At 54.5% G+C, this 57,671-nt stretch carries 39 protein-coding genes (2 of these 39 running past the window's edge); 9 read left to right on the forward strand and 30 right to left on the reverse strand.

Going from position 1 to position 57,671, the window contains the following annotated elements:
* The 25 genes from flhA to G491_RS0113335 all read right to left on the reverse strand — a co-directional run.
* Window positions 1-564 carry the 5' portion of a flagellar biosynthesis protein FlhA gene (flhA, locus tag G491_RS0113200; protein WP_028314934.1) on the reverse strand. 1,542 nt of this gene lie to the left of the window's left edge, so 564 of the gene's 2,106 nt are visible here — the first part of the coding sequence; its start codon is at window positions 562-564; its stop codon lies off the left edge, out of view.
* Window positions 565-669: 105 nt separating this feature from the next.
* Window positions 670-1,746, reverse strand: a complete 1,077-nt coding sequence (flhB, locus tag G491_RS0113205) for a flagellar biosynthesis protein FlhB (RefSeq protein ID WP_012610145.1) — start codon at window positions 1,744-1,746, stop codon at window positions 670-672.
* A gap of 3 nt (window positions 1,747-1,749) precedes the next feature.
* A complete protein-coding gene (gene fliR / locus G491_RS0113210) occupies window positions 1,750-2,532 on the reverse strand; it encodes a flagellar biosynthetic protein FliR (protein WP_012610146.1) in 783 nt (260 codons plus the stop codon).
* A 12-nt stretch (window positions 2,533-2,544) separates the two neighbouring features.
* On the reverse strand, window positions 2,545-2,814 hold the full coding sequence (gene fliQ / locus G491_RS0113215) for a flagellar biosynthesis protein FliQ (protein WP_028314936.1): 270 nt from the start codon (window positions 2,812-2,814) through the stop codon (window positions 2,545-2,547).
* A gap of 3 nt (window positions 2,815-2,817) precedes the next feature.
* Entirely contained in the window at window positions 2,818-3,588 is a 771-nt protein-coding gene (fliP, locus tag G491_RS0113220; RefSeq protein ID WP_028314937.1) for a flagellar type III secretion system pore protein FliP, read from the reverse strand.
* Window positions 3,585-3,998, reverse strand: a complete 414-nt coding sequence (locus G491_RS30730; RefSeq protein WP_084511513.1) for a FliO/MopB family protein — start codon at window positions 3,996-3,998, stop codon at window positions 3,585-3,587. The genes fliP and G491_RS30730 overlap by 4 nt, the downstream gene beginning before the upstream one ends.
* Before the next feature lie 12 nt (window positions 3,999-4,010).
* Window positions 4,011-4,370, reverse strand: coding sequence for a flagellar motor switch protein FliN (gene fliN / locus G491_RS0113230; protein WP_028314938.1), 360 nt, complete (start codon window positions 4,368-4,370; stop codon window positions 4,011-4,013).
* 61 nt (window positions 4,371-4,431) lie between these two features.
* On the reverse strand, window positions 4,432-5,409 hold the full coding sequence (fliM, locus tag G491_RS0113235; protein ID WP_028314939.1) for a flagellar motor switch protein FliM: 978 nt from the start codon (window positions 5,407-5,409) through the stop codon (window positions 4,432-4,434).
* A 21-nt stretch (window positions 5,410-5,430) separates the two neighbouring features.
* Window positions 5,431-5,931, reverse strand: coding sequence for a flagellar basal body-associated FliL family protein (locus G491_RS0113240; protein ID WP_012610152.1), 501 nt, complete (start codon window positions 5,929-5,931; stop codon window positions 5,431-5,433).
* A gap of 15 nt (window positions 5,932-5,946) precedes the next feature.
* Window positions 5,947-6,726 carry an OmpA/MotB family protein gene (locus G491_RS0113245; RefSeq protein WP_028314940.1) on the reverse strand — a complete coding sequence of 260 codons (780 nt, stop codon included), beginning with the start codon at window positions 6,724-6,726 and terminating at the stop codon, window positions 5,947-5,949.
* 12 nt (window positions 6,727-6,738) lie between these two features.
* A complete protein-coding gene (locus G491_RS0113250) occupies window positions 6,739-7,524 on the reverse strand; it encodes an OmpA/MotB family protein (RefSeq protein WP_028314941.1) in 786 nt (261 codons plus the stop codon).
* A 63-nt stretch (window positions 7,525-7,587) separates the two neighbouring features.
* The gene (locus G491_RS0113255) at window positions 7,588-8,349 is read right to left on the reverse strand and encodes a motility protein A (RefSeq protein WP_028314942.1); all 762 of its coding nucleotides are present in this window, start codon (window positions 8,347-8,349) and stop codon (window positions 7,588-7,590) included.
* Between the two features lie 391 nt (window positions 8,350-8,740).
* Window positions 8,741-10,822, reverse strand: a complete 2,082-nt coding sequence (locus G491_RS0113265; protein ID WP_012610156.1) for a flagellar hook protein FlgE — start codon at window positions 10,820-10,822, stop codon at window positions 8,741-8,743.
* Between the two features lie 77 nt (window positions 10,823-10,899).
* Window positions 10,900-11,592, reverse strand: coding sequence for a flagellar hook assembly protein FlgD (locus G491_RS0113270; RefSeq protein WP_028314944.1), 693 nt, complete (start codon window positions 11,590-11,592; stop codon window positions 10,900-10,902).
* Window positions 11,593-11,609: 17 nt separating this feature from the next.
* Window positions 11,610-15,413 (reverse strand): flagellar hook-length control protein FliK, encoded by a 3,804-nt coding sequence (locus tag G491_RS0113275; RefSeq protein ID WP_028314945.1) that lies wholly within the window; start codon window positions 15,411-15,413, stop codon window positions 11,610-11,612.
* A gap of 277 nt (window positions 15,414-15,690) precedes the next feature.
* The gene (locus G491_RS0113280) at window positions 15,691-16,590 is read right to left on the reverse strand and encodes a sulfite exporter TauE/SafE family protein (RefSeq protein WP_028314946.1); all 900 of its coding nucleotides are present in this window, start codon (window positions 16,588-16,590) and stop codon (window positions 15,691-15,693) included.
* Window positions 16,587-17,378, reverse strand: a complete 792-nt coding sequence (locus G491_RS0113285; RefSeq protein WP_028314947.1) for an MASE3 domain-containing protein — start codon at window positions 17,376-17,378, stop codon at window positions 16,587-16,589. Before G491_RS0113285 ends, G491_RS0113280 begins: the two co-directional genes overlap by 4 nt.
* Before the next feature lie 346 nt (window positions 17,379-17,724).
* Window positions 17,725-20,151 carry a hypothetical protein gene (locus G491_RS0113290; protein ID WP_157468257.1) on the reverse strand — a complete coding sequence of 809 codons (2,427 nt, stop codon included), beginning with the start codon at window positions 20,149-20,151 and terminating at the stop codon, window positions 17,725-17,727.
* Between the two features lie 354 nt (window positions 20,152-20,505).
* Entirely contained in the window at window positions 20,506-20,943 is a 438-nt protein-coding gene (locus G491_RS0113300) for a hypothetical protein (protein ID WP_169829430.1), read from the reverse strand.
* A gap of 368 nt (window positions 20,944-21,311) precedes the next feature.
* Window positions 21,312-22,724, reverse strand: coding sequence for a citrate/2-methylcitrate synthase (locus tag G491_RS30735; RefSeq protein WP_051327242.1), 1,413 nt, complete (start codon window positions 22,722-22,724; stop codon window positions 21,312-21,314).
* Window positions 22,725-22,833: 109 nt separating this feature from the next.
* The gene (locus G491_RS0113315; RefSeq protein WP_028314951.1) at window positions 22,834-23,517 is read right to left on the reverse strand and encodes a DnaJ domain-containing protein; all 684 of its coding nucleotides are present in this window, start codon (window positions 23,515-23,517) and stop codon (window positions 22,834-22,836) included.
* A 449-nt stretch (window positions 23,518-23,966) separates the two neighbouring features.
* Window positions 23,967-25,067, reverse strand: coding sequence for a 6-phosphofructokinase (locus tag G491_RS0113320; protein WP_012610163.1), 1,101 nt, complete (start codon window positions 25,065-25,067; stop codon window positions 23,967-23,969).
* Between the two features lie 42 nt (window positions 25,068-25,109).
* Window positions 25,110-26,759 carry a glucose-6-phosphate isomerase gene (pgi, locus tag G491_RS0113325; RefSeq protein ID WP_028314952.1) on the reverse strand — a complete coding sequence of 550 codons (1,650 nt, stop codon included), beginning with the start codon at window positions 26,757-26,759 and terminating at the stop codon, window positions 25,110-25,112.
* Window positions 26,713-28,893: an acetate--CoA ligase alpha subunit gene (gene acs, locus G491_RS0113330; RefSeq protein ID WP_028314953.1), complete on the reverse strand. Its 2,181-nt coding sequence runs from the start codon at window positions 28,891-28,893 to the stop codon at window positions 26,713-26,715. Before acs ends, pgi begins: the two co-directional genes overlap by 47 nt.
* Before the next feature lie 458 nt (window positions 28,894-29,351).
* Window positions 29,352-29,786 carry a BLUF domain-containing protein gene (locus tag G491_RS0113335; protein WP_028314954.1) on the reverse strand — a complete coding sequence of 145 codons (435 nt, stop codon included), beginning with the start codon at window positions 29,784-29,786 and terminating at the stop codon, window positions 29,352-29,354.
* A gap of 861 nt (window positions 29,787-30,647) precedes the next feature.
* Between G491_RS0113335 and G491_RS0113345 the strand changes: the two genes are divergently transcribed.
* The 3 genes from G491_RS0113345 (at window position 30,648) to G491_RS33900 (ending at window position 45,650) form a co-directional block, all read left to right on the forward strand.
* Window positions 30,648-42,398: a right-handed parallel beta-helix repeat-containing protein gene (locus tag G491_RS0113345; protein WP_169829431.1), complete on the forward strand. Its 11,751-nt coding sequence runs from the start codon at window positions 30,648-30,650 to the stop codon at window positions 42,396-42,398.
* A gap of 101 nt (window positions 42,399-42,499) precedes the next feature.
* On the forward strand, window positions 42,500-43,633 hold the full coding sequence (locus G491_RS30740) for an ABC transporter substrate-binding protein (RefSeq protein WP_051327243.1): 1,134 nt from the start codon (window positions 42,500-42,502) through the stop codon (window positions 43,631-43,633).
* 46 nt (window positions 43,634-43,679) lie between these two features.
* Window positions 43,680-45,650, forward strand: a complete 1,971-nt coding sequence (locus tag G491_RS33900; protein WP_051327244.1) for a sensor histidine kinase — start codon at window positions 43,680-43,682, stop codon at window positions 45,648-45,650.
* On the opposite strand, the gene G491_RS0113360 is transcribed toward G491_RS33900, so the two are convergent.
* From G491_RS0113360 to G491_RS0113380, 4 genes are all read right to left on the reverse strand, one after another.
* Window positions 45,647-48,121, reverse strand: a complete 2,475-nt coding sequence (locus tag G491_RS0113360) for a PAS domain S-box protein (protein ID WP_028314957.1) — start codon at window positions 48,119-48,121, stop codon at window positions 45,647-45,649. The genes G491_RS33900 and G491_RS0113360 overlap by 4 nt on opposite strands.
* 225 nt (window positions 48,122-48,346) lie before the next feature.
* Window positions 48,347-49,540, reverse strand: coding sequence for a hypothetical protein (locus tag G491_RS0113365; protein WP_028314958.1), 1,194 nt, complete (start codon window positions 49,538-49,540; stop codon window positions 48,347-48,349).
* A gap of 116 nt (window positions 49,541-49,656) precedes the next feature.
* A complete protein-coding gene (locus G491_RS0113370) occupies window positions 49,657-50,103 on the reverse strand; it encodes an ATP-binding protein (protein WP_051327245.1) in 447 nt (148 codons plus the stop codon).
* Window positions 50,104-50,275: 172 nt separating this feature from the next.
* The gene (locus tag G491_RS0113380; protein ID WP_028314960.1) at window positions 50,276-50,995 is read right to left on the reverse strand and encodes an enoyl-CoA hydratase; all 720 of its coding nucleotides are present in this window, start codon (window positions 50,993-50,995) and stop codon (window positions 50,276-50,278) included.
* Between the two features lie 131 nt (window positions 50,996-51,126).
* Between G491_RS0113380 and G491_RS0113385 the strand changes: the two genes are divergently transcribed.
* The 5 genes from G491_RS0113385 to G491_RS0113405 all read left to right on the forward strand — a co-directional run bounded on the left by G491_RS0113385 (window position 51,127) and on the right by G491_RS0113405 (window position 55,846).
* Window positions 51,127-51,489 (forward strand): hypothetical protein, encoded by a 363-nt coding sequence (locus tag G491_RS0113385; protein WP_028314961.1) that lies wholly within the window; start codon window positions 51,127-51,129, stop codon window positions 51,487-51,489.
* Between the two features lie 501 nt (window positions 51,490-51,990).
* On the forward strand, window positions 51,991-52,395 hold the full coding sequence (locus G491_RS33905; RefSeq protein ID WP_012610175.1) for a hypothetical protein: 405 nt from the start codon (window positions 51,991-51,993) through the stop codon (window positions 52,393-52,395).
* Window positions 52,396-52,655: 260 nt separating this feature from the next.
* A complete protein-coding gene (locus G491_RS30755) occupies window positions 52,656-52,859 on the forward strand; it encodes a hypothetical protein (RefSeq protein ID WP_012610176.1) in 204 nt (67 codons plus the stop codon).
* 176 nt (window positions 52,860-53,035) lie between these two features.
* Window positions 53,036-53,800, forward strand: a complete 765-nt coding sequence (locus G491_RS33910) for a Smr/MutS family protein (RefSeq protein ID WP_051327246.1) — start codon at window positions 53,036-53,038, stop codon at window positions 53,798-53,800.
* A 237-nt stretch (window positions 53,801-54,037) separates the two neighbouring features.
* Window positions 54,038-55,846: an acyl-CoA dehydrogenase gene (locus G491_RS0113405; protein WP_028314962.1), complete on the forward strand. Its 1,809-nt coding sequence runs from the start codon at window positions 54,038-54,040 to the stop codon at window positions 55,844-55,846.
* A gap of 76 nt (window positions 55,847-55,922) precedes the next feature.
* On the opposite strand, the gene G491_RS0113410 is transcribed toward G491_RS0113405, so the two are convergent.
* Window positions 55,923-56,384, reverse strand: a complete 462-nt coding sequence (locus G491_RS0113410; RefSeq protein ID WP_012610179.1) for a PaaI family thioesterase — start codon at window positions 56,382-56,384, stop codon at window positions 55,923-55,925.
* A gap of 174 nt (window positions 56,385-56,558) precedes the next feature.
* Here G491_RS0113410 and G491_RS30765 point away from each other — a divergent pair, with 174 nt between their 5' ends.
* Window positions 56,559-57,671: the 5' portion of a THUMP domain-containing class I SAM-dependent RNA methyltransferase gene (locus tag G491_RS30765; RefSeq protein WP_051327247.1), read on the forward strand. Its footprint extends 66 nt past the window's final position; the window shows 1,113 of its 1,179 coding nt (coding positions 1-1,113); it begins with the start codon at window positions 56,559-56,561; its stop codon lies off the right edge, out of view.

A 57,671-nucleotide genomic window follows, 5' to 3' on the forward strand; every position in this document is an offset into this window, starting at 1 on the left:
CCGGGAGATTTCATCGCGCCTTTTTCGCGCCTGGCTCTCATCAATGAGCCCTGCGTTCAAATCGGCGTCAATGGCCATTTGCTTGCCGGGCATGGCGTCCAAAGTAAAACGGGCCGCCACTTCGGCGATGCGCCCGGCGCCTTTGGTGATAACCACAAAGTTGATCAAAACCAATATGGCGAAAACGACAAGCCCCACCACATAATTGCCGCCCACCACAAAACTGCCGAAGGACTTGATGACCTTTCCGGCGGCCATGGCGCCTTCGTTGCCGTGAAGCAGAATCAAGCGGGTTGACGCCACGTTTAAGGAAAGCCTGAATAAGGTGGTTACAAGCAATAAGGTGGGAAAAATGTCAAAGTCCAATGGCCTGATTGTGTACATTGCCATAAGTATGACGATAATCGCCAAGGTGATGTTGGCGGCCAGCAGAAAGTCCAGTATAAAGGACGGCAGGGGAATGATCATGACCATGAGAATGGCTATCACTCCCAGCATGACCAGCGCATCGCTGGAGTTCGAAAAAATGCTTTGCTTTAAATTTCCCATTGCCATGTTCGCCATACTAGCATCCTTGCCATATTCCTTGCCTTAACCTGTCATAATTGGCGAAAGCGTCAAATTTTCGACTATTTAAAGCCGGGTTCCATGGTTCGGAGGCAGCGTGTTTCAGGAAAAGGATCGAGCCCGATTTTGTTTAAGCCCGTATACATAGGCCAGAACTTCCGCCACTGCCTCGTACAGGGCGACGGGAACTTCATCGCCGATGTCTACTACTTTATACAAGGCCCGTGCCAATTCTTTGTTTTCGACGATAGGAACGTCATTTTCCCGGGCTACTTCTTTAATCTTTTGTGCGATGGGGCCGGCGCCTTTGGCCACAATGAGGGGGGCGCCCATGGTGAGAGCGTTGTATTTTATGGCTAAGGCGAGGTGTGTGGGGTTGGTGACGACCACGTCCGCTTTGGGAACTTCCTCCATCATGCGGCGGCGGGCGGCTTCCATTTGAATGCGGCGGATCCTGGCTTTGACCATGGGATCGCCGTCGGTTTGCTTGTATTCGTCTTTAACCTCCTGTTTGGTCATTTTTAGCTGCTGCTCGTGGTGCCATTTCTGAAAGGCGAAATCCAGAACAGCCACAAAAACCATGATGATGCCCACCCTGATAAAAAGTTTGAGAATGATTTTTAAGACGTAAGCCAGGGTGTTGGCCGCATCAACCTGGCCCAGGAGGATGAGGTTGTCCATTTCGGCTTCAATGGTTAAATAGGAAATGAAGCCCACGATGAACAGCTTGGCCAGGGATTTGGCCAGTTCCACCAGGGCTTGCTTGGAAAACATGCGGCCGAAGCCTGAAATGGGATTGATCTTGGAGAATTTGGGCGCTGCGGCTTCCCAGGAGAAGTAGAAACCCACCTGAACTGCGGCGGAGGCGAAGCCCACCACAAAAACGCCGGCGAGAATAGGCGCCAGGATAAAAAGAAATTCCCTGACCATCTCCCTGCCCAGAGTGTTGATTTCCTCCACGCCCCAGGCGGATACGTCCGTGGTGAAGATGTTCTCCATCAGGCTGGTGATATGATAATGCATGTACGGGCCGAACATATACATGATGCCCAGGCCGGCCATAAGAACCACAACCGAGGAAAGGTCCCGGCTTTTGGCCACTTGGCCTTTTTTTCGTGCGTCGTCCCGTTTTTTTGGGGTGGGTTGTTCTGTTTTGTCTTCGTTTGGGGAATCCGCCATGATTTATGCTCCAAATACGGTCATGATGGAATGAAGCACACGCTCCCACTCATCCAGATGGGCTTTCATGGAAGCCAGGATGAGTTGAAGCGAAACCCCGAAAAAAAACAGCCCCATACCCACGTTAATGGGAAAGGCCACAATAAGAATGTTGATTTGGGGGACGACCTTGGCCACAATGCCGAAAGCCGCATTGACCAGAAGAAGGGCCACAATGGCCGGCCCGGCTATTTGCAAAGATAGGGTGAACATGTCCGTGGACAATTTGATCATGGAAGGCATGATGCTTCTGCCCGCATATAAATGCCCCACCGGTACGATTTCAAAACTATGGGCCACAGCCCGGATAAAAATGTGGTGACCGTTAAGCACGATAAAAAGGACCAAAGTCACCCAAAAGGCGAAATTGGACAAAATGGACATCTGCCCGCCGGATACCGGGTCGAACACATTGGCGATGGCGAATCCCATCTGGTAACCCACCAGTTGCCCGCCCACCTGGACCGCTGCGAAAAAAAAGCTGACGATAAGAGATAGGGTCAGGCCCATTACCGCCTCGCACAGGATCATCACGCCCCCTTCCAAAACCGTGTCGGGAAAAGACTGGGGATTCACCTGGACGATGGGCGTCAGATACAAAGTCAGTAAAAGGGACAGCCCCGCCTTAACCGGCAAAGGGATGAGGTTGGACCCGAACACGGGAAACATGAATAATATGACGCTGACGCGGATGAGTATTAAAGCGAACACCGCCATTTCGTTCATATCCAGAAAGGGGAAGTTCATTGCAATCCCCTTTTATCTTACAAAATTAGGAATCTGGCTGATGCACATATGGGTGAAGGCCATGAGCTTCTCCAGCATCCACGGCCCGAAGAAGATGGCGCCCAGCAAAACCACCACAATCTTGGGCACAAAGGTCAGGGTGATTTCCTGAATCTGGGTGGTGGCCTGAAAGATGCTGACGGCAAGGCCGACCACCAGGCCCAGGAGCAGCAGAGGCAGGGATACCAGCAGGGTGACCTTGATTGCTTCGTGTCCAAAACTGATTACAAATTCCGGCGTCATAGTCTACCCTCCTGCAAAACTCTGGACCAAAGACCCCACAATCAGGCTCCACCCGTCCACCAGGACGAAGAGCATGAGCTTGAAGGGCAGGGAAATCATGACAGGCGGCAACATCATCATACCCATGGACAGCAGGACGCTGGCGACCACCATGTCGATAATTAAAAACGGGACGTAAATAATAAAGCCGATCATAAAGGCCGTGGTCAGTTCGCTGATCACAAAGGCCGGGATGAGGGTCCAAATGGTAACGTCTTTGGGGCTGTTGGGCTTGGCCTCTCCGGAAATCTTGACGAAAAGCGCCAGGTCCTTTTCCCGCGTGTGCCTGAACATGAACTCCCGCAAGGGGGTGACGGCTTTTTCGATGGCTTCCTGGTCGCCGATCTCCTCGTTCAAATAGGGTTGAAGGGCGTTTGTGTTGATGTCCTTCCAGACCGGCATCATAATGAATACGGTCAAAAACAGGGCCAAGCCCACCATTACCTGGTTGGGCGGCATTTGCTGGGTGCCCAGGGCGTGGCGCAGAAAGGAAAAAACCACGGCCAGCCGGGTGAACGAAGTCATGAGCATGAGAATGGCGGGCGCCAGGGTCAAAACGGTCAGCAGCGCCACAATCTGCAGCAGCACGGAAACCTGTTCCGGGCCTGTCGCCTCTTCCACGCCTATTTGCACGGAGGGCACGGCGATAGTCGCCGCCTCGGCTATTTCGGGCAGAACAACCAAACAAGCAAGGGCCGGTAACATGAGCATCCATTTTGTATTTCCGGCTTTCATACACGTTCCTCTTCGCCAACATTGATTCCATTCATGGCGTTTTCGTTTTCCGCCGAGGCGTCCGGCAGGGAGTCGAGGCTTTCCGGAAAATCCCTCCCCGCCATTTGCTCATCCAGGACGCCGGAAAATGCCTTGCCCTGTTCGGGAAACTCGGCAAGCCGGGTGATGGAATCGGCGCCTACGCCGACTAAGATCCTTCGTCCCAACACCTCCAATAAAACCACCTGCTTTTTGGGGCCCATTTGTCTGGCGCACAGGACGTCTATGGAAACGCCGTCCTTTCCCTTGATTTTGCCGGACAGGCGTTTGCTTAAAAACACCGCGCCGAACAGGGCTGCCAGCACAATGGAAAGCATGGCGACCATTTGAAGTCCTGCCATCCAAAAATTTGGGACGCTCGCCTCATTCATTGTAAAGGCCTCTTACCTCAGACTCTTGATGCGTTCCTGGGGACTGACGATGTCCGTGAGCCTTACGCCGAACTTCTCGTTGACCACGACCACTTCGCCCCTGGCGAACAATTTGCCGTTGACGAAAATCTCCATGGGCTCGCCCGCCAGTTTGGTCAACTCCACCACGGCGCCCTGCCCCAACTGCAAAAGATCCTTGATGCGCATGGAGGTTCTTCCCAACTCCACGGTGATGTCAAGGGGGATGTCCAGGATAAAATCCAGGTCGCCGTCGCCGTCAGCATCCGCGTCCCCTGCTGCGGGCAAAGCATCCGTCATATTTTCCGCAGGCAGATTCTCGTTCATTTCCTGCTGCAATGCTTCCTCTTCCATGCCTTTTCCCTTCAATGCTCAAAAATTTTTATAAACAAGAGTGAGATCCCCGGACGGGAAATCAATCCATGGTGATTCTGCCTTCCACGGCGATGGCTTTGGAGCCTTTCACAACCCCCGCCTTGCCTGCAATCTTGGGCACTCCCTGGATTTTGGCTGTCAGCGGCTCGTCCGCGAATTGATCCAGGGAGATCACGTCGCCTTTTCTCAGGCTCATGAGTCTCTCCGCCGTGATAACGGCCGTGCCCAGTTCCACGCAAATCTCCACCAACACCTCCTTCACCTGGCTTTCCACGCGCTTCCTCCAACTGGCGTCCGCTTCCAGGTTGTCGCTTTGGAAGCCGGAGTACAACTTGTCGCGAATGGGTTCCAGCATGGAATACGGGATAGCCAGGGTCATGCCGCCTTCCGTGGTTTCCAGCTCCACCTGGAAGCGAACGATGATCATGAGGTCGATGGGAAGCCCGATCACGGCGAACTGCGGGTTCATTTCCGACCGGACGTAAACGGGTTTTATGGGGTAAATGGGCGCCCAGGCGTCATCGAAATCCTTGAGGAATATCCCGACCACCTTGCGGATGATCTGGTTTTCTATCCGGGTGAAATCCCGGCCCTCGACCTTGAGGGCGCCGCCGGGGGTGCCGCCGAAATAATACTCGATAAGCTGGAACACCAGGGGCGTGTCCACGACCAAAAGGGCGTGGCCGCGCAAAGGCTCCATTTTAAACATATGGATGTTTGCAGGAACCGGAATGGAGCTTTGAAATTCGGAAAACTTGATCATATTGGTGTCCCGCACGGAGATGTCGGCCGCGCCCCGCATGGTGGCGGACAGGCTGGATGAGAACATGCGGGCCAGGCGCTTGTTCACCACTTCCAGGGTGGGCATGCGCCCCCGGATGACCCGGTCCTGGTTGGCGAAGTCGTATAGCGCGACCCCGTCCTCGCTCACCTCCTCTTCCGGCTCGGTTTCGATTTCACCCGATGAAATGCCTTGGAGTAAGCTGTCAACTTCATCTTGAGATAAGATATCGCCCATCTGGTTCAGCCTTCTCTTTCTTTATTGCACAACAAACTCGGTAAAAAACACGTTGGACACCCTGCCGGATGACAGCACCTGGTTCACCCGGGCCATCAACTCCTCTTTAAGTTGCAGCTTGCCTTCCAACCTGCTTATTTCAGCAAAGGATTTGGCGCTCAGCAAAATCAGGATGACGTCCCGAATCTGGGCCTTGCGCGTGGTAAATTCCGCTTTCACGGCTTCCGTGGGAACCTCAAAGTTGATTTTCGCCTTCAAGTAGCGCTTTCCTTCACGGTCCCTGAGGTTGACGATGAAGGAATCCATTTCAACCATAATGCCGGGCGCTCCGGCGTTGGGATTGCCAGCCGGCGCCGGGGCGGGCGCCGCCGGAACATTGGCGGCCGGCTGAGCGTCGCCGCCGCCGGACATGAGCAAAAAGCCTATAAAGCCCCCGGCCCCAAGAACCACCACGATCAAGGCGATGAGAATCCACTTTAATCCGCCCCCGCCTTTGCCTTCTGCTTGCGCATCGTCTGCCATTTCCTTGAATGCCTCCTATTTGGTAATCACTATTTCAACCCGGCGGTTTTTGTCCCGCCCCGCCTGCGTCTTGTTGGACGCTATGGGCTTGGTGTTTCCCATGCCTCCCACCCCCAATCTGTCCTCACTCAGTTCGTGCTCCGTGGTAAAATAATAAAGCACGTTCAGGGCCCGGGAGAGACTCAGGTCCCAATTGGAATCATACTGCACGCTGTGCATGGGCGTGCTGTCCGAATGTCCGATTATCAGCACCCTGCCGGAAACCGCTTTAAGCACCTGGGCCAATACATCCAGCAATGGGTACATTTCAGGCCGTATCCGGGAACTCCCCGGATCGAACATGACAGTCTCGTCGAAGGTCAGGACGACCCCCCGTTCGTCCTCGTTCACGTAAATCTGGTCCGTGTACTTTTCCGTCAATTGTTTGACAACATCTCGCGACCTGACTGTCAACCTTTTGAGAATCGCCTCGGGCTCTTTGATGTAGTCGGAGTTGTCCAGAATCTCGGTCAGGGTGGTCAGCATGTCCACATTGTCCGGGCTCATGCCGTCCAAGGGGCCCGGCGTCATGTCCGCGTCCCCCTGCATGGGGGAGACCTTGCCGTAGGGGGAAAAATCCAAGGGCCCGCTGGCGCCTGCGAACAGGGTGAACATGGTCTGGAGCGCCTTGGTGTCCATGGAGGACATGGTGAGCAGGAGCACAAAAAAGGTCATGAGCAGAGTCACCAGGTCGGCAAAGGTCACCATCCACATGGTGGTGTCGGGGGATTCGATTTCTTTTGGTTGTTTTCCCATACCCTGCTCTTCCTAATCCAGCACGCTGAATACGAATTTCTTAAATACAAACAGCCCGGATGACTTGTTTTTGTATATTCGTTGGAGCTTGTAATTCGCCCTTTTATCCATGAGAATTTCCACCCGGTTATTTAAGGCCCTCGTCTGGGGAGTGTCGTTGCTGGCCACAGGCTGGCTGGGACCGCAGCCGTAAACGTCAATGCGTTTAGGGTATTTGTTGGGAAGATTAACAGGCGCAACGCCTCCGTTAGCCTCCCTTTCCCTGGCGGCAAGCTGCTCCAGATATTGGTCGTAGAAAAACCGATAAACCGCCATGGCCCGGCGGGCGGATAGTTCCCAGTTTGATTGCACGCCTTTTTCTTCAGGCGGCCTGTCGTCCGTATGGCCGGTGATGACCACGGGAAAATTGTCTGCATTGACGATTTCCGCCAGCCTGGTGAGAAAGGCCTTCGCCGATGGCTTAATGCTGGAGGCGCCGTCTTCAAAAAGGAGCTGGTCCCGGATGCTGATGAGCGATCCGTTGCCTGTTGACCGGATGTCCACCTGATTGGAGGACTCGCCGCTCAGGCCCACAAAATCCGGCAGGGATTCATCTTCAGCATCCATCAAGGGATGGATGGGCGGTTTGAGGGACCGGCCCTTGCCTTCCGCATCCATGGGGGAAAGTCCGCCCGGCAATATGCCGAAGCTGCCAATGAGAGACCCCAAAGCCTCGCGCTTGGCCTGTTCGTCCACCACGGCGATGGAATTCAGCACGATGAAAAAGGCCAACAGAATAATAAACAGAGATACGTTCATGGTTCGGTTGCCATTTTCTGCGCTACGATCTTGCGGTTCCGGCGGTCTTTCTTTGGGCATGGCTTAATCCTCGGCAAGCTCCCGCTGTTTGGGCGGCAGGAAGCAGGCCAATTTTTGCTCGACAATACGCGGGTTCTCCCCTGAAGACAGGGAAAGGACCCCCTCCACCACCAACTCGCGCACCTCCATTTCCTGGGAGGAGCGCATCTTGAGCTTACCCGCGACCGGCATGCATATAATATTGGCCAAAATGGCCCCGTAAAAGGTGGTGAGCAGAGCCACGGCCATGGCCGGACCGATGCTGCTTGGGTCCTCCATGGACTGGAGCATCTGCACCAGCCCGATGAGCGTGCCCACCATGCCCAAAGCCGGAGCAAACGTGCCGATGGTGGTGAAAATGTCGGCGCCCAGCTTATGCCGGTTCATGGTGTAGTTGATTTCCGTTTCCATAATCTCGCGGATGGCGTTGGGCTCCAAGCCGTCAATGGCCAGTTGGATGCCCTTTTTCATGAATTCATCCTCCAACTCCTTAATATCCCCTTCCAGGGACAGGATGCCCTCGCGACGGGCCTTTTGGGCGAAATCCATGAACTTGGCGATAGTGTCCTTGGCGGAAGCCTCTTTGGCGAAAACCGTTTTCATGGCCACGCCCACGATGCCCAATATCTCTTTAAGAGGATAGTTGATCATGGTGGCGCCCATGGTTCCGCCGACAACGATAATCAGCGAGGGCACGTTTATGAAGGCTCCAAGACCGCTTGGTCCGATAGCAAGGACGACCAGGACGAAAGATCCGACCACGCCTAAAATTGTTGCAATATCCATTTACCAATCTCCATATGATGCCAAGTTGCCTGGCCAATACATTAGGCAACCTTCGTGCCAAAAGGCTTGGAGAGGTTGGGCAAAGGAGGTAAACAGGGTCTTTTATACTGATTTTATGGGAAAAATTTAAAAACCGGAGGGCTCAGGCAGCCAAAACAAGCCGCCGTGTCGTATAAGAAGAAGCAAAAGTTCAATTTAGGCCTGGAAAAAACGTCATGGGCTTGACAGAGTTGACCGGAGGATTGTGGAAAACACAGGGGGAAAGGGCGCAACCCCTCTCCCCCTGCCTTCCCGGGAATGGCAGGAGACATTTTAAAACGAGGAATTTTAATATGGGTCTCATCCCGCCAGTCGCAAACAACATCCGCAGCCGGATGCTTAGGAAGCTATATTAGCGTTTCAAGTTGATCACCTCTTGCAAGAGTTGGTCCGTTACCGTGATCACCTTGGAATTCGCCTGGTAGCCGCGCTGTGTGGTGATCATTTTAACAAATTCGTTGGCCAGGTCAACATTACTTTGCTCTAAGGAGTTGGAGGTAATGGTTCCCAAACCGTTGGTGCCGGGTTTATTGGTGATGGCGTCGCCGGAATTCCTGGTGGCCGCGAACATGTTCTGCCCCATTTTCTGCAGTCCCTGGACGTTGTTGAACTTGGCCAGGGCGATGCGGAACAGGGGTTTGATCTGGCCGTTGGAGTAGCTGCCGGTGATGACGCCGTCGCTGCTCACGCTGATGCCGTCAAGATCGCCCACGCCGTAGCCGGTGGTGGCCTGGTAGGTGGTGTTGCCGGCGGAAGCGTACTGGGTGGTGGACAGGGATTCCTGGACCCAGGCGGTTCCGTCGTAGGCCATGCCCAGGTTCAACTCCATGGGGGAGGTCAGGTCTTCGGCAAAGGACGGATTGATGTAAAAATAACCGTCCGAGCTGATATGGCTGGAGTTGTCCGGATTTAGGGCGGTCCAGTTATCGGCGTTGTCAATGGACCAATCGGTTCCGTCGCTGTTGAACTCCCACATTTCCACATTGGAAACCTCGCCGTCGGAAGTGAAGGTGAGCACGCCCCTGGCCAGAAGGCCTGCACCGTTGTCTATGGTGGTGTCAATGTCCGGCAGGCCGGTTGTTCCGCCGCCCCTTTCGTCTTCGTCGGGCGCCACGGTCACGATGAATTCGTATTCCCCTTCATTATCGCCCTTGTCGTAATAGACGGTCAGGTCATGGGTGTTGCCCAGGGAGTCGTATACCTTCAGGATGGCTTGATACTCATAGGCGCCGTCTCCCAGGGGCGGCGTTGCGGTTCCGTCCCAGGTTTGGGCCAGCATGCCGTTGGGCGGATAGATGTCAAAGGAGCCGGTTGCATCGGCTGTCATGCCGCCGCCCGCCACGGTTCCGGAGATGTCTGTAGTGCCGTTGCCGTCCAGGTCCACTTCAAAGCTGTTGGCGTTGCCGGAAACGCTCGCGGAAGGATAGTTTGCCAATCCGTTTGTAATGGACCAGGTTGCCGTGGCGTTGGTCCAGGATACTTCAAAACCGGAGGCCATGGCCAGGATGGCCTCGGAGTCGCTGACGGTTACCATGATGTTGTTGTTCACGGCGTCGCCGCCCTGGGTGACCACGCCCAGTGCGCCGGGGGCCTCGATGTCAAAAGACCCGGCTCCGTCGGCGGTCAGACTGCCGCCCGTACGCCCGGTGATGTCCGCGGTTCCGTCGTTATCCAGGTCAATGGTGAACCCGGCGGCGTCCCCGGAAATGACTGCAGCGGGATACTCCGTGGCCCCATGGGTGATGGACCATGCGCCGGCGCCGCTGTTCCACGCCACTGCAAACTGGCTGACGTCGGTGTTGACGGCGGTCTGGTTGTTCAGGGTCAAATAAATGGGGTGGTTGACCGCATCGCCGCTCAGGGAGACGGTTCCCAGGGAGGCGGTTTTCACGTCCGCGTCCAGGGAGTTGTCCTCGCCGTCGGAATCCAGGTTGGTGATGAGCGTGACCTTGTCGGTGGCTTCCGGCGGAGAGGTGAAGGAATTCAGGATGATATCTCCGATAGACCCTTCTTCGTTACCTTTTTGATCCAGGGTCCAGCCCCGGACCAGATACCCGGAAGGATTCACGAAATTACCGTCTTCGTCAAAGCGAAATTCTCCGGCCCTGGTGAAGTATTCCAGGTTGACGTTTTCCGGGTCCCGGACCACGAAAAAACCTTCGCCCCCGATGGCCAGGTCCGTGGCGGAGTCCGTGGATTCCAACGAGCCCTGGGAAAAAATGCCTGTAATGTCGCCCATGGCGGCGCCGCGACCCAACTGTCCGGTTCCGGACTGGGTGCTGACGGTTTGAGCCAGAACGTCCTGGAATGTCACCCGGCTGGACTTGAAACCGACGGTGCTTACGTTAGCGATGTTATCGCCGATAACGGTCATGGAATTGCCCAGGGTGTTCATTCCGCTGATACCCGAAAAAAGTGCGCTTGATAAAGACATGTTACGCCTCCTTAATGTTGCCTGAAACGGCTATTTGTTTAAACTGTGCGTTCAAAGTTGGTTATTTGCGAAACATTTTAACTTTCAGAGTCGGTTGCGGTTTCAGGCATATGAACCTCGAGGATGCTGCCCGCAGATACCATTTGATCCCCTAAGAGCAGATAGGGGGCTCCGTATTCATAGGTGATTCCGGTTACTTCTCCCGACACCACGGTGTATGTGGAAACGGGAAGCCCGGAACTGTCCTTGGCCGATACTTCGTAGGAATAGGAGCCGTCTTCCACGGAAACGCCCGAGTCGTCCCGTCCGTCCCATCCCACGGAGTAGGTCCCGGCTTCCAGGGAGCCGGCGTTGATGGTCTTGACCTCAATCCCGTAGGAGTCGAATATACTGATGGACACCGCGGCGTCTTCTTCAATGGTGAAGTTGGCGGAGGAAGACAGGCCGCCGTTGACTGTGAGGGAATCGTCCTCCGCCACAATGACCTTGCCAAGCAGATAGCCCACATCTCCGGTCCCGTTATTGGACTGGATGGACAGCATTTCCTCCAGGGAGTCGCCGATCCCGAACAATTGCTCCAGGCTGGAGAACTGAGCCAGTTGGGCCGTAAAGTCCGTGCCTTCCATGGGATTCAGGGGATCCTGGTTTTTCAGCTGGGCGATGAGAAGCTGGAGAAAATCCTCCTGCCCCAGGCTGGTCCCTGTGCTCTCCGTGGTGGGGTTGCTGTAAGCCCCGGCGCCTACCGACCATGTGTTGATTGATGTTGTCATGTTGATTCTCCTAAAATTTAAGCCACGACGTTCAGGCCGGATTCCGTCTCATATTTGGGCGGATTCATTCCAACGAATCCCTCCGGGGTTTCCTGTCCCCCCTTGAATGAAGACCCTCTGTTCCCCGCCTGGCGCCCCTGGCCTTGCCCTTGCTGCTGCTGAGCCAGATTTTGCTCCGGGTTCTGCCTGACATTGACTTCGATCTTATCCACAACAATCCCCTGGTCGGCTAGCGCGTTCTTCAATTCCGACACATGGGATATGAGTATTTCCTTGACCGCCTCGGTCTCCGCGCTCATGCCGATGGACAGGACGTTTTTCTTCAGGTTAAGGTTCACGTCCACCTTGCCCAGTTGCTGAGGATGGAGTTGGAGCCGGATTCTATTATCTCGCCGGTTCAGGGCCTGAACCACCTGCGAGCCCAACTGCTGCGCCATTTGACCCTCATAAGGCCTCAGCACAGGCCTTTGAGGGGCGGCTTCGCTGGTGCGGGAGGCTTGCGCCGGCTCCTGCAGAAAGGACTGAGACGCGGCTTGCGCTTCATTGGTTTGAGAAGCGGCAGAGCCCTTGCCTGCTACAGCCTGGGTCTCAGCCGCGTCGACGCCTTTGTCTGAAGCGGCCAGTTTAGCGAAAGTGCGGATTTCTCCGCCCGGCGCTTCTTCCCTGGCTTGCGCGGAGACTCCGGCGTCGTTTTTGCGGGCTGCGGCATGTTGCAGGGCGTCCCCGAATTCCGATTCCGGATCTACGGCGGCGTCGCCCTGTGCGTTTACTTGAATTGGTTGACCGGCCTCGCCGGTTTTTTGGCCCTGGCTTTGGGCGCCGGCCGTATGATTCGCCTGGACGCCGTCCTTAGTCCTGGCTTCCCTGACAGCCTGGGATGCGCCCAGATCCGCCCTCAGGCCTGCGGCGGTTTTGACCGCCGTCTGCGCCTGCTCGACTTCGTCTGCGTTTGCATTGGCAGGCGCCTGGACGTATACGTCATTGCTGCGGACCTGAACCCTCTGGCCGTCACGGTTTTCCACCGCTACGTTTTCGACGGTTTTTACCTGGGCCGGGCCGGTCTGGGATGCCCCGGATGAGGCCAGTCCCTGGTTATGCACCCTGTCCGCACCGCGAACGATCACTTCGGGTTCGTCCTGAGCCGTTCCGGCGTTTTTTTGCGCCTGCTGAACGCCCTGCATAGGACCCGGGGCCTCCTTGGGCACTTCCTTGGGGGCTTCCGTACTTTTCAAAGCGCCGAGAGCGGCGGATTGCCCGGCCTTTTCTGTATCCGCTGTCGCACTCACGCGGGCTGCGGAAGATTGGCCCGCCTTTTCTGCATCCGCTGTCGCACCCAAGCGGGCTGCGGAAGATTGTCCCGCCTTTTCTGCATCCGCTGTCGCACTCACGCGGGCTGCGGAATATTGTCCCGCCTTTTCTGCATCCGCTGTCGCACCCAAGCGGGCTGCGGAAGATTGGCCCGCCTTTTCTGCATCCGCTGTCGCACCCAAGCGGGCTATGGATTCCGCCTGAACCTGAGCGCCTTTGGCTTGCCGGACGGAATCCGCTTGCTCACCGCCCCTGACCGCAATTTTGGCTTCATCGGCGGTTAGCGTCTCTTCCGGCGCATCCTGGGCGGCGTTGACCTGAGGCGCCTTGACGTCAATACGAACGTCCCGGCGGCTGTTTTCCGCAGCACTCACCTGGGGATTCCCGCCTGACTTGTCGCCTAGGGAGATGACAGGCTCGTCGCTATCCTGAATGGTCACAGCCGTCCCTTTGTCCGCCTTGGAGGCGCTTTGCTCCACTTGTGCGGCGACGGGTTCGGAAGATTTTTCCTTAGGCAGATAAACCGCGGCGGTTGCAGCCTTGTTTTCGGCTTTGCCGTTCATGACCTCCCCAAAAGGAAGTTTATTCTCCCCATCGTCCCGCCCCGTAAATCCAAAGGCTTGGCTCTTGGCCTTCACCCTGGATACAACCGCGTCAGGATCCTGGACGCCGGTTTGAATGGAAGCGTTTACGATGGTTTCGGAGTCGATTCCCATTTTGACTGCAATATTTTTGATCACTTGAATCACGGGGACGGGATCCACGCCCCGGGAGGGAAAACGATTCTGGGAAAGGGCCTGATTAAACTCATGGACGTTGGCCCCCATATCTTCCAGAGCCTTGGCGACATACTGAGCGGCCTCTTCGGAAAGGAAGCCGTTGCGGGTGTTTTGCAGCACTTGCATGACTCCCACGAACTTCCGGGAAAGCTCGGCGCTCTTATACGCCGTGTCAATCCTGGTTCCCGCTTCCTCAATGGCCGCCAGCAAAACGCTTTGGGCGACGCGCTCCATGCTCTTGGTCAGTTTGGCGGGATCCACTTCCCCTTCCGCGATTTTGGCTTCCGCAATGAGATCGTCCACCAAGGTGGCGTCAGCGCCGGATTGCTTGAGGACTGCGGCCAGATCCTTGGCCGCGGCCTCGGGCAGGGTTTTTCCGTTATTGGCCAATCCCTGGAGCAGATCACGCAATTCCACCAGGGTTTGAGGCACGGATTTTTTCTCCGCATACAACGCAGTCTGAACGCCGTCCTCGCCGTCCGCCTCCAGGCTTTGGCTCAAAAGCGCGGCCAGGGTTTCCAGTTCGTCGGAGCCCTTGAGGGACAATCCCTCCATAGCTTCCTCCACGTCCATGGAGGCGAAAACCTGGGAAAAATCCGTAACGGTCAGTTCGTTTTTGGTAAGCTCGCCGTTGGCGGCCATTTCCCGAATCAAACGTTCAAAGGCGGGAACGCTCTCCCGGGGAAGGCTTTCCTTGAATTTTTCGGCGGGGCCCAGATTGTTCACCAAAATCCGGCCCTTGCCTTCGCCGGCCGAAGATATTTGAGAGGCCAGGCGTCCGGCTTCGGCGGAGTCCACGCCCATCCTGCGGAGAGCCATTTCCACGTACACGACCGGAACGCCTTCAAAATCCTCTTCATCGATGAACTTGAGCTTGCTTTCCATGAGCTTAGCCAAGGGAATCAGGCCTTCACCGTCCTCATCCTCCACCACGGCGTTATCCACGACGCCTTTCAGGTGGCTTAAAAGCCTCTCCCTGGTAATTTTTGGCAGCCCGGACACGTCTTCAGAAGAGTTGGCTTGCAGAACGCTCAGGAGTTCCTTCAAAGTTGCAGGAGCTTTCGCCGGTTCGCTGATTTCAATCCCCGCGGCGTTCAGCGCTTCCATGATCTCCAGGGCGGTTTCCAATCCCGCTCCCTGGCTCTGCTCTTCGTCGCCCACAACCTGCTTGAGGTTCTGGACCAGCATTTTCATGGAGATCTTGCCGTCCGCAGTCAAAGAATCGTTGATCACAGCCTGGCTTTGCTCCGCATCCAAACCGGCGAGAAACAGCGCTTTTTCCAAGTGGGGGATGGCGCTCACTTCCAGGGTCCGGCTTTGCTGCAAAATGGCCTCTTCGGGTACAAACTGGGATACCCGGGAGAACAATTCGGAGGCCGTCATGCCGGCCCCGTCTTCCCCGAATCCAGCCATGATCTCTTCTACCTGCTCAGGGGAGTAGCCGTCCAGAAGAAGAAGCGCACGCACGTGGTTTTCGGCTTCAGGCTCTATGGTTATTTCCTGCAGGGCGGCCCCGGAGCGAAGCAGCCTGCTTTTTAACTGATCCACATTGCTTGCGGCCTGCTCGGGCGCTTTGGTTACGCCGGTCGTTACGGCGTCTACGGAAGAGCCTGCTTTTGTAAGCAGCGAAGAAAACAGGTTCCGTCCAACGGAGTCCCCTTGCCGGGTTATCCCCGCCTTTCTGGAAACGATTCCGTCTAAAAACCCGTTAGCTGCCAGCATTTGCGTTATCATTGCATCTCCCTTCGTGGTCAAAACCATCCTTCGGTTGTTTTGTTCCCGCCGGCGCGCTTGGCGCCGGAGATGACCGCCTAAAACGCAACCCCTGTGCCAAAATTTCAGACCGAGACAAAAATCTATTAATTACAGAGGTTTAAAAAGTTTGTATTCATGGAAAGATTGGCTAAAGCGGCAATTTGGGCATGCAGGTTTTTCCCTAATTGCAGGCAAGAGGGAAAATTTTGCCGACAGGATTTGAAACAGGAAAAAGTTGGCCTCCTGATAAAAGGCCCTACCACAAGAGGTGAATCATGGATGCAGCCAGAAGAAGGATAAAGGCATGCTTCTGATGCTTACGGAACCAGGGGAATCTGGTCAGGCGCACCCCGATCTGGCCGCCTAAAACAACCCCGCTGCAGGTGGCGAAAAGAAGGGAGGTTCCTTGGGGCCAGGCGCGATAGTCCAGCCATACGCTGATGCAGACCAGAAGCAAATAAAAAAGGATTGTGATGAACATGATAAAAAGGCCTGTGGCCACGGCCTTCCATGTGGGCAGGTTGAGTTTCTGCTCCATATGGGGGATGATCCAGTCCGTGTTTCCAATGCTTAACAGGCCTGTGAAAAAGGAGGAGGCCGCGACCAAAGGCCAGCTTTTCATCAAGAAGGGGCTTTGTTCGGGCGACCGCAACGATTTCTTTTCCTCGGGCTCGTTCAGGGATTGAATCATTTGCATCAGAAGGTAGCCTGCCACCAATAGAAAAATATACAGCAAAACGCGTTCGTACTCCTGGGGAATGAAATACCCGGCTATATATCCTATGGTCACCCCAATCAAAGCCATGGGGATGAACCGGGCTGCAATTTTAAGGTCTACTTTTCCGCTTATAAGGTAGCTTAAGGACCCGGCGCCTTTTCCGGCTATCTGGGTGAATATGGAGATGGAAACCGCCTCGCTGGGCCGGATGTGAAGCACGGTCAGGACCGGAATCCAAAGCATGCCCGCCCCCAGGCCGGTGAACATCACCATGGTTCCCACGACGACTCCCAGCAAATGAACCAGAATGAATTCCGTAAAGCCCAAGGGAATCCGCCCGCCCAAATACGGCGACAACACGGCAATATAAACTCCATCCAAAGCCAGCCAGAACAGCATGAACCTGGGGAGCCTCAATAGATATGCGCCGATTTTCATGATTCGCCGCTCCCCCCGCCGGCCAAATCGCCCTCATGCAAGCTCATTCGGTAGCGCCTGAAAACAAAAACCAGAGTCGCCGTAAAGGCGGTGAGGCGAACCAGGTGCCAGATCCACCACATTCCGTTCCAGGGGCTGGAAAAGGGAAAGATCACCTCGGCGATTCCGAACAAACAGGAAAGATAGACGAATAACAGGTCCCTCTTTGCTCCGCTTTGCCGATAAATTTTATAAAATTTCGCCATGGAGAGAAAAAACAAAAAGCTGGCGGTCAGGTTGATCAACACGGCGATCACGGTGAAGCCTTCGTCGTACAAGGGCAGAATCCTGGGCACGTCGCCAGGAAACAGCAGAGCGCGCAAGCCAACAGAGGCGGATAATATGGCGAAGCCGAAATAAATGAATCGCAGTTCAAAGAGGTTTCTCATGCGCCGCCCGTGGGTAAACCAGACAGAGGCGAAAAAAAATCCGCCGAACAGGCTTCCCACGCTGTGCAGAAAAATGAAAGAGTCGCCCGGCTTGCTGACTGCGTGAGAGATGTCCAGGATTCCCATAGCTGCGAAGCCCGTGGCCAGCATGATCAACTGGGCGTTCAGGCTTGCCTGGGATTCCAGATAGAGCATCAATGAAATCAGGCAGATCGTAATTGCGCCAAAAGTCTCGATGGTGGAGTGCAATTGAATGTGCTCAAAATGCAGGGCGTACAGCCTGTCGAAGAATAAGATGACGGGAATGGCGATGAGCAAAATTCCGGCGATCCAAATTTTTACCGGGGAGATTGAAGACATAAATTTATGGTTCCAGTTGATATACTTTGGTTAATATATTGGTTTTAATAAATAAAACACCCACAGCCCGCGAGCTGAAACCTGTATTATCAATATTCAATTACCGTGCCAGCCGATTTTTCCAAGCAGGGTGAATGGAAACGAAAATCAATCCGTTTTTCCGGAACGGATACTTTATAATATGCGTTTGTTGGAAATGGGACGGCTTCTGAAGCAAAAGACCAGGCGCTCATCATCGAATCGTTGGGCGCAAAAAAAACGAGGCGCCCATTGTTCCTGGAGCGCCTCGCATATTCCATCTTCCGACGTGGATCTCAGTCAGGCGGAATTCTTTTTCACCAGTTTGTTAACGCTTACCGGTTGCGACCAGCATGGAAACGTCGGTCGCATCATCGCTTTCCACGGCAACGACATACACGGAAAAGCTGTCAGCGCTGTCAAAAAGAATTCTCATGTCATGATAAACGGCTGATTGGGCGGGCTTTGACACCGGAGCGCCGCTCAGAGCAAATTCGTTGGCCCCGCCGGTAAGAGTAAAGGTCTCGCCTAAATATTCGACCTGGATGCTGGTTGCGCTGATCTTAGAGATTGATACAGCTCCGCTCGTGCTGGCAAACTGGTCACTGGTGTTGCCCAGGTTGGGATCGTAAAGGCCGGTATAGGTCCAGTCTCCCGCGGCATCGTCGGTTGTTACCGCGTCTGCGCTGATTCTATCCAATCCCACATCGAAGGAAATGTCCGTCGAATCATCGGCTTCCTGGCCTACAAAGCAGGACGCCAAAGCGCCCCCATCGCTGACAATAACAAAATCCAGGACGTTGAAGTCGCCCTGAGGCGCCGGCGGATTGACCAGCCTGGCGATCCCGCCCTTTGCAGACATGGACAGGTTCAAGCCGGACACGGACGCTGTATAGGATTGAGCGCTGTTTTTGGTGATGGTCATGGAGACGCTGTCAGCCCCCAAAGTAACGCCGTCGCTGATGTTGGGGTCCCCTACCGTGTCAAATGTTAAGGAGCCCGCGAAGTCCACGGCGTTGGAAACAGTGGGATTCGTCCCATTTACAAATTCTTCCACATCTAAAAAAGTGTCGTTATCGCCGTCCGCGCCGCCGGTGTGGGAGAGGTCGCCGAAATAGCCTATTTCCCAACTGTCCCGCATGCCGTCCATGTCGGAGTCGGATTCGGTGTCTTTGCTTCCAAGTCCGATGTATATGGATACGTCCGACGCATCATCCAACTCCGTGGCAACGGAATATACGGATACCCCTCCGTTTTCGTAGCGAATTTTTATATCCTGATAAATCGCTTGATGAGTGTAACTGGCCTGTGGCGGATCGGCCAACTGCAGCTCGCCGCCGGAAACATTGAGTTTAAACAGTTCGCGCTCCAAGGCGAGTTGGAGGTGTCCCTCGTTGTCCTGATATATGACCGCACTGTGATCCAGAGCCGAAAACCCATCGCTGGCGTCTCTCAAATTGGGGTCGTACTGGCCTTCTATCGTCCAGGTTCCAATAAAGTCTGTAACGGGGACGCTTGGGGCGTCATCATCCCCGGCGCTGACTTTAAAGGAGACGTCCAAGGCATCGTATAACTCCTGCCCCACAAAGGCATAAGCCCTGTTGACCCCGTTTGAAAGGGCGATAAATTCCAGGACGTTTTGATCGTCCATGACATAAGGGGAGGATTCCAGGCGGGCGACGTTACCGGAAAAAACGAGGGGGACGTCAAAACTGCCCCCAGCGCCTGAAATGCTGGAGAGCAAACGGTTTCCCCCCGTCCTATGAAAATAAACGTCGACTTCCTCTGTTTCCAGCGTAACGCCATCCTGGATGTTCGGATCGCCGGCCGTATAAACATCGTACATCCCCTGGAAATTATCAGAAGAAACAATCCCATGAACGCTCCGAAGGATGTACAAGGCGTCAAAAAGGTCGAACTTGCCATCGCCGTTCGTGTCTGCGGCCGGGTCGCTTATGTCGTTTACCAACTCGGTCGGGGAAAGGCCGCCAAGGAGCTGCAGCGCAAGATTGGCGTCTTCGGCCTGAACCAGGCCGTTGTCGTCAAGATCCCCCAAAGGAGTGTAGGCCACAATTTCATCGGCAAACTTTATCCAGTCCACTTCCGCAAAAAAATCTCCCGGAGAGAGACTGCCCGTATTGTAGGCGATAAGCACTACGGCATCCGAAACAAAAGCGTTATTGTAGGTTCCCAAAACAGCCCAGGCGTCCCCGGCGCTATAGTAGGTCGTTATCGTAGAACCTTTTCTGGTTATACGCATAGCTCCGGCGGAATTGTTGGCCAAGACGCCTGAATGTCCAACGCCTGTCCCGTTAATCGATCCACCGGTTTGATAGCTGTGCTGCGGGCCGTCATAGCCAAGCACCCCACCTTGTCCACGGTATATCCAAAGATAACTGCTTCCGTCCCTTGAAGGGCTGACCTGGAGTGTGACGTGGGGATAGCCGTTTTCCTCGTCCGGGGTAAAACTCATGTTTTGATACCGGCAAACAAAATCAAAGTCACCGGCAAAAGTCTGTTTGGAGCTCAGCCACCCATTGCCTCCCTGGACGTAGTTGCTTATGACCAGGACGCCGTTGCTCTGAGCAGCGGTCGGAGGGTCATATTCGCCTCTCCAAAGGTCATCGCTGACGGCCGAACCGTTAAAATCATCGTAAACGGTGTAGCCGTCATTTGCAAAGGAACTATCTGTAATACATAGAAAAAAACAAAGTACAAATAAGATAAGCGTGTTTGGGCGGACTCCGTGTTTCATCAAAATCTTCCTTTTTGAATACAGGATGAGTTGTAAACAGGCAGGCATTACGAAGGCAATGGGCATTGGACTTGATAAGAACTGCCTCTATTTATAAAGTGGAAATTGGGGGTTGGTTAAAGCCAAAGCCCCGTACTGGGTATACAGATGACATGCCCGTAATGTCAAGCGGCGGCGCTTCAACGATTTTAATCATTAAATAATCAATAATTTTCCTGATATAAATGAATTAAAAGTTTGATTTATGGAATTAATCCTCATTTTATCATTCGAAAAAAAATGACGTTTTCAACAGGTGGTAAAGGATTTTCCGCTCCACGTTTTAAAAATAACAGCCAGATTTGAATCAAGAAACTACGCGGCTTTTTCCACTTGCCCGGCTGTCTGCTCCAACTTCTTCATGAGAGCCTGCATGCGAGGCTGAAAAAACCAGATTCCATAGGCAAAGTAGTAGATATGAAAAAACACGCCCATGGTTTCAATGAATACACCCTTTCCTTCCCGTTCAAAATAAATGAACTCCCTGGAGACGACATACATCAGCCAGGCTGCAACCAATGCGTGCATGGCCGCCAGATAGATAAAAAACTTCCCGGAAAAGGGCGCCAAGGCCAAAGCAAGCATCCATAAAATGCAGGAAACCATGTCCCATAGGCAAAGCTGCTTCAGTCTGGTTCGAAAATTTACAGCTCTTTCCGAGTCGTCTTGATGCAAATTAATTCCGATGGCGTAAATCCAGGCCACCACAATTCCGTTGCAGGCAAATACGCATAGAGCGCTTAATAGGGCCATCAAAAGCATCAGACCGGTTACGGCCCATCCAGGCCAGGATCCTTCCAAATGCGTTTGTATTCCGCTAAGAGACATCAGCAGCGCTGCAGCAACAATAGCCGGGAGGCATGTTATCGCCATTATTTTTGCGGCATGGGCCTTGATAAAAAAATCCAATTTGATGGGAAGGCGCATTTGCAGTCCTTTGGAAAAAGATAAAAGACTCATCTTGTATTTAGACAAAAAAAGCCCTAAAATTTGGCAAGCATGCTGATATATAGCACGATTTTCAGAGGCTTCAAGTTTTTTTTGAAATATTCGTTTGCAAAAAACGGCCGCCGCATTGGCTAGTGCGACGGCCTCTGTTATTTGGACAAATATGGCGGGAATCAATTGGGCGCAGGCGTGCTTTGCCTAAAATCCTGAACGCTCTTTCCAAACGATCCTGTATAGGAGGCTCTGGGGCGAAAGATGCGATTGTTGTCCAGATATTCCAGGATGCGGGAGGTCCACCCCGCCACGCGGCTGACTGCGAAAAGAGGCGTAAACATATACGAAGGCACGCCCATGGCGTGGTAAACCAGGCCGGAATAGAAATCCACGTTGGGAAAAAGATTCTTTTTCTCCCCCAGATCCTGAGATGCCTGTTTTTCCAGCGCCTTGGCGGTTTCCATCAAAGGCTGGACCCCGCTGTTTTCCTTTGCGAGAAATTCGGCCATGGGACCTAAGATTCTGGCCCGGGGATCGTAGGTTTTGTAAACCCTGTGGCCGATGCCCATGATTTTCCGTTTTTCCGACACCGCTTTTTTGTACCATGCATTCACATTTTCAGAACCGCCGATTTCCTGCAGCATCAACAAGGCCTGCTCGTTGGCGCCGCCGTGCAAGGGGCCGCTCAAGTCGGCCACGCCTGCGTCCACGGCGAAATAAATATCTGAAAGGGTGGACGCCACCACCATGGAGGCGAAGGTGCTGGCGTTCATTCCGTGATCCGCATGCAGGATCAAACTCACATCCATGATGCGCTCCTCCACGGGAGTGGGCTTCCGGCCTGTCATCATGTACAAAAGGTTGCCGGCATGGCTGAGACTGGGGTCAGGCTCCAAGGGCAGATGGCCGGAACGAATTCTGGCCACGGTGGCGGCGATGGCGGCGAGCCCGGCGATCAGGTGGTAGCAGGACTCCACGTCCTCGGAGCCCAAAAGTGTGGTCTCCACGCCCTGGAGCTTTTGGTAGGATTGATTAGGGAACACGTAAGTCGCGGTTTTCTCTCCCATGGGAATTGTTTCCATGGCGATGGAATCGTCGTCTGAAGAAACCGCTTCAGGAAATGTGGAGATGCCCTTGTCCTTATCCCGATAAGTTTGTTTTTGCCTGAGCAGCCCCACCCCGAATCGCAGGGCGGCCATGGGATGCATGTCCTCTATGGGAAAGCTCATAAGCAGCCGCTGGGTATCGCGAATGTCTTTATAATCCAGGAATTTCTTTTTGAATAAATGCAACTCTTGCGGGTTGGGCAGCTCCCCGTGGAGAAGCAGGTACGCGGTTTCTTCATATGTGCAGTTGGCCGCAAGGTCGAAAATGTCGTACCCCCTGTATACCAGCCAGCCTTTTGCGCCGTTGACGTAGCCTACATTGGTTTCGCAAGCGATGGCGCCTTCCAAGCCCGGGCCAAGCGTCGCCTGGATAGGCCACTCCAGCTTTTGAGGGGTTTCGGGAGTTGGCTCCCCCGCTGTATCATGTTTCGCTTTTTCCGCTGCTTCCAGAATCAGATCTTTGATTTTGTCTACGTTCTCACTCATAAAAAAAGCCTCGCTGTAACTTGATCTGGTCAAATAGAAAATAAGCCGAAAATGACTTTTCCTTAAATGGAATCAAAGCCTAACGCTTGTACACAAGCAGGCCTGCTCCTTATTGAAGCCGCACCACCGCCTTTAAATACAAATTATGTACGCCCATTCCCCGAAGGGGGATTTCCAAAACGGCGCCGTCCCTGACGCCTGCGGGGATCATCAGACGCACCTTTTCTTGTTCCTCCAACATGCCGCCGCCCCCGCACCAGGAACAGATTTTAGGAAACCGATACCCCGTGCCCCTGCAATAGCGGCACGGGTAGTATGCCGGAACCGATATAAGCGCCGCTCCGCCCCTGACCGCCTGGGATTTTGAAATGATCAATTCCACATCCAGGCTTTGCGCCGTCTCCGCCTTGGGAATGCCGATCCCCGAAAAATTCATGGCGAACCGATGCAAAAGGGCGTCAAAGGCCTCGCTGAAGCTGAGATACTCAGCAATTGAAGGGATCCTTTCCGGAATCAGCGGCTCAGGCTGCGCTCTGTATTCCGGCGCCACGGAGGACTTTCTACGAATGGGAATCGGGCTGGCGTGATCCAAACCGTCGTTATAATCCCGTCTGCGCTCTGCATTTCCTAATACCTCGTAAGCCTCCATGATTTCGCGAAACCGTTCCGTCCATTTAAGCCCAGCCCTGTCCGGGTGATATCGCATGGCCAAATTTCGGAACGCCTCTTTGATTCCCCTGGGGCTTTCATCCCTGGAAACTCCCAAAACCATATAATAATCGCGCCTTTTCATAACTGCTTCACTCCTATCCGCTTTAAGCCTCCCAATGGACGCATTTATCCCTTGCCCTGGACGCAGCGGTTTTGCGGCAAATCCACGGGGATGGCCCTATTATTCCTAAAAAAGTATTTTGAAGTTTGCGCTACCGGAAAAAATTAGAGGCTTGGGTCCCCTTTGCTTCGGAAAAACTCAGCCATAGGACGGGAGGCCCCTATTACTTCCAAAGCGCCCAGGCGAAACATTAGGGAGGATTACGATTTGCCATTTTTGCCTCCTCTACACACAAAAAAAAGGAATGCAATATTTTAACCAATACCCTGATATGATGCACAAATCTTTCTTTGGAAAAAATTTAAGGCAAAAAAATAGGCTGTCAAGAGGCGGGATTAAGATGGAGATATTACGGCAATATTGTGAGGAAGCAAGGACCGGGGGGACCGAAATCCCCCCGTTTTAAATCATTATTCCGGCGCGCCGAAGCTGATGCCGATATCCTTGGCCGTGCGCAGGGTGTCGGAATCCATGGGCACCTGCTTGCTGGTGCCGATGGCGTCTTCCAAAGGCACGGAGGACACATTGGGAGGCGCCAGGGCCACCATGTGGCCGAACTTGCCTTCTTCCACCAGCCGGATGGCCATGGCGCCGAAGCGCAATGCCAAAAGCCGGTCGAATGTGGTGGGCGAGCCTCCCCGCTGGAGATGGCCTAAAACCAGGGACCGGGTGTCCTTGCCGGTTTTCGCGGCGATGGACTGGGCCACCACCTCGCCGATGCCGCCCAGCACCACTTCCTGGCGGCCGGCTTCTCCCGAGCCCTTGTGAACGATACGGCCTCCCAGGGGGACGGCGCCTTCAGCCACCACCACGATGGCGTAGCGTTCCCCCATGACCTCCCCTTCCATGATTTTTTCGCAGACCAGGTCCATGTCAAAGGGAATTTCGGGGATTAAAATCACCTTGGCGCCGCCGGATACGCCGCTGTTCAAGGCGATCCACCCGGCGTTGCGGCCCATGACCTCCACCACCAGCACCCGGTCGTGGGATTTGGCCGTGGAGTGGAGCCGGTCGATGGCTTCGGTGGCGATGCTTACGGCCGTATCAAAGCCAAAGGTGACCACCGTGCCGGAGAGGTCGTTGTCTATGGTCTTGGGCACGCCAATGACCGGAATGCCTTTTTTGTGAAAATCATGGGCGATTTTCAGGCTGCCGTCGCCGCCCACGGCGATGAGGCAATCCAGGCCCAGGCGGTGAAAATTTTGCACCACCCGGTCGGAAAGATCCCGTTTTTCCACCTCGCCGGCAATGTTTTCCACCGGCATTTCAAAGGGATTGCCCTTGTTGGTGGTTCCCAGGATGGTGCCCCCCAGGTTGGAGATGTTCCGAACCTTGTTGGGATCCAGGCGAATAATGTCTTCCGTATCCAGCAGCCCGTGATAGCCCTGCTTGATGCCGTAGACTTCCCAGTTTTTATTGTAGGCGCTTAAAACCACGGCCTCAATGACCGCGTTAAGGCCCGGAGCGTCTCCGCCGCCCGTGTTGATGGCTATCCGCATTCTGTCGCTCATAGCAAGCTCCTTTCAAGGAGTGGTTAAGCCAGGACTATAAAATTATCCCATCATATGCTTGTACGCATTGATCAATCCGTTTGTGGAGGCGTCGTGGGAGTTCACGGGCCTTTCGTCTTCCAACTCCGGCAGAATCTTTTTGGCGAGCTGCTTGCCCAGCTCCACGCCCCATTGATCAAAGGAGTAGATGTTCCACAAAGCGCCCTGGACGAAAATTTTGTGCTCGTACATGGCGATGAGACTCCCCAAGGTTCTAGGAGTCAATTTTTTGAACAAGATGGAGTTGGTGGGCCGATTGCCATCAAAAACCTTGTGCGGCAAAATTTTGGCGATCTCCTCCGGCAATTTTCCTGCCGCCTCCAACTCCTTTTGCACTTCCCCGGCGGTCTTGCCGTTCATCAAGGCTTCGGTCTGGGCGAAAAAGTTGGAAAGAAGAATCTTATGATGCTCTCCTATGGGATTATGAGATTGTGCCGGCGCCAGAAAATCCGCCGGAATCATCTTGGTTCCCTGGTGGATCAGTTGATAAAAGGCGTGCTGACCGTTGGTGCCCGGCTCTCCCCAGATGATGGGACCGGTTTGCCAGGTTACGGGATTGCCGTCCCGATCCACGGACTTGCCGTTGCTTTCCATGTTCCCTTGTTGAAAATACGCCGGAAAGCGGTGCATGTATTGATCGTAAGGCAGGATGGCCTCGGTTTGCGCGTTGAAGAAATTATTGTACCAGATTCCAATCAGCGCCAGGATGACCGGGATGTTCCTTTCAAAAGGCTCCTTTTGAAAATGCACGTCCATGGCGTAGGCCCCTTTAAGGAGTTCGTGGAAATTCTCAAACCCCACGTAGCACGCGATGGACAGGCCAATGGCCGACCACAGGGAGTAGCGGCCGCCCACCCAGTCCCAGAACTCGAACATGTTTTGGGAATCGATGCCAAACTCCTCCACCGCTTCCTTGTTGGTGGACAAGGCGACAAAATGCCTGGCCACATGCTTTTTATCCCCGGCTTTTTCCAGAAACCAGGCCCGGGCCGTGTAGGCGTTGGTCATGGTCTCCTGAGTGGTGAAGGTTTTGGAGGCGATCATGAACAGGGTGGTTTCCGGGTTCAGGAGCTTGAGGGTTTCGGCGATGTGGGTTCCGTCCACATTGGAGACGAAATGGACGTTCATGTGGGGTTTGGCGTATGGCTTCAGGCATTCCGTGACCATGACGGGCCCCAGGTCGGAGCCGCCGATGCCTATGTTCACCACATCGGTTATGGCCTTGCCGGTGAAGCCTTTCCACTCTCCGGTAACAATCCGGCCGGAAAAAACCCGCATTTGCTCCAGCACCGCGCGCACATCCGGCATGACGTCTTTGCCGTCCGCCAGGACGGGCCCGTCGCCCTGACGCCGTAGGGCGGTGTGGAGCACCGCCCTGTTCTCGGTTTCGTTGATATGCTCCCCGGAGAACATGCTGTTTATCATTTCCTTGAGTCCGGCCTCGTGGGCCAGATTCAGAAGCAGCTCCAGGGTTTTGGTGGTGATCCTGTTTTTGGAGAAATCCACCAGGATGTCGTCCAAAGCCAGGGAAAAGTTATCGAACCGGCGCGGGTCTTCCTTAAAAAAGTCCCGCATATGCCGGTTTTTTATATCCTCATAATGCTTTTCAAGAAACAGCCACGCCCGGGTCTTCACCGGATTCGTCTTCTTCATCGTCTGCATCCTCCCTCTTGGCAAGGGTGATCCTGCTGTCAGCCACTTTGCATCCCTTAGGATATACAATCAGAGGGTTGATGTCCATTTCAACGATCTCAGGATGATCCGTAACCAACTGGGAAAGGCGCAGCAGGCAATCCTTGATGGCGTCGATGTCCGAAGGCGGCTTGCCCCGGAGCCCGCCCAGGATGGTGGAGGCCTTGGTGGAGCCGATCATTTCCACGGCGCTGGACTCCCACATGGGCGCCAGGCGGAAGGAAACGTCGCCGATGGCTTCCACAAAGGTGCCGCCCAGGCCGAACATGCACATGGGTCCGAAGCTGGGGTCGTTATGGGAGCCTATGATGATCTCCACGCCCTTTTCAGCCATTTGCTCCACCAGGACTCCGTCGATGACCGCGTCCTCCTTGAAAGCCTTGGCGTTGAGCAGAATCTGATCGTAGGCGGCCTGGGCCTCCTCCAGGGATTCGATGTTCAGCATCACGCCTCCGGCGTCGAACTTGTGCACAATGTCGCGGGAGATGATTTTCATGACCACGGGAGTCCCGAGCTCATCCATAATGGGCTTAACCTCTTCCGGAGAGGTCGCCACCCGATTTTGGAGCACAGGAAATCCGTAAATTTTCAGGATTTCGTTGGCTTCGGACTGAGGCAGGGTCACCCTGTCAACGTCCTTGAGCTTTTCCTTGATAATGGCGTTCACGGATTTGGAGTCCACATCGTAATGCACATACTCGCGCCGGATGTTTTCATTGGGCTCCACGTCCTTGGAAAAATGCACCATGGATTTGAGGGCGCGCACCGCTTCCTCGGGAAAGCTGTAGTTGGGGATGTTGTTCTCCTCCAGGTAGCGCACCCCCACGGACACATCCACAATGCCCATGAACGAACACAGCACCGGCTTGACCACCCCTTCCAGAACCCTGGGAACCATCTGGGCGGTTTCCAGGACGTCGGTCATCTTTTGCGGAGTGAGCACCACAATGGCGCCGTCCACGTCGCCGTCGTCCACAACCGCCCTTAAAGCGGCCTCGTAACGCTGGTAGTCCGCGTCCCCGATAACGTCAACAGGGTTATTGATGTTGGCTGTGGGGGGCAGGTTCTTGCCCAGGATGCGCCTGGTGCGCTCGCCGAATTCCGCCAGCTTCAGGCCGTGGCGCACGGCCGCGTCCGTGGTCATGATGCCGGGGCCGCCGGCGTTGGTGACAATGGCGATGCGGTTGCCCCTGGGCAAAGGCATTTGCGAAAAAGCCGTGGCGTAATGGAACATTTCGTTCACGTCTTCCACGCGCTGGATGCCGCTTTGCTGGAAAATGGCGTCGTAAGAAGCGTCGCTGCCGGCCAGGGATCCGGTGTGGGAGGAGACCGCCTTGGCGCCCTCTTCCGAACGGCCCGACTTGATGGCCAGCATGGGCTTCTTGTACTTCCAGGTGATTTTCCGGGCTACGTCCATAAACTTCCGGCCGTCTGTAATGTCCTCCAGATACATGAGGATGACGTCCGTGTCCGGATCCTGCCCCAGGTACTCCAAAAGGTCGATTTCGCTGACATCGGCCTTGTTTCCAAAGGATATGAACTTGGAAAAGCCGATGTTCCGGCCCATAGCCAAATCCAAAACCGCGGTGCACATGGCGCCGGACTGGGAGATGAACCCGATATTGCCCGGAGCAGGCATGGCCTGGGCGAAGCTGGCGTTCATGCTGAAGCCGGGAGCGGTGTTGATGATGCCCAGGCAGTTAGGGCCGATGAGACGGATTCCCCGCTCCTTGACCACGGCCTTAAGCTCGTTTTCCAGCTTAACGCCCTCACCGCCCACTTCCTTGAATCCGGCGGTGATAACAACCACGCCGCTGGCGCCCTTTTCCGCGGCCTGTTCCACAACGTCCACCACCATGGGAGCGGGTACGATGACCACGGCCATGTCCACGTCGTCCGGAATATCCTTAATCGTGGGATAAGCCCTGTTGGCGACCACGGACCGCGCGCGGGGATTGACCGGATACAACACGCCGGTGAACCCGCCCTCGATAATATTGGTCACCACGGCCCTGCCCACGCTGCCGATACGGTCTGTTGCTCCAATAACCGCAATGGATTTTGGCTCCATTATAGTCTTGATTGTCGCTGGCATGTGTTTCCTCCTGCCATATGTAGAATGCATTGTCCGCTCCGGAATTACCTTCAGCAGACATTTCCATCAGTTATTAACAGCAACCATTTTTATGTCAAACGGAAAAATAGTAGACCGGGGGAATATTGTAGGTCAAGGTTAAAAATCTATTAGACAAGGGTCATTTTTAGGGAAAAAAAACAAAAAGAAACCGCCCTTGCGGGACAAGCCCCGTTTCAACGCCCCGCAATAGCGCAGGTGATTGCAATGCCTTAAAATTCCTTAAAAAAGAGCACAGGCTGCCGAGGACCGCCCTCTACCGGCGATTACCACGGTGCAGGCTTTATTCAGGAAAGCAATAAGCTCAAAAGGAAAGGGCCCGTTCACCGGCGCGCCATATGGCGGCCTTGAACAGGCCCCAGACAGTTAGATCGCAAGACGCTAAAAGGATTTCTTAAGCAAGGGGACGCCCCCAAGGCTTAAATGTCGCTATCCAGAGTGGAGCGCTTCATCTGGGCGATGTCAAGCATGAAACTCCGGGCGGCTTCTGCGGACATGGAATACGGATTTAACTCAATGCTGGAGCAGTAGCGAAGGATGATGTCCTGGCTCACATCACCGGGATTAACATATGCCATGGACCACTTGGCAAATTCCCTTTGAAAAATTTCCCCGTAATCCAGCAGGACAACATTTGTATGACGAGGATCTGCTGCAATGGAATGATAAAGGCGGCTGATTATGTTGCGCTCGCCCTCGATCCATTGCATGAAGTGAGTCGGATCATAACACAAGAGCCCTGTTACGCCGATCTTTTGATTATTGACGCGGGCAGCCTTGAGAATACTGCGCACTTCGGGAACCCCGCAATTTTCGCTCAACTGGCTGGTGTAAATCAAACGGACCATTGTCATGGGCGCCTCCTGGCAATGACTCCCCCATAAAAAGTGCGCGGGGGGTTAATCCTTTCCAAACCATAACCGGCTGGAGAAATGAACGCTTTTAAAAATATGGATAGGATCATAACGCACATTGCCTGTTCATGCAATAAAATTGATTAATTTTCCTTTCCGTTTTTTTAAAAAAAGACCCATATTCCAATAAAATACAATGCCTCCCCTTCAATTATCGACAGGTTTTCAGAGCAGTCGGTCTTTGCAAGGCGAGCCCCGCCGCTTTTTTTCTCCAAGAAGGAATCAATCCATAGGTCGAACAGCCGATTTTCCACGATCAATTCCCTATGGAACCAGTATGGGAATAGCGGTCTAAAGGCGGCGCCCTTCAGGGAAAGAGCTGTGAAATGGATCACATAACCTATCAAATTCCGGCAATCCCGTATCGTTTTTTTACGCTCAAGAATCAAGTTTCCTGCAATTATAAAAAGTCTTGCGTCCTTTTTTCCATTACGTCTTGTTTTCCCCTAATCGTTTTTGCTATATTTTTTCATTAAGGCAAAACCCTAAACCACTTATTTGACGAAATAACCCCTCCTGCCTTTTCATAAGGAAAGGAGGCGCGGTTTGTTAGAAAAACATTAACAAGCCAAATGCAATTATCGGCGATCAGCTTGGCGCTTCTTTGATTCTTAACATCTTTAAGAATTAGTGCCGACAGGCGTTCCATAATTCTACTTAGGAAGGAGACGCAGCTCTTTCCAGGAGCCTTCAACCATGTGCACATACATCCGTAAATCTAGTCATTTCGGCAATATTCGTCACGCAATGCTGCTGCTGTTAACAGTGGTGTTGGTAGCAGTTTTTGCGCCCGGCAGCGCCATGGCAACGGCGACAAATTATTATGTGGACCCCAACGCCTCCACGGACGGCGACGGCGCCATGGCCACGCCGTGGAACAGCCTGCATACGGCGGTCACATGGTTAAACGCCAACGGATCGGGCGAAATTGTCTTGAACCTGCTTGCCGGCGTATACTCTACCGATGACGGGCATGAGCCGGACACGGTCCTTACGGTTGAAGACAACGGAGGCGCCATCACCAGCCTGCACATATTGGGCGACGACCCTTCCACGACCCTGTTTGAGGGCTATTACGGCAGCACATGGCTGGATGCAATCATCGTTACGGGCGATAACATCACGGTGGAAGCCTTGGGCATAGCGGGTTATGCCTCCGGCCGGGGCGTTTACTTCAACGGCGCCGATAACGGAAGCGTTGTCAACTGCGCATTCACAAACAACCTCGTGGGCGTGGAGTTTTCCGGCTGCACCAACGGCTCCGTGACCGGCGACTGCGTCATGGCCTTTAACACCTCCGCGGGCGTCATCCTGAACGAATCCACCTATTGTGAAATATATGGAAACGCCTCATCCGGCGGCATCAATAACAACGGGAACGGCATGAGCCCCTATGGCATAAAAATCACTGGAGCCAGCGGCGGCGGCCATTCCATCCACGACAACTGGATTCCCGCGGGGGGGGACGGCTATCAGATACATCAGATATACATTCAGGGGTCTACCATCCAGGATCACATTTATAGTAACATCATCCAGGATTCCTATTCATTGGACACTTACGGCGTAACCATAGTGGACGCCAGCCCGGCTATTTACAGGAACATCATCAAGGGCTGTTACTACGGCGTCTCCTGCGGCGCCAGCGCAGCGGGCATGGCAGCCTCCCCCACCATCACCAACAACCTCATATACGCCCAATCTTCAACGGACATGCATTCCGGCATCTATTTCAATGGGGAGAACGGCGGGACCCTCAACCCGGTCATCTACCACAACACCATCGCCACGGGCTCCGGCAGCGGCGTTGAGTTTTCGAATTTCGCGGGAACCGCCGACGTCCAATATAATATTTTGGCCTATTTCTCCAGTTATTATGGAATTGTCCTGAACTCCGGGCCGGGAACCATATACGCCGATTATAATATCACATACGAAGTCTACAACAGTTTTTACGGCTTCATCGAACAAACCAATAACATGTACGGCTATCCTTCCTTTAAGAACTACGGGGGAGAAGATTTCAGCCTGTCAAGCGGTTCGCCCTGCATTGACTTCATCCCGGCGGGCAGCGGCGACCCGGTAAACGAGGATATTGAAGGAACCGCAAGGCCCGTGGACGCAGGATTTGATGTTGGCGCGTACGAATACGTCACTCCGCCCCCCACCAAATTATATGTAGCTCCTTATGTGCCTGAGGGAGGCGACGGATCCGAAGCGAATCCCTGGAACACCCTGTACACGGCTCTTACCGAAATAAACACAAACAGCAGCATTTCGGGATCGGTGGAGTTGCATTTAGAGGCGGGCGCTTACACAGTGACGGGCAACGGAGGAATCGAGCCCGATGATGGACATTATGTTTCCGGCGGGTACTTCGACGACCTGACAATTATTGGCGCAGGTCCGGACTCCACGCTCATTTCCGGTGTGGGGGCCGGCTACTGGACCAATGGCATCCAAATTCAGACGTCAAACGTGACGGTTAAAAACCTCACGGTCGAAAATTTCTCCGGCGCCGGCCTTAAGTTCGAAAGCGCCTATTACGGCGGCGTGAAATCCTGCGCCCTGAAAGATAACGCTTACGGCGTTGAAATTTCCGGCGGGCAGGACCATTGGGTCCACGACTGCGACATATACAACAACAGCCTGTACGGCGTTTATCTGCATGATTCGGGTTTGGTGGACATTAACCAAAACCGCATTTACGACAACGGCGGATTGGCCGTGGCCCCCGGATTCGGCGTTTATATCGGAAGCGCCATGTACGGGGAGTACACAATTGCACAGAATAAAATCTACTATACAGGCGGCGCTACTTATCAACAGCTTACGGGTATTTACGTCGGCAACGCTTCCTATAACGACGTCATCGTTCAGAATGTAATCACCTCTACAGTCGAGACAGCCAGCACGGTGGGGATAAGCGTTCAGGACTGCAGCCCCGAGGTGGACGGCAACCAAATTTTCGACTGCACCACGGGCATCTCGGTGGATCAGGCGCAGGGCGGAGTTGCCAGCCCTCAAATCACGAACAATATCATTGCGGAGTTAAACAGCGGGACCTACGCCCTGGAGAATGGAGTCTCGCTAACGGGGAACGGATTGGCCTCCTTCGCCCCCGCAATCTATCACAACACACTTTACGGTGGATCGGGCGACGGCATCCAGGCCGCGAGCTTGTACAGCGACGTTGTGGAGTTTAATTTCAACATCATCCAAGGCTTTGACGGATACGGCATAAACGTGCTCACTTGCAACTCTTGCGCCGCCTATGCGGATTACAACGTCCTTTCCGATAACGGAAGCGGCCAGTTGAACCAGGTCACGGACATGGGCGCCAATATTTCGGACGTACAGCCCTTTTGGAACCGGGGAAACGGCGACTTTCGCCTGGCCTCCGGCGCCACGGCCATAGACGCCATTCCGGCGGCCATTACGGACACAGTCACCATAGACGCCCGCAACCTGAGCCGCCCCCAAAACATAGACTGGGACATGGGCGCCTATGAGATGGACCAGACCAATCCGGCCAATCCCATTCTGGATGAAAGCGATCCTGCTCCCGGCATCTGCACCGTTGATTCATCTGTGGTCATCAGTTGGACATTAGGAATGGACAATGAATCCGGCATCGCTGGATACTACTGGATATTAGACTCCGTCCCCGACACGGACCCCACAACCGGATCGCCCTTTTTTACGGAAAATCCGCCTAACGCCATTACGCTCAATTCCGGGGACAATTATTTGCACATTATTGCGGAAGACGTGGACGGCAACCTTGCAGCTTCGGCCCTGCACTATGGATCCTGGAATTACGATACGACCCCGCCTGACAACCCGGTGCTGTTGACCACATCGGTTGTAACCAATACCTGCACACAGGATACAAGCACCTCCCTGTCCTGGTACGTCAACGTGGACGACTGCGGCATGTACGGATTCTTCTACTATGTGGACTCCGACCCCACTGGCAGCGTCACCACATCCGACACCTTCTCGGCCTCGCCGCCCACATCCATTACCCTGAGTAAAGGCGCCAACTATTTGCATATCCGGGCCAAGGACAACAGCCACCTGCTGGCGGACGAAACCCTGACCATCGGCCCCTGGTACGTGGACGACGAACTGCCGGTCAATCCGGTTCTGAACAATTTTACGGTTATCACCAATACGTGCGTGACGGACACCAACGTGTATTTTAATTGGCAGACTTCGGGCTCCGACGATTGCGGAACCGTGGAATACGTCTATGTTATGGACTCGAGCCCGAATACGGATCCGGAACTTTCCGGGACGGCGACCCAAAGTTCAGCCCTGCCCGTCGTTTACACCCTGTCCACGGGAACCAATTACTTCCATTTGGTAACCAAGGACGACTTCAACTCCGCTTCGGAGATTTTGCATTTCGGCCCGTGGCTCAAAGACACGAATCGGCCAAGCAACCCAACTCTGGACTCCACAACTGTCAACGTAGGAGAATGCACGAATGCAACATACACGGATCTGACCTGGACGCCCGGCGCAGACGATTGCGGCCTGGACGGATACTATTGGGTGCATGACAGCTCCCCCAGCACGGACCCGGCCTCTGGCGGAAATTACGGCTCGTTGCCTGCGGACATCACCTTTACGACGGGAGACAACTACCTGCATGTCCAGGCCATGGACGAGGCGGGGCAACTTGCCTTGTCAGTCCTCCATATCGGCCCCTGGAGAAAAGACGACGCTTTGCCTGTCAATCCCGTTTTGACGGCGACATCCGTCGCCTCGGGCGCGTGTACAACGGCTGCATCAACCTCCCTAACCTGGACCGCCGGTTCGGACGATTGCGCTCTGGAAGGATATTACGTCCTGATCAATAACGAGCCTTCCACGGATCCTGAAATGTACGGAACGCTGGTAGGCGCCCTGCCTGAAACGCTAACCATCAATCCAGGTGTGGATACCTATCTCCATGTGATCGCCAAGGACGAAGCAGGAAACAGTTCGGGCCTGCCCCAGCATTACGGCCCCTGGAAAGGCGACGGCGAACTCCCCGTTAATCCGATACTGGACAGCGCAAGCGTGTCCACGGGAACCTGTACGGTGGAAACAATGACCTACCTGACCTGGACGCCCGGCTCGGACGACTGCGAAATCAACGGTTACTATTGGATCGTGGATTCCGCGGCTGACTCTGATCCTAAAAACCAAGGGAACTTCGGCGCCTTGCCTTCGGACATCTCCTTCTCAGCAGGGGATAACTATCTCCACGTTCAGGCGCAGGATAGCGCAGGCCAGCTTGCCGACGCGATTCTGCACATCGGCCCCTGGAAAATGGATGATGCGCCTCCTACCAACCCAGCCATGTTAAGCTGCTGTCAGCCCATAAGCACATGCCTGGACAGCACGTACATCACCATCACCTGGAACGCAGGAACGGACGATTGCGGCATCGACGGGTATTATTGGTATGTGGACCAAATATCCGACACCGACCCAACCATTGATGGAACTTATGGCGCCCTGCCCGCCAGCTTTAACATGAGCGTCGGCGACAACTACATGCATGTAATCGCCATGGACTCCGCAGGCCGGCTTGCAACGGAAGTCCTGCATTTGGGTCCCTGGCAGCGCGACGGCGCTCTTCCGGTTAACCCGACTTTGGCAGGCGCTTCCGTGCTTACGGGCTCCTGCGTGCTGGATGACGGAACCTATTTGTCCTGGAATGAAGGGTCGGACGACTGCGGTCTGGCCGGCTACTACTACATTGTGGACTCCGCAACAGCCACAGATCCAAGCTCCGAAGGAGATTTCGGCGCCCTGCCCACGGAGCTTACATTCAGCGACGGAGACAATTGGCTGCATGTGTTGGCAAAAGACGAGGCCGGAAAAACCGCTTCGGAAATCCTCCACATCGGCCCATGGCGCAAAGACGTCTCCCTGCCTGTCAATCCCCTTTTGACCGGAACAACGGTCCCAACAAGCACCTGCACCCTGGCGTCGGCGACGAACCTTACCTGGACCCCGGGCTCGGACGACTGCGACCTGGATGGCTACTGGTACATAATTGACTCCAACCCTGTCGCGGATCCTTCTATTGGAGGCGTTTTTACGGATGCGCTTCCCGAATCCATAGCCCTGCCTGAAGGCCAAACCTACCTGCATGTTCTGGCGCAGGACAGCCTGGGGCAAACCCCGGTCGATCCGCTCCACATCGGTCCCTGGACTGTTGACGCGGCCCTGCCGACCAACCCGGTTCTGGATTCCACCACCGTGACCACAGGAACATGCACCACCAGTTCTTTAACCGCCTTGACCTGGACCCCGGGCGATGACGACTGCTCCTTGCATGGCTACTACCATAAGATAGACTCGAGCCCCGACTCCGATCCCTACGCAGATGGAGTCTTTATTACCGAATTGCCCGCCAATATCGGCTTTTCCAACGGCGACAATTATTACCACATCGTGGCCGTGGACAGCCTGGGACAGCTTGCGGAGGAAACGCTCCACATCGGCCCCTGGAAAAAGGACGGCGCCCTGCCCTTAAACCCGGAACTGACATCCCTGGACGTCGTGACCGGAACTTGCACTCCGGAAACCAGCGTCAACCTGTTGTGGAACATGGGGTCGGACGACTGCGCAATTGACGGGTACTATTATATAATGGACGACATAGCCGACACGGACCCCTCTTCGGATGGAACCTTTGATGCTGCACCGCCGAGCAACATTTCCTTGATGCCGGGTTACAATTATCTCCACATTCGAACCCTGGACGAAGCCGGACAGCTTGCCGCCGACACGCTCCACATCGGCCCCTGGAGAATGGACGACGCTCCGCCCACACTCCCGACGCTGTATAGCAACAGCGTGCTCACCGGGGTGTGCCTCCTTGACGACAGCGTCACCCTGGGTTGGACCGACGGCTGGGACGACTGCGATCTGAACGGATACTACTGGATCCATAACGGCGCACCGGACACCGATCCCAGCATCAGTGGAAATTACGGCGGCTTGCCGACGGAAATGGCCCTGGAGTCCGGAGACAACTACCTCCACGTCAGGTCCAAGGACTCAGTGGGCCGGTTGTCTGACAACATCATGCATGTAGGCCCCTGGAAAAGAGACGTCAACCTGCCGGAGAACCCGGAGTTGATCGGATCGGACGTCGTCACGGGCGCGTGCACCAATGCAGCCAGCACAGCCCTGACCTGGACGCCAGGCACGGACGAGTGTAAACTGGACGGGTACTACTGGCTGGTGACCAATTCTCCCTTAACCGCCGCGACTAGCGGCGACTACGGAGATTTGCCGGAAACCATCACCTTGTCCACGGGCGACAACTACCTGCATGTGCGCGCCAGGGACGAGTCCGGACAACTGGCCGGCTCGACCGCCCATTTCGGCCCCTGGCGCCGGGATGATGCGCCGCCTGAAAATCCCAGGTTCCTGTCCTCCTCCGTGACGACAAATACATGCACCGTCAACGGAATCATAGCCATCGGCTGGGCCGCGGGCTCGGACGATTGCGAGTTGGCCGGGTACTATTGGATAGTGGACGCCGCCCCGGGCACCGATCCTTTGGCCTACGGGACAATGACGGAAACGCCCCCGGTCTCCACCCCCATTGTGGAAGGCGACAACTACCTGCATTTGATCGCAGTGGACACACTTGGGAACACGGCTTCCCAAACCATGCACATCGGCCCCTGGCGCAGAGACCTCACACCGCCCGCAAACCCAATCCTGGGCGCCACCTCCGTGGTCACGGACACCTGCACCAGCGACGCGGAAACCACACTCACCTGGACCTATGGTTCGGACAACTGCAGCGATGTGACCTATGCATGGATTGTGGACGAAAACGCATCCACCAATCCTTTGGATGGAACGCCGGAAATTGATTCTAATCCTCCGGGCAACATCCTGTTCGACTACAATACCAATTACTTACATATCGTAGCTGTGGACGAGGCGGGCAACGCCGCTGATACGGTCCTTCACTACGGCCCCTGGACCAAGTGCGACTCCGTAACAGGGCCGGACGTCACAAACTGGAGCCTGAATCCCTTTGGCGCCGGGTTTGTCCTGGAAGACCCCAACGGCGTGGACTTGTCCAGCCTGCAGGTGGTCCTGGACGTCCAGGGAGGCTATCAGACGGACATCACCAGCCAGTTGAATTTGAACTACAGCGATACGACGTACGTCACTGTAACTTATGAACGAACTAAGCCTTTTGTCGCAGGCTCCGTAATCACGACGACGGTCTACGTGGATGACGACCTTGGCAACCCCACAGATCCAAATCCCTTTGTTCTCTCCGGGACCATCCGGGACGCCATGACTCATGAATTGTACACAGGGGACTCCATCCAGGACGCATTGGACGTGGCCATTCCCGGCGATACCGTGCATTTAAACGCCGGAGAGTACACTATTTCGGGAAGCAACCTTCTCATCGGCTCCCGGCATTACGGAATCACCCTTATGGGCGATGGGCACGAGGACTCCATTATCGACTGCGGAGCCTACGGCATCGTCATGGACGGGGTTGCGGATTTCACCCTCAAGGGCCTTTCCATTGGAACGACCGAGGATCAGACCCTGTTGTTCCTGCAAGGCTCCAGTGAAAACGTGCTGATCGAAGGCAACGTCTTCGGCGTGACGCACGAGGCAAGGACTCCCCTGCTGCGGATCGGGGCGTCGGGTTCGGGCAACCGGATCGTCAATAACATAATGACCAGCGCTTATAACGCCGGTACGGGCGTTTATGTTGACGGCTCCATCACAGAGCTTGAAATCGTCAACAACACCATGGTTGACCTCATTAACGGCATTGATTGCATTGACAGCGCCAGCCCGCTGATTGCTTTCAACATCATCGCCTTCAACTCCGAAGGCATCTATGCGGACAACACCTTTGACGTGCATTATAACTGCGTATACGGAAACGGCGCCAACTACGACTCCACCATCACGCACGCCACGGACATCAACGAAGATCCCTTGTTTGTGGACGCCGCCGGCAAGGACTTCCATTTGCAGGAAATCTCTCCCTGCGTGGACGCCCTGGAGAGTTCCGCAGCTGCAACCGCCGGCACGGAGTTTCCGGCGACAGACCTGGACGGCGCCTTGAGGCCTGACGGTTCCAAATACGATATTGGCTGTTATGAAACATGGTTCTATGATGAAAACAGCCCCTACATCGAATCCTGGAGTTATGACGCCAACCTGCCAGGAGGCGAATTCGGATTCACCATAGGCGATGACTTTGGCGTGGATTCCAGTTCCGTAATCCTGACCATGACATCTGACCAGACGACCTATCCTCTGGTCATCACCAATACCCTGGTGGTGGACGACTCGGATTTGACCAGCGTGATCTTCAGCTACACCCCGGAAGCTCCCTGGCCGGCCAACGCCGTGGTGACGGCCACGGCGGTCTTCCAGGATTTTGCAGGCAACATGGGCGGAGAGAGCGTCACCTACACTGTCCGCGACAATGTAGTCAACCATGTGTACGCCGGCGAATCCATCCAGGACGCCCTGGACGCCTTGACCGCCGGCGACTCCCTGCTGGTGCATGCAGGAACCTTCACCCTCACAGACAGCCTGATGATTGAAGAGCGCCACAGCGGAATTCGCATCAGCGGCGAAGGCCCGGATTCCACCATCCTCACCTTTAACGGAAGCATTGGATGGGGCGTCCACCTTAATGGAGTCAAGGACTTCACCCTGGATGGATTCGGCATAGAAAGCGGGGACCTGACGCAGGGACACATCCTGCTGCAGTACGACGCTGAAAATGTTCTCATCAAGAAAAACCGCATAACCAGCGATTCGAGCAGCGCCCTGGACGCCCTGTCCATCTCAGCGACGGGAACGGGCAACCGGATCGAGAATAACCTGTTTGTGGACAATCAGACCGCAAGCATAGGAATTAACGTCTGGGCCGCGGCGAACGAGGTGAACGTCTCTCCTGAAATCGTCAACAACACCATTGTCGGTTTCCGTACGGGCGTCTTCTCCAGCGATACGTCTCCCAAAATCGCCTATAATATACTTGCCGACGGCATGTGGGGCGTGGGAAGGGATGGCGCCAGCTCGACCCTGGCCATCTATCATAATAACGCATCCGGAAACAGCCAGGCCAACTACTCCGGCCCCCTCAGCCACGAAGGAGACTGGAACACGGATCCTGGATTTGTGGATGCAGCCAACGGCGATTACCACCTGGACGGAACGTCCCCGTCTGTGGACTCCATCGAACCCAGCATCGCCAATGTTACGGGCGTAGCCTTCCCGACGGACGACCTGGATAACTCCAGCCGTCCCATCGGCGGATATTACGATCCGGGCTGCTACGAAACCCAGGCTGCCCTGGTTTTCACCTCCACTCCGGGAGACGCGGTGGATGAAAACGCCGTATACACCTACCAGCCCACGGTTTCCGGCGCTATTACAAGCTACGCATTTGCGGACGGATCCAACCAGCCGGCCGGCATGACCATTTCGGAAACCACCGGCGAAATCTATTACAATCCCTTGTACGACGATGAAGCCGGCACATACACGGTAATCATTGAGGCTACCGCCGCGGACGGCCGGTCCGTGACTCAGCAGTTTACCTTCACTGTAACCGCGGTCAACGATCCGCCGGAAACCCCCGCTTCGGTGGAGCCCCAGCCTTACGGGGCCATGGTGAACCGGCTGTTCTCCCTGGAATTCTACAGCTACGATGAAGAAACCGCGGCCCTGCAATACTCCCTGGGCTCCGGTCCTGACGGCATGGAAATTCCGGTTGCAACGGACGGCGTTGTGGAATGGGCGCCCCAATCCGGCGATACGGGAACGGCGACCTTCTCCGTCCTGGCGTCGGACGGCGTCAACAGCGTGAGCTCGGGCGTGTTGGACGTCACCGTGGTTCCCAGCCTGGGACTGGCGCCCGCACAGGGCAGCCCAGCCATCATAGTCACATACTCCGGGGCTGCGGCGCCCGTCACCACAACGGTGGAAATCGCCTGCCGGATTGAAGGGGGGCTGCCGCCGTACAGCGTGGATGTGATTGACGAGACCATCGGCGCAATTTCTGATCTGGACGCCGGCGCCGGGACTTTCACCTTCACGCCTTTGGCCTCGGGTCGCACCCAGTTGACAGTCACGGATTCCCTGAGCTTTACACTGACTTCAGGGATGTTCAACGTTCATTACATCGAGGCGACGCTGCTGGTCAACGGCGGCCAGGTTAACGCAGGAGAAGGCGCCACACTCACCGTCAACGAACCCGACAGCGACTTGGACGGCCTGAGCTTCACCATTCCCGTGGGATCGACCTCTTCCGTCATCACCCCCACCATCAGCCAGGTGGAAACGGGACAGCCTTACATGGAAGAACGGAGCAGCCCTGTTGTGGAAATCGGTCCTTCGGGAACCACCTTCGCCATTCCGGCGTCGCTGGCGTTCCCCAATAACAGCGGCTTGCCGACGGATGAACTCCTTGTATTCACTTACGACACGGAGTTGGGCAGATGGGTGTACGTCCCGGGCGCCGTAATTACAGGCGACACGGTGACTGTGCCCCTGGCCCACCTTTCGCTCTATACCCTGGCCAGGCCCACTGAGTTCACAACTCAGTTGAACGGCGGAACCGAGGTGGAGGATTACCGCTTGATCAGCTTCCCGGCTTACGCCGCGGATATGGAATCCATGGTGGAAATCCTTAGCGATCCGGATAATCTGGACGAATACGACGACGCCAAGTGGCGCCTGTTCGGATTCGATCCTCTGGCCCAGTATACGGAAGATCCCGAGGAATACTATTTGGAGGGCAATGCCGACGGATTTGACGATAAATTCCCGTTCGGTCCGTGCCAGGCTTACTGGGTCATTTCACGCTACGCCAAGGAGGTGGCGGCAAGAGGCCTGCATGTGGACTCGACCGAAGACTATTACACCACCCTGCAGCCCGGCTGGAACCTGATAGGCGACCCCTTCACCACAAGCCTCTACTGGACTCAGGTGGAAAGCTCCGTCGACGGAGAAACCTTCTACCGGCAGGATTCAGCCAGCGCAGACAACCCGCTGAAAGACAGAAACCTGTTCTACTACGAGCCCGACACCCGCAAGGCCGACCCGGACGGATACGTGGAAACCACGGTGATGCAGCCGTACGTCGGCTACTGGGTTAAAAACGACACCGGAGCGCCGCTTGTTGTCAAGCTGCCCGTAAGCGCATTTATTTACGCCGTCGTCGGCAAGGGAGATGCAGACGAAGAGCCCGGACTGTTGTCCAAGGCTGCCAGAAAGATCTCTCGCATGATCGATAGGGTCGCCTGGGCAGTGTCGGACGAAGATCGTCCGCCCTCCCCTCCGGGCTCCAGCGGCTCCAATGCAGGCTCAGGCTCGAACTCCATCGGCGTGGCTGACGGCGGCGGCGGGGGCGGCTGTTTTGTGGACGCTGCAAGGCCTGCCAAGCCTTCCGGCTCTGGCGCCATGACCCTAGCCGCGCTGTTGTTCGGGCTGGCTGCGCTTAAACTATTTGGGCAAGCCAAAAAGAACTAAAAGCCTTTAAAGAAACCAGCCCCAGGGGCGGTCCGTCAATACGGGCCGCCCCTTTGCAAATTAAATAGCCCTTTTCCGGGAAGGCGGCCACTTATTCAAAGATGATAAAAACAGGCGGCAAGATATTCGTATTCCTATTCCTGATCCTACTCGCTGGGCGAACATCCCTTGGAATCGCTCAGACGGGCGATAGCGTTAAGATAGCGGCTATTTTCGCCCAAACCGGCGCCACCGCCCCCATGGACAAGGAGGCCTTTGAGGCTTTGCGCTGGACCTGCCAACGGATTAACCATCAAGGGGGTGTATTGGGCAAACCCGTTAAGGTGCTGGAGTATGATAACCAAAGCACTTCCCTGGGCTCCTTGGCGGCCGGGAAAAAAGCCATCCGGGATGGGGCGACCGCTGTGGTCGGCGCCAGTTGGAGCGCTCATTCCCTGGCCATTGCCCACCTGATGCAGGAAGCAAAGATTCCAATGATAAGCCCCGCCTCGACTAATCCTGCATTAACAAAAATCGGCGACTACATATTTCGGGTGTGCGCTTCAGACGAGTTTTCCGGAAAAGCTTTGGCTGATTTTGCGTCTGAACGCCTGAACGCAAAAACAGTTGTCGTGCTGACCAACGCCAACTCCCAGTTTTCCCGCGATCTGGCGGCCTTTTTCATCGATCAGTTCAATAAAAAAGGCACGGTCCTTTGGGAAGGCGATTACTTGCAGGACGCTTCGGATTTCAGCCAGATACTGGAAAAGGTTAAAAGCCTGCAGCCGGAAGTGGTTTTCGTGCCGGGCTACCCCAGGGATTCGGGATATATTTTGCGTCAGGCCCAAAACATGGGCGTTAAATCAATCTTTCTTGGAGCGGACGGCTGGAACTACCTTATGACGGAGTACGCCGGCAGCGCAGTGAACGGGCATTATTTTTCCGACCTGTGGCATGCAGGCCTGCCCAACCCAAAAAGCAAAGCCTTTTTGGAAGAATACAACAAGGACGGGTTCCAAGTGAAAATCAGCCTGGCGCCCTTGGCCTACGACTCGCTTATGGTGATCGTAAATGCCATAAACAAGGCCGGAACCTTGAATACGGCGGCTATCCGGGACGCTATTGCGGCCACAAAGGATTATGAAGGGGTGACGGGAAACATCTCCTTTAACCAGTTTGGCGACCCGATTAAGCCCATCGTCATACTTAAGTTTGATAATAACCAGCCAATGTACTATATGACCATCAGAAAATGACTTCTCGCTTGGGGTTAGCTGCAACCCGTTTTTACTTGGAAATATTTTGAAAGATCCTCGACTGAAATCAACCATTCGCCGCAAAGTCAATGGCGCCATCCTGCTGACCTCCCTTATCGCCGCCTTGATTTTCGTCGCCGTTCAAATTCCCATGCAGCAGCGGAGGCTTAACTCCACCATGGGCAAGGTGGACACGATTCTCCGCACTTTGGTGGAACGAGACCGGGAGCCGCTGGCCAACGAGATTTTTGAACGCAGCGTCAGAGCGATAAAGATTCGCACCAATGAAATGAGCGATATTCCAGGCATCCTGGATATTTCCGTTTACGACAAACGCGGACGTCTGCTGGCTTCAGACGACCTGCCTTTGTTAAGCCAGCTCATCCCTCCGGCCCGGATAGTCGGCCCCGCGCATGCCACCGACATTCGGCAAATGACTTTCGGCGGCCTGAAAGCCCTGCAGTTCACTAGAACCATCGACGCAGTAGGCGAACATATTGGCTATATTACCATTATATACGACCTGTCCGAGGTGTTGAAGGAGCATAAATACTACTCGTTGCTGAGCATTGCCATGATGCTGTCGGTTTTGGGCTGCGTCGGCCTTTTTCTCAACTTGTTGCTGTCCAAAGGCATCACTCAGCCTATCACGCGTTTGAGAGACGCCATGGACAATATACGCAAGGGCGACCTTGGCGGCCAGGTGGATGTATCGGAACTGGATGAAATAGGCGACCTGTCCCTGGCATTCAATGAAATGTCCCGCGACCTGGAAGAATCTTATAGCCGCATCCAGGACCAGTACCGGGAGTTGCAGAGCAATAGGGAAAAGCTAAATAAAACCAGGATCTTCCTGAACAGCATCCTGGACTCCATGCCTTCCGTTCTTGTGGGGGTGGATGGGGGCGGATTCGTCAATCTGTGGAACAAGGAAACCGAGTCCATGTCAGGCATAAAGGCCTCGGACGCCGTGGGCCGCAGGCTGGAAAACGTGCTGCCTCAAATTTCAGGATTGGTTGAGGATATCAAAGAGGCGCTTAAAAAACGCAAAGGCCAGTTTTCCAAACGAATCACCTTTCACTGGAGCGGCCGGATGTTGACCTGCGACCTCATCATCTATCCCATAGCCATGGATGGAAACGAAAGCGCGGTCATTCGCCTGGACGACGTAACCCGTCGGGTTAAAATTGAAGAAATGATGATTCAATCGGAAAAAATGGTTTCCATCGGCGGACTGGCCGCGGGCATGGCGCACGAAATAAACAATCCTTTGGCTGGCATCGTTCAAAACATCCAGGTGGCCCAAACCCGCCTGAACAGCGAAATGTCCAAGAATCAGGCGGCTGCGGAGGAGTCAGGAATCACCATGGCGGGCCTGAAAAAATATCTGGAATTGCGCGAGGTGAACAGGATTCTGGACTTGGTTCGTACGTCCGGAATTCGGGCCGCCCGCGTGGTTTCCAACATGCTCAGCTTCAGCAGAAAATCCACGCAGGAGTACTCCAGACATAACGTAATGGAGCTATTGGACAACATGGTGGAGCTTTCGGCCAGCGATTTCGACCTGAAAACCAATTACGACTTCAGAAAGATCAGGATCATCCGGGAGTACGACCTGAGCACACCGGAGGTTCTGTGCGAGGGCAACCTGATTCAACAGGTCTTTTTCAACCTGCTGAAAAACGCCGCCCAGGCATTGTGCGAAACGGACGTCGACGACGCCGGCATAAAGGAAATCATTCTTAGGGTGCGGCCGGAGCCGGGATTTGCAAGGATAGAAATGCAGGATAACGGACCGGGAATGCATGAGGACATCCGAAAAAGAATTTTTGAGCCCTTTTACACCACCAAGCCTCCGGGGGCGGGGACCGGCCTGGGGCTCTCGGTTTCATACTTCATCATTACCGACAACCATGGGGGAACCATGCATGTGGACACCTCGCTCGGCCAGGGCGCCCGGTTTGTTATCAGGCTGCCTTATGAACCCATGCAGCCCGAACCCAGCGAAAACCTTTAGGTATGCTGTTTCAAAGCCGCATTGACGGCTTGGGATAAATCGCTTCTTGTCATGGGCTTGTTTATCACCACGTCCACGTCCAGGCTCCTGATTCTTTTCATGGATGCTTCGTCGGAATAGCCGGTGGCCAGAACAATGGGAATGTCAGCCCGAAGTTTTTTCAACTCCCTGGCAAAAGCATCCCCATTGATTCCGGGCATGCTCATATCCACAATGGCCAAATCAAATTGCCCGGGATTAGCGCGAAAGATCTCCAAGGCTTTTAGGGCGTCGGTTTCGCCGACCACGTCATAGCCCTGCCTCTCCAGCATCGCCTTTTGGGTGACGATCAAGGCCTTTTCATCATCCACAACAAGAACATTTTTCGCTTTTCTTGCCGGGCGTTCCTTGGCTGCAACTGTTTTGGTTGGTTTTTTAACTTCAGCCAAAGGCAGGATGATTTCCACCTTCACTCCTTTTCTGCGCCCGCTGCTTACTCTCATGAATCCGCCCATGGATTTGATGAGGCCGTGAACCACAGGGAGCCCCATGCCAGCGCCTTTGCCCACGTCCTTTGTCGTGAAGTATGGCTCCAGAGCGCGATGGGCGATGGCGGGATCCATGCCCTCCCCCGAATCTTCGATCATGAGACGCAGGCAGGGTCCCGGCACGGCGTCCTCATTCCATCCAAGCCACGGCGAGCTTAACTCCAGGTTATCGGTAGAAATCTTGATTTCACCCCCGCTTTTTATTGCCTGGCTGGCATTGGTGCACAAATTGATGAGCACCTGCTTGATCTGGGGAGGCGCAGCCATAACCACATCGTTTTTAGCCGTCAGGTGCGTCTTGATTTCTATACGTGCGGGAATGGAGGAGCGCAGCAGGGTCAAGGATTCCTGTATTACAGGGGTCACAGCCATGGGTTTAAGGTCGGTTTCCGCCTTTCTGGCGAAATCCAGCAATTGTTTGACCACGTCCCTGGCTCGCAAGCAGGCCTCAAGGATGGCATTTATGCTCTGATAGGCCTGGCCGTCTTTGGAGACTTCATCCGAGACGATTTCGGCATGCCCGATTATGATGCTCAAAATATTATTGAAGTCATGGGAAATGCCCCCGGCCAAGGTGCCGACAGCCTCGAGCTTATGCATTTGCAGCCGGTCCTTTTCAGCCTCCAGGGTTTTGGAAATGTCGAACAAAGTGACGGGGACGGCCACAATATTCCCGCTTTTTCCATAGACGGGAAAGGCATTGATTTCCATGGGGATCTTTTCGCCCTGCGCGTCAAGGACATAAAACCGCTCATTCTTGATGCTTTCGCCGGCCAGAGCCCGAATTAAGGGTTTATGCTCAGATGCAATTTCCTTTTCGTCCATATACGAATACAAATGGCACCCCAATTCCGTGGGATCGGGCAGTCGGCCGCCAGCGTCCTCCTGAACAAACTGATCCATAAAGCCTCTCGCCATTTCATTGGCGATCAAAAGACGGGCGTTTCCTACGGAGCCCTCCATTATAAACATGGCGTAAGGCGCCTGCTGGATGGTTTCTTCCAGGATCCGGGTGGTTTTGTACAGGGTGTTTTCAACCTTTTTTCGTTCATCGATGTCGGCCATGGTTCCAATCATTCTGAGCGGCGCCTCGTTTTTCAATCGCTCCACCACCCTGCCCTGGCCTTTCACCCATTTCCAATGCCCCTTGGAGGTTTTCAAACGGTGCTCTTCCAGCCAGACCGGAGTTAAACCCTGCAGATGGTTATTTATAGAATTCAAAACCCTGTCCCTGTCATCGGGATGGATTCTTGACTCCCAGGATTCGTATGCGGGATCAACGGCCTCCTCTTCCAGGATGGCCACCCAGGCAGGATTATAGTAAACACTTCCCCTTACAATATCCCAATCCCACAAACCAAAGCCCAAAGCATCCATGACCAGTTTATGCTTTTTCTCTTTCTCCCGGAGTTCCCTCTGCATGGCCTTAAACTCTGATATATTAACAACCTGGGCCATGACAAACGGCTCTGGAGAACCCGGGATACGCACCATGGAAATCTGAGAAATGCCGTATATGGTTGAGCCGTCTTTGTGGCGATATCTTCTTTCCACCGTATAGCGGCTGATTTTTCCTTCCAGCATGTCCAAAAACTGCTTCACACCGGTTTCCCGGTCATCCGAAAAGGTAATGTCGGTAAAACTCATTCGCATCAATTCTTCCGCGGAATACCCGGATAGATCCACAATGGCTGGATTGGCTTCCACAAACTTGCCCTGTAGGTTGAACAAAGCCACCCCCACCCCGGATTGGTTGAACATGGCCTGAAACTTGGCTTCACTCTCCAGGCCGGCCAACTCCTTTTTTTGCTTCTCGATTAGCTCTGACTGCAAAGATTGGTTTTCGGCTTCCAGTTCTTCTATGCGCTCTTCCAGCCTGGCGTTTTCCAGATGGATTTTCTTTAATGCGTTTTCAAGTTGTTCCTGATCCAAGATTTCGGGCATTTTTAATGCACTCCGGCGTGAGTATTGTTATCCAAGGCATGGCGCGAATTGTCGGCGGTTTATAATAAATTAGGAAAAACAACACGTTAATGCCAATAACGAGTATGGGCCGACTAAAGCCACAGGATGCAATAATCGTGCAAAAAAAACGAGGGGTGCTGGAGGATGGAAAGCCAGACGGGCAGCTTTTAAGATTCCCGCAGCCTGTCCGGGCAAGCATGCTTCCTATTGAACGGCAATCGGAGGCGAGGAAACCCATTCATAGCCCCACATTCCGGCCCGGACTCCCAGGGTAACCTTCTGGCCGATTTCAAATTGTTCATATTGTTTTTCCGAAATCGAAAAGCGGACGTCTCCCTCTTTTCCGCTCCACGGCGCCAAAGAAAGGGAATAGTGGGCGCCCTTGCCGTGATAGACCTTTTTTCCCACCACTTGCGTGGTGTAGAAAACCGCCGGCGAAGAATCCAGGGCTCCGTTGGTGAACATGAAGCCCGCGATGCAGGCCATAAAAAGCGTCATGGGGATGAGAAGCGCAAAAACCATAAACAGGCGGTGGCTTTCAGGCATCTTGCGAAACCAAAGACGGCCGGCGAAAATGAACAACAAAACGCCTATAACGGTGGGTATGATTGAAAAACGAAAGGCGCCCAACATCATGGCCTGACCGCCCAAGGGGGTGTACATCTTTTTCGCGAGGATCATGAGGATCAAGGAAACGATGAGGGGCAGCGAGGTCGCCATAGCCATTATCATGCTTTGCTTTTTATCAAAAAACAGGGCGGATGCGCTGAACGGCTTTACCTGGCCAACCGAATTTCGGGCGGGTTGAAGCGCAGCGCCGACAGCAGCGAACAGTTTGGCGGCTTTGTCCCTTATTTCGTCCGGAGTCAGGGCCAAAAGGTCTTTCTCCGCCAGGGAAGCGAGGGGAATAACCAGGGATGCGCCGGTCTCATCCAGGCGCAAATAATGCGTTTTGGTTTCCAGAAGATCCTGGATTTCATTCAAAGCATCCTGGCGCCATAACACGTGGGCCGCCTTTTCCAAATTATCCGCATGAACGTAATGTTCTTTTAAAAAGTCCTTGTCCGGGATGTCCGGCGGGGACATGAGCCCAAGCCTCTCCCCCCAGGAATCCAAAAACATCCTCTTTCTGACGGCCATAATAAAACCGGCGCTTCCAGGAATGGTGATGACCGCCAGCGCAGGCCCTTTGCCCTGCTTGGCGAATTGCACCTGGTACGGCGTTTCTTCCAGACGGGCTGTCAGGCATTTGCCCCGGACGGCGCCGCTTAGCGGCCCAGCCAATGACTCCAAGACCTTGACGAGTCGCTTCTGCTGCTTCTGATAGGCGATTACGGATATGGCGATAATGAAGCAGACAAACAAGGATAGGAGCAGGATCAAAGTCAAAGGCTGCATCGTACAAGACCTTTCGCTATTTATCAGAGCAATTTAGCTCAACCGGCCGAACTTGTCCGTGTGAAGGCCCGCCGGCCAATCCGTTTAAGCAATGGAATCAATAAAGGCGGAAACAATCAGGCCGCATGATGGGGCGGCTCTTGGGGGGTGAACTTTTTGGTCATGGTCAGAACGTTCTTAGTGTCCTGGGAGAGATAATTCACCTCGTCCATCACCTGTTGGATAATAAAGAGTCCCATGCCGCTCTCAGGCAGGCTGGTTACGTCTTCCGGGTCGAAATCCAGGGCCGCCGGCTTCAGGCCGTCCATGCCTTTGCCCCAATCCCAAACTTCAAATATCATGGATTCCTTGTCAGCCCGGCAGATTACGGCCAGCTCCTTGCCCTTGGGATCCTCATAAGCGTGCTTGACCACGTTGATCACCGCTTCCACCACGCAGGTCTCAATGAGGTATCCTTCCAATTTGGTAAAGGGGTAGTGGGAGCAAATGCCGTTCACGGCAAGCCCTACCAAAAAGACCTGCTTCAAATCCGCTTCCACGACCATTTTGATTTCCACGGCCACGCCTATCTCCTGTGATTATACAAGCAACGACGATCAACCGGGCGCTAATCAAGAATGCCACAAAAAATCCGGCAGGTCAAAGGCAATGACGGCCCGCCGGAAAACCGGCGGACCTATCAAAAAGTGAAAGCAATTCACGTTTTCCCGCCCATTGGCAAGTTGGGAAATTAGCCTATATCAGGGCGGCCGAACCGTTTAAAAAGCGCGTAAAAACCTTTTTTTCCAGATCCAGCGCCTGGCCCGCGGACAGGTTGTGTCCGTCGTTGATCAGTTTTCTGTAGCCGGGCAGAAAATCCGCCTTGGTTTTACAAATGTCCCGGGCTATTTCCATAACCCGCGGCATCAATTGATCGGGCTCCACGATCTCGTTCACCAGCCCTAAATTCAAGGCTTGTTGGGCGGTGATATCCATTCCGGTAAGGCTGATCTGGCGTGCCATGCGGATTCCCACGGCCCGGGAAAGCAGTTGGGACATGCCCCAGCCGGGATAAATTCCCAAGAGGGCGTGGGTATCCCTGAAAACGGCTGATGGTGCGGCAATGAGAAAATCGCAGTTCAGGGCGATTTCAAAGGCGCCGGTGATGGCCGGGCCGTTAATGGCGCCGATAAAAGGCTTGTTGCAGGACTTCATGAAATCCGTCAGATAAACCCCGTCCCCCCTTGGATCCATCATATTGTCAGTGGCGAGGCAGTTCAAATCCAGGCCGGCGCTGAAGGATGATCCGGCGCCGGTGATGACCGCGACCCGGATGGAGTCGTCGCTTTTCACCACGTCCAAATGTCCGTACAAATGCGTCAGCAAATCCTGGTTCAATGCGTTGCGTTTTTCAGGCCTGTTCAGCGTCAGAATGGCGACGCTGTCTTCTTTTCTGAATAAAACTGGTTTCTCCATCTTGTCTCCCGCTCGATAAGGATTATCTTTTTCAAAAAAGGATTGTTCATTTTGGACCCCTCCGAGACGGACCATAACCTTTTCATTTTTTTCAGGCAACCGTTAAGCCAACCCTTTTCAAAGGAGAAATCATGGAAAATCGCATTGCCAGACTGGAAGCCCGGATCGATCAACTGGAAAAGGAAGTGGCGGAGCTGAAAAAGGCCGCCGGACTATCCGACGACAAGGGGAAAAAAGCCCCCATGTCCGGGAATGAAGAGGCATTGCTAAGCGCGTGCAGGTCCGCCGGAGCCGTTTCAAAACGGGTGAAAATAGGCAAACTGCGGGAGGATTTGGGCTGGGACGCCAAGGATTTTGACGACGCCCTGGACGCCTTGGCCAAGGCCGGAAGGATTCTATTGCATCAGGGGTCCATGGGGCTGAGCCTCTCCAACATGGACAGCATGTTCATGGGGGATAACGGAGAGAGCTTTACGGAAGTTTCGATTCCATAGTTTTTTTATCAGTGAGTTGGATAATCCGCCCATGTCCGGCCCGGCGGGCCGTGTTTGTGAAGCGCCGCCAGGGGCGAGGGCTGACGAAGCCCTCTCCGCCTCTCCCCAGGGACAAGGGAGAAGGGGAAAAGCCCGCCCCTCGATTTATCCGTCTCATTCGCCGGCGAGGCGGGGCGGCTTTTTCTCCTGCGGCCGGCCGGTAGTCGGCGCCGGACCCCCGTGCGGCATTTTGCCGCAATATGCGGCCTTTTTTCCTGATAGATTTTGTAAAAAGACAGAGATGGGATTTGTTCCGGCATGCTGAACGCCTTGGGGGCATTTTCTGATCGGTCAGTTGAAACGCCCTAATTAAGAGGGTCTTCCATCATTAGCCGCCTGGCCGTCATGTGAAATTTTTCTTTTAGTTCAAGCCGAGTCTGGTTTTGGCATATTTGATGCTTTTCAACTCCTCCCAAGTAAACCTTCGGGCGGGGTGCTATTCATTTAAAGGAACTGTTAATCATGCGCGAGTCAATTCTCCCAGCGTCTCCCATTCCCATCGAAGACGGCGAAGAAGCCTGTCCCGGGATAGAACCGCCTGTAACGGGGGCTTTCGCCGGCATCAAGCCGACCTATGAGCAGTTGCTGGCGCGCGTTGAAGAACTGGAACGGGAAAACCGGGCTCTTAAAAAATATAAAAGCCAGCAAAAAAAGCTGGAGCAGGAGCTTTCGGACACCCTAACCAAGGTGCTGGCCGGCTACCTGCCCATTTGTGCGCGCTGCAAACGCATTCGTGAGGAAAACGGGGTCTGGAAACAGTTGGAAACCTATATCCAGGCCCACAGCGAGGTGGTTTTTTCCCACAGCCTGTGTCCCGCCTGCGCCAAGAGTTTTTATCCGGAATTTCTGCCCCCCGAGGAGGAATAGCCTTTTCCTCCGTTTTTCCTTTTATCAAATAGCGCTCACTAATTTCCCCTGTTATTTTCCTCGTTGCAATCCCCTAATCTTTTCCTGATCATTTGCTATTTGAACATTTCGTTTTTTTTTGATATAATGATTTTAAATGGTTATTAAGCCATATGCACCTTTAGCCGGGGATGGGCGGCCGCCTGAAGACGCACGCCCATTTCATCATCCCCAATTATCAGGCAACCCCTCTTGATTGCGGGAAAGGAGTCGCTTTATTCATGGCTGGAAAGCATCCCGAATGCCCCCTTTACAATCCGGTCAATTGCAGGGAATATTACAATCCCAAGGTTTGCGCCGTTGTGAGAGCAGACAAGGTCTGCCTGAAAAAACGCAAGGCCAAAAACACCAAAGCCTCTTCCGGAGATAAAGGCGGGTCCGGGGCTCCCGTGTTGGCCGCCGCCGGCGAATCCAAAGCCCCATAGACTCCGGATTATGAAGAAGAACGCCCGCATCCTGCGGAGGCGCTGTTTTCCCTGCTCAGGCGCCCAAGTGCAGTGCAGCCTAATGACGCGATTTCCCACGCTCTTGTTTTAGGCCTTCCTTTTTGCCTGCCCATCTTGTATGTCTGACCTAAATTCTTTCCAACGGCAGGTGAGTCATGAAAAAAAGCAACGATCAATCCATCAATCGCCCTTTTGAAGGCCTTACCAAAATCATAAAAGACAGAGGCTACAGCCTTCCTGAAGAGCCGAAAAACAGCGAAAAGCCCCATGCCGGCCAGGACGCTCCCGCCGGACGCCTTACCCGCGATATGGACGATGACAAACTTTTCGCCCTGTGGATGTCTGACGTAAAGCGCCTGCCTCATGACGAACGCCTGGATGAGGAGCCTCTCACATCCGCCTCCCCTTCCGAGACAGCCATGGACCCGGACGAACAGGTGCGCAAGGAGTTGGAGTCCTTGGTGGCTGGAGGATCGGGATTCAAGGTCAGCCAGACTTCGGAATACGTGGCCGGAACGGGCTACGGGGTGTCCTCCGATGTCGCCCGCCGTCTGCACAAAGGGGATTTTTCCATCCAGGCGCATATCGACCTCCACGGCATGGACGCCGCAGACGCCCAAAAAGCCTTTGACGCCTTTTTCGAGCAGGCCATAGCCTCCCATAAGCGCACGGTGCTTGTCATTCACGGCCGCGGCCTCTCCTCCCCCGGCAAACCCGTGCTTAAGTCCAAGGTCCTATCCTGGCTCATCTCCGGCCAATGGCGCAAATGGGTCCTTGCCTTCGCCAGCGCCCGGGCCTGCGACGGCGGGGCCGGCGCCACCCTGGTTTTGCTGCGCAACCGTCCTGTGGGGGCGGGCCAGAGGAAGCGTTGGGCCAAGAAGGGCTTCGGCCCCGGCTATGTGGTTCAGCCCCGGATTTGATGACCCATTCAGCGGGTATTTTCACGCCTCTAAACACCGACTACACAGTTTCTCCTTTAAAAACGGATTATTATAATCCAGTCAATTTTTTCTTGTCACCTGTTGAAAAATGAGGTAATACTCATTTGCTGGGATACACGGCGACCCGGGGACGTGAACGGCCGGCTTCAACAGCCCAAATTCATTTGAATTCCGCCCCGGCGCTGTAAAATAAAATGGCGCCTGAAAGGAGAAAACATGGCACAACTAATCGCAGATAGAAGAGACATCGACTTCGTGCTCTTTGAGCAGATGAAGGCCGACGAACTTGCAAAGACCGACAAGTTCGCCGAGTTCAACAAAAAAACCATCGATCTGATTGTAAACGAGGCAAGGAACCTGGCCATCAAGGAAATCCTGCCCACCAACGCAGACGGAGACAAAGGCTGCGTTTTCGAGAACAACAAAGTTACAGTGCCTGAGTCTTTTCACAGACCTTACGAGCTGTTATGCGAAGGCGAATGGGTGGCCATGCAGGAAGATCCCGAAGTCGGCGGACAGGGAATGCCCGCTATGGTGGCCCAGGCCGCCGGCGAATACTTCGTGGGCGCCAACTGCGCATTCATGATGTACCCCGGCCTGTCCCACGGCGCAGGCCACCTTGTCGAGGTGTTCGGCACCGACAAGCAGAAAGAACTCTACCTGAAGAACATGTACACCGGTAAATGGGGCGGCACCATGCTCCTGACCGAACCCGAAGCCGGCTCCGACGTGGGCGCCCTGACCACCACGGCCAAGCCCAACGGCGACGGCACCTACTCCATCTCCGGAACCAAGATCTTCATCTCCGGCGGCGAGCATGACCTGACCGAAAACATCATCCACCCCGTGCTGGCCCGCATTGAAGGCGCTCCCGCAGGAACCGCAGGCATCTCCCTGTTTGCAGTGCCCAAGATCTGGGTGAACGACGACGGCTCCCTGGGCGAAGACAACGACGTGGTCTGCGACCGCATCGAAGAAAAAATGGGCATCCACGGATCCTGCACCTGCGTCCTGACCCTGGGCGGCAAAGGCAAGTGCAAGGGCACCCTGCTGGGCGAAGAAAACAAGGGCATGCGCGCCATGTTCCAGATGATGAACGAAGCCCGCCTGGGCGTCGGCCTCCAGGGCTTCTCCATGGCAAGCTGCGCCTACATGTACGCCCTGGACTACACCAGGCAGCGCAAACAGGGCAAAAACCTGCTGGAATTCGCCAATCCCGATGCCCAGTCCGTGACCATCATCAACCATCCCGACGTACGCCGCATGCTCATGACCATGAAGGCTTACATCGACGGCATGCGCTCCTTCCTGTACTTCGTGGGCAACTGCTTTGACAGGCACAAGACCGCAGGCAACGAAGAAGAAGCCGAAAAATACATGAACCTGATCGAAGTCCTGATTCCCGTGATCAAGGCTTACTGCACGGACCGCGCTTTTGACGTGTGCTCCCTGGCCGTCCAGTCCTACGGCGGTTACGGCTACACCAAGGAATACCCGGTCGAGCAGCTCCTCAGGGACACCAAGATCACCTGCATCTACGAAGGCACCAACGGCATCCAGGCCATGGACCTCCTGGGCCGCAAGCTGGGCATGAAGGGCGGCAAGCCTTTTATGGAACTCATGGGCGTTATGATGCAGACCGTGGCCGAAGCCAAGGAAGCCGGCCTGGAAGACCTGGCCGCCAAGGTGGAAGCAGCCGTGAACGGCGCCGGCGAAGTCGCCATGCTCATGGGCAAAACCGCCATGTCCGAAAAGGTCCTGACCGCTTTCGCCCACGCCTGTCCTTTCCAGGATGTGCTCGGCGACACCATCATGGGGTGGATGCACCTGTGGCGCGCCACCATCGCAACCAACAAGGTGGAAAAAGCCAAATCCAAGGACAAACCCTTCTACGAAGGCCTGATCAAGACCGCTAACTTCTACATCAACAGCTTCCTGCCCATCACCGAGGGCAAACGGAACTCCATCAAAGCCATGGAATCCGCCGCTGTGGATATGACGGAAGACGCATTCGCCGGTAAATAACAGCGATACCGACCATAAAAAAAAACCCCCTGCCGTACGGCGGGGGGGTTTTTATTGGATTATCAGGAAGTCACGATCAATCAATGAACTTCTGGGGAAGATCGGGCATATCTACGACCTTGTTGGGCAGCAGCATCAAAGTGGCCGTGCCGTGAGCCACGTCCCGGCCCTTGGCGTCCGTCACATGGGCCTGGCCGAGACACAATGTCTTGCCCACCTTCAGGCAATCTCCGTTCACCCGCAGGCTGCCCGTGGAAACGGCAGCCATGTAATTCAGCTTCAACTCCACGGTGGTCAGGCCCACGTCATCGGGAATCTGGGAATGCACCGCCCAAAACACGCCGGCTTCCACCAGCGACGCGCATACCCCGCCATGGATGATTCCAAAGGGCTGCATGTGCTTGGGATGAATCTCCAGGTCAAGGTAGGATTTCCCGTATCTCACCCCGTCCAAATGGATGGACATAAGCTGAAAAAAAGGGCACGCATTCACATACTCCGAAAAATAATCTACATAAGCTGGGTTTAGTTTTTTCATTCTTTCAGGCCGGCTCCTTTATTGAGCGCACCCGCACGAGCATAAGGCGTTGATTGAGGAAAAATCCCCCCCCCGTGATAACCCTATTGCCAATGCAAGGCCGCGAAGTGTATAAACAGCGAAGGATGAATTATGTATGTTCTTATTTTGATTGTCAATAATTAGAAAAAAGCCATGCTGGAAAAACGACTAAAAAGACAGGTTATTGCAAGGGAGCACACGTTTTTTATCCCGACTTCTTTGGGCCTGGAAAAAATCTGCGCCAAACAGGTTCGGTCCCTGGGCCTGGAGGCCTCCGCCTCGGGAGAAGGCGGCGTGACCTTTCAAGGCAAACTGACGGACATGTACAAGGCCTGCCTGCATCTGTCCCTGGCCAATCGCGTGCTCATGCGGATTCATGAATTCAAGGCGGCCCATTTTGCAGCATTGGAAAAGGCTGTGGAGGGCATCCCCTGGGAGCTGTATTTGCCTTTATCATGTCCGATCAATATCCGGGTTACAGCCCGGAAATCCAAGCTCTACCACTCCCAGGCCATCGCCGAGCGGGTGGAAAAGGCGATTCTTCAACAGCTTGAAAAATATGGAGAAAGGGTCAAGGGCGCGGAAGAGCCGACGCCCCAGGAAATATTCGTCAGGGCAGTCTCCGACCGGTTCACCCTGTCCATCGACGCCTGCGGGGAGCTCTTGCACAAACGGGGATTCAAGGAAAGCGAAGGGCGGGCGCCCATCCGGGAAACCCTGGCCGCGGCCATCCTGGAATTCGCCGGATACGACGGGACCCTGCCCCTGATGGACCCCATGTGCGGCAGCGGGGCTTTCTCTACTGAGGCCGCCCTCATTGCCGCCAATATCCCGCCGGGCTGGAATCGGGACTTTGCCTTCTCTTCCTGGCCCGCCTTTAAAAAGCAGCAATGGCTTTACTTACGATCCCAGGCCGAAAAGCAATTTAAAAACATAACCCAGCCCCTTGTTTTTGCGTCGGACATCGACCAAAACGCCTGCTCTCTTTTACTAGAAACCCTTGAGCGTCAAGGCCTGGACCGCATAGTAAAGGTTTCAAATGAGGATATCCTCAGACTCACGCCGCCAAAACAAGTCTCAAATCCGGGCCTCATCGTCGTCAATCCGCCCTACGGACTGCGCCTGGGAACCGTCCCCCAGGCCAGGGAACTCTTTGCATCCCTCTGCAATCGCCTCGCCGACCAATTCCAAGGCTGGACACTGGCCGCCCTCGTCCCCCATAAGGACTGGACGCCCCTCCTCCCCTTCTCCGCCCAACCCTTCCAA

It is taken from the genome of Desulfatibacillum aliphaticivorans DSM 15576 (assembly GCF_000429905.1).
GTDB classification, from domain to species: domain Bacteria; phylum Desulfobacterota; class Desulfobacteria; order Desulfobacterales; family Desulfatibacillaceae; genus Desulfatibacillum; species Desulfatibacillum aliphaticivorans.

Excerpts from the sequence above, each read along its gene's own strand:
- G491_RS0113255 (WP_028314942.1), bottom strand. The coding sequence starts at position 8,349 with ATGGATATTGCAACAATTTTAGGCGTGGTCGGATCTTTCGTCCTGGTC.
- G491_RS0113345 (WP_169829431.1), top strand. The coding sequence starts at position 30,648 with ATGGCAACGGCGACAAATTATTATGTGGACCCCAACGCCTCCACGGAC.
- G491_RS0113265 (WP_012610156.1), bottom strand. The coding sequence starts at position 10,822 with ATGTCTTTATCAAGCGCACTTTTTTCGGGTATCAGCGGAATGAACACC.
- G491_RS0113280 (WP_028314946.1), bottom strand. The coding sequence starts at position 16,590 with ATGAAAATCGGCGCATATCTATTGAGGCTCCCCAGGTTCATGCTGTTC.
- fliR (WP_012610146.1), bottom strand. The coding sequence starts at position 2,532 with ATGAACTTCCCCTTTCTGGATATGAACGAAATGGCGGTGTTCGCTTTA.
- G491_RS0113250 (WP_028314941.1), bottom strand. The coding sequence starts at position 7,524 with ATGAACGTATCTCTGTTTATTATTCTGTTGGCCTTTTTCATCGTGCTG.
- G491_RS30755 (WP_012610176.1), top strand. The coding sequence starts at position 52,656 with ATGGCTGGAAAGCATCCCGAATGCCCCCTTTACAATCCGGTCAATTGC.
- G491_RS30735 (WP_051327242.1), bottom strand. The coding sequence starts at position 22,724 with ATGAGTGAGAACGTAGACAAAATCAAAGATCTGATTCTGGAAGCAGCG.
- fliQ (WP_028314936.1), bottom strand. The coding sequence starts at position 2,814 with ATGACGCCGGAATTTGTAATCAGTTTTGGACACGAAGCAATCAAGGTC.
- G491_RS0113405 (WP_028314962.1), top strand. The coding sequence starts at position 54,038 with ATGGCACAACTAATCGCAGATAGAAGAGACATCGACTTCGTGCTCTTT.
- G491_RS0113300 (WP_169829430.1), bottom strand. The coding sequence starts at position 20,943 with ATGGCCCTATTAAGCGCTCTATGCGTATTTGCCTGCAACGGAATTGTG.
- G491_RS0113270 (WP_028314944.1), bottom strand. The coding sequence starts at position 11,592 with ATGACAACATCAATCAACACATGGTCGGTAGGCGCCGGGGCTTACAGC.
- G491_RS0113240 (WP_012610152.1), bottom strand. The coding sequence starts at position 5,931 with ATGGCAGACGATGCGCAAGCAGAAGGCAAAGGCGGGGGCGGATTAAAG.
- flhB (WP_012610145.1), bottom strand. The coding sequence starts at position 1,746 with ATGGCGGATTCCCCAAACGAAGACAAAACAGAACAACCCACCCCAAAA.
- fliP (WP_028314937.1), bottom strand. The coding sequence starts at position 3,588 with ATGAAAGCCGGAAATACAAAATGGATGCTCATGTTACCGGCCCTTGCT.
- G491_RS0113385 (WP_028314961.1), top strand. The coding sequence starts at position 51,127 with ATGGAAAATCGCATTGCCAGACTGGAAGCCCGGATCGATCAACTGGAA.
- G491_RS0113320 (WP_012610163.1), bottom strand. The coding sequence starts at position 25,067 with ATGAGCGACAGAATGCGGATAGCCATCAACACGGGCGGCGGAGACGCT.
- pgi (WP_028314952.1), bottom strand. The coding sequence starts at position 26,759 with ATGAAGAAGACGAATCCGGTGAAGACCCGGGCGTGGCTGTTTCTTGAA.
- G491_RS0113360 (WP_028314957.1), bottom strand. The coding sequence starts at position 48,121 with ATGCCCGAAATCTTGGATCAGGAACAACTTGAAAACGCATTAAAGAAA.
- G491_RS0113275 (WP_028314945.1), bottom strand. The coding sequence starts at position 15,413 with ATGATAACGCAAATGCTGGCAGCTAACGGGTTTTTAGACGGAATCGTT.
- G491_RS0113410 (WP_012610179.1), bottom strand. The coding sequence starts at position 56,384 with ATGAAAAAACTAAACCCAGCTTATGTAGATTATTTTTCGGAGTATGTG.
- G491_RS0113290 (WP_157468257.1), bottom strand. The coding sequence starts at position 20,151 with ATGAAACACGGAGTCCGCCCAAACACGCTTATCTTATTTGTACTTTGT.
- G491_RS0113245 (WP_028314940.1), bottom strand. The coding sequence starts at position 6,726 with ATGGGAAAACAACCAAAAGAAATCGAATCCCCCGACACCACCATGTGG.
- G491_RS0113285 (WP_028314947.1), bottom strand. The coding sequence starts at position 17,378 with ATGTCTTCAATCTCCCCGGTAAAAATTTGGATCGCCGGAATTTTGCTC.
- fliM (WP_028314939.1), bottom strand. The coding sequence starts at position 5,409 with ATGGGCGATATCTTATCTCAAGATGAAGTTGACAGCTTACTCCAAGGC.
- G491_RS30740 (WP_051327243.1), top strand. The coding sequence starts at position 42,500 with ATGATAAAAACAGGCGGCAAGATATTCGTATTCCTATTCCTGATCCTA.
- acs (WP_028314953.1), bottom strand. The coding sequence starts at position 28,893 with ATGCCAGCGACAATCAAGACTATAATGGAGCCAAAATCCATTGCGGTT.
- G491_RS33910 (WP_051327246.1), top strand. The coding sequence starts at position 53,036 with ATGAAAAAAAGCAACGATCAATCCATCAATCGCCCTTTTGAAGGCCTT.
- G491_RS0113335 (WP_028314954.1), bottom strand. The coding sequence starts at position 29,786 with ATGACAATGGTCCGTTTGATTTACACCAGCCAGTTGAGCGAAAATTGC.
- fliN (WP_028314938.1), bottom strand. The coding sequence starts at position 4,370 with ATGGAAGAGGAAGCATTGCAGCAGGAAATGAACGAGAATCTGCCTGCG.
- G491_RS30730 (WP_084511513.1), bottom strand. The coding sequence starts at position 3,998 with ATGAATGAGGCGAGCGTCCCAAATTTTTGGATGGCAGGACTTCAAATG.
- G491_RS0113380 (WP_028314960.1), bottom strand. The coding sequence starts at position 50,995 with ATGGAGAAACCAGTTTTATTCAGAAAAGAAGACAGCGTCGCCATTCTG.
- G491_RS0113315 (WP_028314951.1), bottom strand. The coding sequence starts at position 23,517 with ATGAAAAGGCGCGATTATTATATGGTTTTGGGAGTTTCCAGGGATGAA.
- G491_RS0113365 (WP_028314958.1), bottom strand. The coding sequence starts at position 49,540 with ATGCAGCCTTTGACTTTGATCCTGCTCCTATCCTTGTTTGTCTGCTTC.
- G491_RS33905 (WP_012610175.1), top strand. The coding sequence starts at position 51,991 with ATGCGCGAGTCAATTCTCCCAGCGTCTCCCATTCCCATCGAAGACGGC.